The 57,671-nt window shown below is 62.5% G+C and carries 42 protein-coding genes (1 of these 42 only partly in view); 29 read left to right on the top strand and 13 right to left on the bottom strand.

Features of this window, described 5'->3' with window-relative positions:
* Positions 1 to 892 precede the first annotated feature (892 nt).
* Complete coding sequence (locus tag DV532_RS23530; protein ID WP_056794364.1) at positions 893 to 3,346, bottom strand: penicillin-binding protein 1A; 2,454 nt, start codon at positions 3,344 to 3,346, stop codon at positions 893 to 895.
* Between the two features lie 216 nt (positions 3,347 to 3,562).
* On the opposite strand from DV532_RS23530, the gene pilM reads away from it, so the two are divergent.
* The 25 genes from pilM to DV532_RS23405 all read left to right on the top strand — a co-directional run bounded on the left by pilM (position 3,563) and on the right by DV532_RS23405 (position 31,619).
* Positions 3,563 to 4,435, top strand: coding sequence for a type IV pilus biogenesis protein PilM (pilM, locus tag DV532_RS23525; RefSeq protein WP_056794367.1), 873 nt, complete (start codon positions 3,563 to 3,565; stop codon positions 4,433 to 4,435).
* Positions 4,432 to 4,968 carry a PilN domain-containing protein gene (locus DV532_RS23520; RefSeq protein WP_056794368.1) on the top strand — a complete coding sequence of 179 codons (537 nt, stop codon included), beginning with the start codon at positions 4,432 to 4,434 and terminating at the stop codon, positions 4,966 to 4,968. The genes pilM and DV532_RS23520 overlap by 4 nt, the downstream gene beginning before the upstream one ends.
* On the top strand, positions 4,965 to 5,981 hold the full coding sequence (locus tag DV532_RS23515; protein WP_056794370.1) for a pilus assembly protein PilP: 1,017 nt from the start codon (positions 4,965 to 4,967) through the stop codon (positions 5,979 to 5,981). The genes DV532_RS23520 and DV532_RS23515 overlap by 4 nt, the downstream gene beginning before the upstream one ends.
* The gene (locus tag DV532_RS23510) at positions 5,905 to 7,173 is read left to right on the top strand and encodes a type IV pilus secretin PilQ (RefSeq protein WP_082476757.1); all 1,269 of its coding nucleotides are present in this window, start codon (positions 5,905 to 5,907) and stop codon (positions 7,171 to 7,173) included. The genes DV532_RS23515 and DV532_RS23510 overlap by 77 nt, the downstream gene beginning before the upstream one ends.
* A 4-nt stretch (positions 7,174 to 7,177) precedes the next feature.
* Entirely contained in the window at positions 7,178 to 7,696 is a 519-nt protein-coding gene (aroK, locus tag DV532_RS23505) for a shikimate kinase AroK (protein ID WP_056794375.1), read from the top strand.
* A 97-nt stretch (positions 7,697 to 7,793) separates the two neighbouring features.
* Positions 7,794 to 8,891: a 3-dehydroquinate synthase gene (gene aroB, locus DV532_RS23500; protein WP_056794377.1), complete on the top strand. Its 1,098-nt coding sequence runs from the start codon at positions 7,794 to 7,796 to the stop codon at positions 8,889 to 8,891.
* 15 nt (positions 8,892 to 8,906) lie between these two features.
* Complete coding sequence (locus tag DV532_RS23495) at positions 8,907 to 10,529, top strand: SPOR domain-containing protein (RefSeq protein ID WP_056794378.1); 1,623 nt, start codon at positions 8,907 to 8,909, stop codon at positions 10,527 to 10,529.
* Positions 10,530 to 10,902: 373 nt separating this feature from the next.
* Entirely contained in the window at positions 10,903 to 15,348 is a 4,446-nt protein-coding gene (gltB, locus tag DV532_RS23490) for a glutamate synthase large subunit (protein WP_056794379.1), read from the top strand.
* 123 nt (positions 15,349 to 15,471) lie between these two features.
* Positions 15,472 to 16,890: an FAD-dependent oxidoreductase gene (locus tag DV532_RS23485; protein WP_056794381.1), complete on the top strand. Its 1,419-nt coding sequence runs from the start codon at positions 15,472 to 15,474 to the stop codon at positions 16,888 to 16,890.
* Positions 16,891 to 17,015: 125 nt separating this feature from the next.
* The gene (locus DV532_RS23480) at positions 17,016 to 18,539 is read left to right on the top strand and encodes an amidase family protein (protein WP_082476731.1); all 1,524 of its coding nucleotides are present in this window, start codon (positions 17,016 to 17,018) and stop codon (positions 18,537 to 18,539) included.
* Positions 18,540 to 18,676: 137 nt separating this feature from the next.
* A complete protein-coding gene (gene hemE / locus DV532_RS23475) occupies positions 18,677 to 19,741 on the top strand; it encodes a uroporphyrinogen decarboxylase (protein WP_056794383.1) in 1,065 nt (354 codons plus the stop codon).
* A gap of 116 nt (positions 19,742 to 19,857) precedes the next feature.
* Entirely contained in the window at positions 19,858 to 20,205 is a 348-nt protein-coding gene (locus DV532_RS23470; protein ID WP_056794384.1) for a YgiW/YdeI family stress tolerance OB fold protein, read from the top strand.
* A gap of 122 nt (positions 20,206 to 20,327) precedes the next feature.
* Positions 20,328 to 21,791, top strand: coding sequence for an N-acetylglucosamine-binding protein GbpA (gbpA, locus tag DV532_RS23465; protein WP_082476732.1), 1,464 nt, complete (start codon positions 20,328 to 20,330; stop codon positions 21,789 to 21,791).
* A gap of 55 nt (positions 21,792 to 21,846) precedes the next feature.
* The gene (locus tag DV532_RS23460; protein WP_056794386.1) at positions 21,847 to 22,359 is read left to right on the top strand and encodes a cytochrome b; all 513 of its coding nucleotides are present in this window, start codon (positions 21,847 to 21,849) and stop codon (positions 22,357 to 22,359) included.
* Between the two features lie 4 nt (positions 22,360 to 22,363).
* Positions 22,364 to 22,858, top strand: coding sequence for a hypothetical protein (locus tag DV532_RS23455; protein WP_177339516.1), 495 nt, complete (start codon positions 22,364 to 22,366; stop codon positions 22,856 to 22,858).
* On the top strand, positions 22,855 to 24,696 hold the full coding sequence (gene gspD, locus DV532_RS23450) for a type II secretion system secretin GspD (protein ID WP_056794387.1): 1,842 nt from the start codon (positions 22,855 to 22,857) through the stop codon (positions 24,694 to 24,696). Before DV532_RS23455 ends, gspD begins: the two co-directional genes overlap by 4 nt.
* Positions 24,693 to 26,156: a type II secretion system ATPase GspE gene (gspE, locus tag DV532_RS23445; protein ID WP_056794389.1), complete on the top strand. Its 1,464-nt coding sequence runs from the start codon at positions 24,693 to 24,695 to the stop codon at positions 26,154 to 26,156. The genes gspD and gspE overlap by 4 nt, the downstream gene beginning before the upstream one ends.
* A 2-nt stretch (positions 26,157 to 26,158) precedes the next feature.
* Positions 26,159 to 27,364, top strand: a complete 1,206-nt coding sequence (locus DV532_RS23440) for a type II secretion system F family protein (RefSeq protein WP_056794390.1) — start codon at positions 26,159 to 26,161, stop codon at positions 27,362 to 27,364.
* A gap of 1 nt (position 27,365) precedes the next feature.
* Entirely contained in the window at positions 27,366 to 27,812 is a 447-nt protein-coding gene (gene gspG, locus DV532_RS23435) for a type II secretion system major pseudopilin GspG (protein WP_056794392.1), read from the top strand.
* Positions 27,809 to 28,273 (top strand): type II secretion system minor pseudopilin GspH, encoded by a 465-nt coding sequence (gene gspH / locus DV532_RS23430; RefSeq protein ID WP_056794394.1) that lies wholly within the window; start codon positions 27,809 to 27,811, stop codon positions 28,271 to 28,273. The genes gspG and gspH overlap by 4 nt, the downstream gene beginning before the upstream one ends.
* Positions 28,251 to 28,634, top strand: coding sequence for a type II secretion system minor pseudopilin GspI (gene gspI / locus DV532_RS23425; protein WP_056794396.1), 384 nt, complete (start codon positions 28,251 to 28,253; stop codon positions 28,632 to 28,634). Before gspH ends, gspI begins: the two co-directional genes overlap by 23 nt.
* Complete coding sequence (gene gspJ, locus DV532_RS23420; RefSeq protein WP_056794398.1) at positions 28,621 to 29,199, top strand: type II secretion system minor pseudopilin GspJ; 579 nt, start codon at positions 28,621 to 28,623, stop codon at positions 29,197 to 29,199. The genes gspI and gspJ overlap by 14 nt, the downstream gene beginning before the upstream one ends.
* Positions 29,200 to 29,219: 20 nt before the next feature.
* Positions 29,220 to 30,053, top strand: coding sequence for a general secretion pathway protein GspK (locus DV532_RS23415; RefSeq protein ID WP_056794400.1), 834 nt, complete (start codon positions 29,220 to 29,222; stop codon positions 30,051 to 30,053).
* Entirely contained in the window at positions 30,046 to 31,161 is a 1,116-nt protein-coding gene (gspL, locus tag DV532_RS23410) for a type II secretion system protein GspL (protein WP_056794402.1), read from the top strand. The genes DV532_RS23415 and gspL overlap by 8 nt, the downstream gene beginning before the upstream one ends.
* Positions 31,158 to 31,619: a type II secretion system protein GspM gene (locus tag DV532_RS23405; protein WP_056794405.1), complete on the top strand. Its 462-nt coding sequence runs from the start codon at positions 31,158 to 31,160 to the stop codon at positions 31,617 to 31,619. Before gspL ends, DV532_RS23405 begins: the two co-directional genes overlap by 4 nt.
* 15 nt (positions 31,620 to 31,634) lie before the next feature.
* On the opposite strand, the gene DV532_RS23400 is transcribed toward DV532_RS23405, so the two are convergent.
* Positions 31,635 to 32,822 carry an MFS transporter gene (locus DV532_RS23400; RefSeq protein ID WP_236707474.1) on the bottom strand — a complete coding sequence of 396 codons (1,188 nt, stop codon included), beginning with the start codon at positions 32,820 to 32,822 and terminating at the stop codon, positions 31,635 to 31,637.
* 166 nt (positions 32,823 to 32,988) lie between these two features.
* Here DV532_RS23400 and DV532_RS23395 point away from each other — a divergent pair, with 166 nt between their 5' ends.
* A complete protein-coding gene (locus DV532_RS23395; RefSeq protein ID WP_056794409.1) occupies positions 32,989 to 33,888 on the top strand; it encodes a LysR family transcriptional regulator in 900 nt (299 codons plus the stop codon).
* A 76-nt stretch (positions 33,889 to 33,964) separates the two neighbouring features.
* The gene (locus tag DV532_RS23390) at positions 33,965 to 34,738 is read left to right on the top strand and encodes a ParA family protein (protein WP_056794410.1); all 774 of its coding nucleotides are present in this window, start codon (positions 33,965 to 33,967) and stop codon (positions 34,736 to 34,738) included.
* Here the strand turns inward: DV532_RS23390 and trxC are convergent.
* The 7 genes from trxC to betI form a co-directional block, all read right to left on the bottom strand.
* Positions 34,735 to 35,169, bottom strand: a complete 435-nt coding sequence (gene trxC / locus DV532_RS23385) for a thioredoxin TrxC (RefSeq protein ID WP_056794412.1) — start codon at positions 35,167 to 35,169, stop codon at positions 34,735 to 34,737. The genes DV532_RS23390 and trxC overlap by 4 nt on opposite strands.
* A gap of 43 nt (positions 35,170 to 35,212) precedes the next feature.
* Positions 35,213 to 36,673: a protein adenylyltransferase SelO gene (gene selO / locus DV532_RS23380; protein ID WP_056796631.1), complete on the bottom strand. Its 1,461-nt coding sequence runs from the start codon at positions 36,671 to 36,673 to the stop codon at positions 35,213 to 35,215.
* 117 nt (positions 36,674 to 36,790) lie between these two features.
* A complete protein-coding gene (gene mscK, locus DV532_RS23375; protein WP_056794414.1) occupies positions 36,791 to 40,099 on the bottom strand; it encodes a mechanosensitive channel MscK in 3,309 nt (1,102 codons plus the stop codon).
* Between the two features lie 35 nt (positions 40,100 to 40,134).
* Positions 40,135 to 41,877 (bottom strand): potassium/proton antiporter, encoded by a 1,743-nt coding sequence (locus DV532_RS23370; protein WP_056796633.1) that lies wholly within the window; start codon positions 41,875 to 41,877, stop codon positions 40,135 to 40,137.
* A 255-nt stretch (positions 41,878 to 42,132) separates the two neighbouring features.
* Entirely contained in the window at positions 42,133 to 43,830 is a 1,698-nt protein-coding gene (gene betA, locus DV532_RS23365; RefSeq protein WP_056794416.1) for a choline dehydrogenase, read from the bottom strand.
* A gap of 78 nt (positions 43,831 to 43,908) precedes the next feature.
* Positions 43,909 to 45,381, bottom strand: a complete 1,473-nt coding sequence (betB, locus tag DV532_RS23360) for a betaine-aldehyde dehydrogenase (protein ID WP_056794418.1) — start codon at positions 45,379 to 45,381, stop codon at positions 43,909 to 43,911.
* 38 nt (positions 45,382 to 45,419) lie between these two features.
* Positions 45,420 to 46,076, bottom strand: coding sequence for a transcriptional regulator BetI (gene betI, locus DV532_RS23355; protein WP_056794420.1), 657 nt, complete (start codon positions 46,074 to 46,076; stop codon positions 45,420 to 45,422).
* 533 nt (positions 46,077 to 46,609) lie between these two features.
* Here betI and DV532_RS23350 point away from each other — a divergent pair.
* The gene (locus DV532_RS23350) at positions 46,610 to 48,556 is read left to right on the top strand and encodes a BCCT family transporter (protein WP_236707475.1); all 1,947 of its coding nucleotides are present in this window, start codon (positions 46,610 to 46,612) and stop codon (positions 48,554 to 48,556) included.
* Positions 48,557 to 48,685: 129 nt separating this feature from the next.
* A complete protein-coding gene (locus DV532_RS23345) occupies positions 48,686 to 53,362 on the top strand; it encodes a DUF6543 domain-containing protein (RefSeq protein ID WP_056794424.1) in 4,677 nt (1,558 codons plus the stop codon).
* Here the strand turns inward: DV532_RS23345 and DV532_RS23340 are convergent.
* From DV532_RS23340 to gpmI, 4 genes are all read right to left on the bottom strand, one after another.
* The gene (locus tag DV532_RS23340; protein ID WP_056794425.1) at positions 53,346 to 54,134 is read right to left on the bottom strand and encodes a divergent polysaccharide deacetylase family protein; all 789 of its coding nucleotides are present in this window, start codon (positions 54,132 to 54,134) and stop codon (positions 53,346 to 53,348) included. The genes DV532_RS23345 and DV532_RS23340 overlap by 17 nt on opposite strands.
* An 8-nt stretch (positions 54,135 to 54,142) precedes the next feature.
* A complete protein-coding gene (locus DV532_RS23335) occupies positions 54,143 to 55,459 on the bottom strand; it encodes a S41 family peptidase (RefSeq protein WP_056794427.1) in 1,317 nt (438 codons plus the stop codon).
* A 78-nt stretch (positions 55,460 to 55,537) separates the two neighbouring features.
* Entirely contained in the window at positions 55,538 to 56,842 is a 1,305-nt protein-coding gene (locus tag DV532_RS23330; RefSeq protein WP_056794428.1) for a murein hydrolase activator EnvC, read from the bottom strand.
* A gap of 128 nt (positions 56,843 to 56,970) precedes the next feature.
* Positions 56,971 to 57,671, bottom strand: the end of a protein-coding gene (gene gpmI / locus DV532_RS23325) for a 2,3-bisphosphoglycerate-independent phosphoglycerate mutase (RefSeq protein ID WP_056794430.1). 835 nt of this gene lie beyond the right edge of the window; 701 of the gene's 1,536 nt are visible here — the last part of the coding sequence; its start codon lies beyond the right edge, outside the window — the gene reads right to left on this strand; the stop codon is at positions 56,971 to 56,973.

Raw genomic sequence — 57,671 nt, 5'->3', positions numbered from 1 at the left:
GCCCGCTCCCACATTTGTTGCAACGTGCCGAACCTGTGAGGCCATGGTTGCCTGCCTTGGTACAGGTCTTGAGGCAGGTGGGGCGGCAACAAATGCCCACCTCGAAATCCAGTCATGCCAACAAGGCTGACAACCATGCCCTCACAGGCATGGGCACGTTGCAACAAATGTGGGAGCGGGCTTGCCCCGCGAAGCGTGAGAGCCGGGGCTTTTTTGTGGGCGATGGGGATGTGTCAGGGCTGCCAGGTGCTTGTCACAATATTGTTGGCGCCTATGAGATCGAGCGCCGCCCGCGCGGCGCTTCGCGGGGCAAGCCCGCTCCCACATTTGTTGCAACGTGCCGAACCTGTGAGGCCATGGTTGCCTGCCTTGGTACAGGTCTTGAGGCAGGTGGGGCGGCAACAAATGCCCACCTCGAAATCCAGTCATGCCAACAAGGCTGACAACCATGCCCTCACAGGCATGGGCACGTTGCAACAAATGTGGGAGCGGGCTTGCCCCGCGAAGCGTGAGAGCCGGGGCTTTTTTGTGGGCGATGGGGATGTGTCAGGGCTGCCAGGTGCTTGTCACAATATTGTTGGCGCCTATGAGATCGAGCGCCGCCCGCGCGGCGCTTCGCGGGGCAAGCCCGCTCCCACATTTGTTGCAACGTGCCGAACCTGTGAGGCCATGGTTGCCTGCCTTGGTACAGGTCTTGAGGCAGGTGGGGCGGCATCAAATGCCCACCTCGAAATCCAGTCATGCCAACAAGGCTGACAACCATGCCCTCACAGGCATGGCCACGTTGCAACAAATGTGGGAGCGGGCTTGCCCCGCGAAGCGCCGCGCGGGCGGCGCTCGATTTACGCGCCCACGCAAAACCAGAGTCGGGCACCTAGCCAGGCACCCTGCCTCAGAACAGATCCATCGGCGCCGCTTCATCCGCCGGCAGCGGGCTGCCCGGTGCTGCGCCAGTGCCCAGTTCGTCCACCGACGGCGGCGAGTCTTCGGCCTTGAACAGCTCGAAGTAGGCATTCGGCGTGCCCGGCGAGGCGGCCCGGCCGCTGACCGGGTCGACGCGCAGGCTTAGGATGCCCTCAGGCTCAGCCGGTGCGTGGTTCGGCTTGTCCTTCAGGGCGGCACCCATGAAGCTCATCCAGATCGGCAGCGCCGCCGTGCCGCCGTACTCGCGCCGGCCCAGGGTTTCCGGCTGGTCGAAGCCGACCCACACGGTGGTCACGTAGTCGGCGTTGTAACCGGAGAACCAGGCGTCCTTGGACTCGTTGGTGGTACCGGTCTTGCCTGCCAGGTCGGTGCGGCCCAGGGCCAGCGCCCGGCGGCCGGTACCGCGTTTGATCACGTCCTGCAGCATGCTCGTGAGAATGTAGGTAGTACGCCCGTCGATGATCTGTTCAGCCATAGCCGGCGCCTGCGGTGCAGCGGCCATCTGGCTGAAGGCCGAAGGGGCCTCGCCTGGCATGGCTGCGGTGCTGATTGGCTGCTCAGGGGCGGCCAGGCCTGCCTGGTCTTGGGCACCTTGCGGTGTGCGGGCCGGGTTGGCGGTGAACAGCGTCTCGCCGCTACGGCTCTCGATACGCTCGATCAGGTACGGGGTGATCTTGTAGCCGCCGTTGGCAAAGGTGCTCCAGCCGGTGGCGATTTCCATTGGGGTCAGGGTGGCGGTGCCCAGTGCCAGCGACAGGTTGCGCGGCAGGTCCTGCTTGTTGAAGCCGAACTTGGCGATGTAGTCGATGGTGCGGTCCACACCCATGGCCTGCAGCAGGCGGATCGACACCAGGTTACGCGACTTGTACAGCGCCTCGCGCATGCGTATCGGGCCGAGGAAGGTGTTGGTGTCGTTCTTCGGCCGCCATACTTTGTCTACCGACTCGTCGACGAAGACTATCGGCGCATCGTTGACCAAGCTGGAGGCGGTATAGCCACTGTCCAGGGCGGCGCTGTAGATGAACGGTTTGAAGCTGGAGCCCGGCTGGCGCTTGGCCTGCATGGCGCGGTTGTAGTTGCTCTGCTCGAACGAGAAGCCGCCGACCAACGCGCGGATGGCACCGTTGTAAGGGTCGAGGGTGACCAGCGCACTTTGCGCGCCAGGCACCTGGCTGAACTTGAGCTTGCCATCGGCCAGGCGCTGCACGCGCACCAGGTCACCGACCTGGGCCACGTCGGCCGGTGACTGTGGCGCACGGCCTTGGGCATTGCTGTTGATGAATGGGCGCGCCCACTTCATGGTGTCCCAGGCGACTAGTTCTTCCTGTCCACTCCGGGTCAGCACCTTGAGGTCGGTCTTATCGACCTGGGTGACGATGGCGGGCTCCAGGCCACCCAGGGTGCGCTGCTTGCTCAGTTCCTGCAGCCAGGCTGCCTGGGTGCGGCCCGGGAAGCGTGCCTCTGGGCCGCGGTAGCCGTGGCGTTCGTCGTAGTCTGAGAGGCCATTGAGGATGGCCTTGTTGGCCATTTCCTGCATGTCGCTGGGCACCGTGGTAGTAACCCGGAAGCCTTCGGTGTAAGCGTCGCTGCCGTAGCGGCCGACCATTTCGGCGCGGGCCATCTCGGCGATGTAAGGGGCATTCACTTCAGGCGTGGGCACGTGGTAGCTGGCGTTGAGCGGCTCGGCCAGGGCTGCCTGGTAGCTGGCTTCGTCGATCTTGCCCAGCTTGTACATGCGGCCGAGGATCCAGTCGCGGCGCTCCTTGGCGCGCACCGGGTTGGCCAGCGGGTTAAAGCGCGAAGGTGCCTTTGGCAGGCCGGCGATCATCGCCATTTGTGCCAGGCTCACGTCGCGGATCGACTTGCCGTAATACACCTGCGCAGCGGCGTCGATGCCGTAGGCGCGGTTGCCCAGGTAGATCTTGTTCACGTACAGCTCGAGGATCTCGTCCTTGGTCAGCTCGCGCTCGATCTGCAGGGCCAGCAGAATTTCGTTGGTCTTGCGCGAAAAGCTGCGCTCGCTGGTGAGGAAGAAGTTTTTCGCCACCTGCATGGTGATGGTGCTGCCGCCGGTCTGGATATGCCCGGTTTTCACCAGCTGGGTCGCGGCGCGCATCAGGCTGCTGGGGTCGACACCGTAGTGGTTGAGGAAATTGTCGTCCTCTGCGGACAGAAGCGCCTGGATGAACTGTGGGGGAATTTCCGCGAAGCGGATCGGCGAGCGACGCATTTCGCCGAATTCGGCAATCAGCTTGCCGTCGCTGCTGTACACCCTGAGGGGGATCTGCAACTGGATGCTTCTGAGTGACTCGACCGAGGGCAGGCTAGGGCTAAGATACAGAAACGCACCGCTCACACCGAGTACGAGCGCGCAGATGACTGCGACGGAAGACCACCAGAAGAACTTCAGCAGACGTATCAAGGCTTTTCGGTGTCCAGGTTGGGAGTGGATTGCACGCAGGTCCGGCGGACCAAAAAACGCTGGGCATTATAAGCATTTTTTCGTCTCTCCGGGTTACCGGCCAGGCTGTCCGTCGCCTTGAACGGTCGGTGCGGCCTAGTGTTGGCGCGGGGTTGCGACAGGCGGCTACGACGGCCGCAACGATAACCCGCTGCGACAGGCAGCAAGGAAGCCGCGATGCTAGGACGCTTCGGCAAGGATGTCGGTTCACTGGTGGGGGTGGAGATTGCCCCCGACGCTGTACGTATTGTGCAACTGCAGCGGCGCAACCGGCGCTGCGGAGTGGTGGCCTGGGCGCAAGAGCGATTCGAATTGACGCCAGGCTGTGATTGGGCGGCAGAACCTGCCGTTGTGGCGGCTGCTTTGCAGCGTGTTTGCCATCGCAGTGGCCTCAGGCAGCGCCGTGTAGCGCTAGCGCTGCCGGCCGAGCAGGTCATCTGCAAGTTGTGCCACCTGCCGGTTGAGCACGGTGAGGCAGAAATGGAAGCACAACTGCTCGCCGACGCTGAACGGCTGTTTCCGTTTCCGCTGGAGGACCTGGCCCTGGACTTTCAGGTCATGGGACCCTCCCTTGTGCAACCAGGCTGTGCCGAGGTGATGGTGGCGGCATGCCGGCAAAGTGCGCTGGCGCCACTCGCAGCTGTCGTCGAGGATGCCGGCTTGCAACTGGAGGTTGTGGAGGTCGACAGCATTGCCCTACGCCGCCTGCTGCCCCAGGGTAGCCTCGAGGGGGCGGCACTGCTACGTGTCGAAGCGCACGGCGCGACCCTTTACGACTGGCCGCCGGGTCGGAGTTGCCAGCGCCGTGAGCTGCAAGCGGCGGGAGCGAAGACAATGGGGGGCTTGCCCGAGCGCTTGCACACGGTGCTTGGCGGCGAGCACCTGCCTGCGAGCATGTGGGTTGCTGGTAGTTCACCGATCGACACGGACGAGCTGCAGCGCTTGCTGAACGTGCCGTGCCGGCACTTGCCCGGCCTTACGGGTCCTGAGCCCGTCGATGGCACGATGATTCTGGCTTGCGCCTTGGCACTGGGAGGGTTGCAGCCATGATGCGACTGAACTTGTTGCCCTGGCGCGAACGGCAGCGCCAGGCCGCGCTCCGGCGCTTTCGCAGGCAACTGGTCATCAGCGCGGTGCTGGCCCTGGTGGCAGTGACACTGGTCGACCAGTTGGCCCGCCAGCGCGGGCAGCAACTGGCGCTGGCCAATAACCAGCGCCAGGTAGCCCTTGGCCTGCTGCGCGCGCAACTGCAGCCGCTGGCCGATCTACGTGCGCAGCACGAAACGCTCCTCGCCCGTGCCGCAGCGCTGGAGGGCTTGCGCAGCCATCAGGGAGTGTTGGTCGGGGTGTTCGCGGACCTTGAGGTTGCGTTGCCCGTGGGTGTTCAACTGCGCGAACTCAGCCTTGAAAACGGCCGCTTACAGGTGACTGGGCTGGCCGCGTCCGGTGCCGTAGTTGCGCAATTCATGCGCGACCTGGGCCGCTCGAGTGTGCTGCTGGATCTGGAGCTAAAGCACATCAAGAGCCTGCCGAGCGGCGATGAGTTTTTGCTCTCTGCGCGTGTCTCGGCGTTCTGGTCGTGAGTGCTGTATCGGCCTTCGCCTGGCTGGCGGCTGCCGAAGGCTCCAGCCGATTCAGGCGGGCAGCACCCGTGCTGGTGGCGGTGGCGTTGTTTGGCTTGGGCTGCGCGGTACGCCTGCCGGCAGTTTGGCAGGCGCAAGCGCACGAGGAGGCTCGGCATGACGATTTGCACGAACAGCAGGTAGCCAGCACCGCGCAGTTGGCCGAGCTGGCGCAGCTGCAGGCGGCTGAAGCCGTCGCCGGGCAACGGTTGCAGGAGGCGCGCTGGCACCTGGCCGCCGGGGAGAGCATGAGCGACCTGCTCGACCGCCTGACGGCCTTGGGGCATGCGCATGGTTTGCTCATTGAGCGGCTCGATGTGCATGAAGGCGAGTCACACGCCGGATTCAACAAAATACCGCTGGCGCTGCAGCTGGTGGGGCATTACACCGCGTTGCTGCAGTGGTTGGATGACTGGTTGGGCCAGGCCCGAGTGCTGCGCAGCGGTGATATGAACCTGGTGGCGGTCGAGGGCCGGCCTGGGTTGTTGCGCTTGCAGCTGCAGGTCGATACCTACCAGGCGTCTGCCCCTTTGCCTGCGCCCGCAGTGCTAGCACGGGTACCGGCCAGGGCTGCACTGCTTACGCCGACGCTCGACCCGTTTGCCCCGCGGGGGTTACGGCTGTCGGGCGCCGGGCTGGGCAGCGTGCCTTTGGCGCAGTTGGAAATGGTCGGCAGCCTGTCGCGCGGGGTAGTGCACGAAGCACTGCTGATGGCGGCTGGCAGGCTTTATCGCGTGCGCCCAGGTGACCGGGTGGGGCGTGATCAGGGCGTTATAACGCAAGTCGACCAACATCAGGTCGAGGTACGCGAGCGGTTGTTCATGGCGGGGGTATGGCACGAACGTACGGCGTTCATCACCCTCGCAAAGCGCCTGGGCAAGGAGGCCCCGGACCATGATGAAAACAGTGATGAAGTGGGGCCTGGCGCCCCTGCTGTCGATGCAATTGGCGTCGGCGGCGCCTTATCAGGGTGAGCCACTGTCGTTGAACTTTCAGGATGTGGAGGTGCGTTCGGTGTTGCAGGTGCTGGCCGACTATACCGGCGTCAATTTGGTTGCTAGCGACGCCGTGCAGGGCAATGTCACCTTGCGTTTGCAGGATGTGCCGTGGGACCAGGCCCTTGACCTGGTGTTGCGCAGCAAGGGCCTGGCCCAGCGTCAGGAAGGCAATGTGTTGCTGGTGGCGCCTGCGGCCGAGCTTGCCGCACAATCGTTCGATACCCGCGTAGGGCAGGTGCTGGATGCGCAGTTGCAACCGTTGCAACGGGAGCTGGTGGCCATCCACCACGCCAAGGCCGCCGAGTTGGCGGAGTTACTGATGGCAAGCCTGGCGGATGACGGCATTCTTACTGGGCGGGGTAGCCTGAGTGTCGATGAGCGCACCAATACCTTGGTGGTGTACCAGCCTGTCGAGCGCCTTGCCGAGCTGCGGCAATTGGTGGCGCAGCTTGATGTACCGGTACGCCAGGTGGCGATCGAGGCGCGCATCGTCGAAGCCAATGTCGATTACGAAAAGAGCCTGGGGGTACGCTGGGGTGGGCCTCTGTACGCTGAAAGCGCACAACTGGGCAAGGACGTGTTCGTCGACCTCGGGGTGGAGCGGGCTGGCAGCAGCATCGGCCTGGGCTTGCTGCGCGGCGGGGTGTTACTTGACCTTGAGCTCAGCGCCATGGAAAAGAGCGGCAACGGCGAGATCATCTCGCAACCCAAGGTGGTCACGGCTAACAAGGAAACGGCCAGGATACTCAAGGGCACCGAGGTGCCGTACCAGGAAACCAGCCAGAGTGGCGCTACCTCGGTGTCGTTCCGCGAGGCCTCGTTGTCGCTGGAGGTGACCCCGCAAATCACCCCGGACAACAAGGTGATCATGACCGTCAGGGTGACCAAGGACGAGCCGGACTACGTCAATGCCTTGAACAACGTACCGCCGATTCGCAAGAACGAGGTCAATGCCAAGGTTCGCGTGGCTGACGGCGAAACGATCGTTATCGGTGGCGTCTACTCGACTTCGCAAAACAATGTGGTCGACAAGGTGCCATTTTTCGGCGATCTGCCGTATGTTGGGCGGCTGTTTCGACGCGATGCATTACAAGAGAAAAAATCCGAGCTGCTGGTCTTCCTGACTCCGCGTATCATGAGTGACCAGGCGATTGCTGTGAGTCGTTGATTCTGTGCGAAATTTGATACTTGTGGGGCCCATGGGTGCTGGTAAAAGCACCATAGGACGCCTATTGGCCAAAGAGCTGCGCCTGCTGTTCAAAGATTCCGACAAGGAAATTGAACTGAGATGCGGCGCCAACATTCCGTGGATTTTCGACAAGGAAGGCGAGCCGGGTTTCCGTGACCGCGAGCAGGCGATGATCGCCGAGCTTTGCTCACTCGACGGCGTAGTCCTGGCGACCGGTGGTGGCGCGGTGATGCGCGAAGCCAACCGCCAGGCTCTGCACCAGGGCGGCCGGGTAATCTACCTGCATGCTTCGGTGGAGCAGCAGGTTGGCCGCACCGCGCGCGACCGCAATCGCCCCCTGCTGCGCACCGCCAACCCCGAGGCGACCTTGCGCGCGCTGCTGGAAACCCGCGACCCGCTCTACCGCGAGATCGCCGACCTGGTAGTGGAAACCGACGAGCGGCCGCCACGCATGGTGGTGATCGATATTCTCGAGCGTTTGCAGCAGTTGCCGCCCCGTTAACCCGGGTCTATTCTCGGCCCCCAGCGCCGAGGCGAGGTTCAACGTTACCGCGTGGGTCGCCTGAACGGCGCCGCGCCCAAGTACATTGTGGGGATACATGCAGACACTAAAGGTCGACCTGGGCGAGCGTAGCTACCCGATCTACATTGGCGAAGGGCTGCTGGACCAGCCTGAACTGCTGGCGCCGCATATCGCCGGGCGGCAGGTTGCCATCGTTTCCAACGAGACCGTCGCGCCGCTGTATCTTGAACGCCTGAGCAAGACCCTGGGTGCCTACTCGGTGCTGCCGGTGGTGTTGCCCGACGGCGAAGCCTACAAGAACTGGGAAACCCTGCAACTGATCTTCGATGGCCTGCTCAAGGCCCGGCATGACCGCCGTACTACCGTGGTCGCCCTGGGTGGCGGCGTAATCGGTGACATGGCCGGCTTTGCTGCCGCCTGCTACCAGCGTGGTGTCGACTTTATCCAGGTACCGACCACCCTGCTGTCTCAGGTCGACTCCTCGGTGGGCGGCAAGACCGGCATCAACCACCCGCTGGGCAAAAACATGGTCGGTGCCTTCTACCAGCCCAATGCGGTGCTGATCGATACCACCAGCCTCAAGACCCTGCCAGCGCGCGAGCTGTCTGCGGGCTTGGCCGAAGTGATCAAGTACGGCCTGATCTGCGACAAACCGTTCCTCGCCTGGCTCGAGGACAATATGCAGGCGCTGCGCACCCTCGACTCGGTAGCCCTGACCGAAGCTATCCGCCGCTCCTGTGCGGCGAAGGCTGCAGTGGTCGGCGCTGACGAGCGAGAGTCCGGTGTGCGGGCCACGCTGAACCTGGGGCATACCTTCGGCCATGCCATCGAAACCCATATGGGCTATGGCGTGTGGCTGCACGGCGAAGCCGTGGCGGCGGGCACGGTGATGGCCCTGGAGATGTCCATGCGCCTTGGCTGGATCGACCAGGCCGAGCGCGATCGCGGAATTCGCCTGTTGCAGGACGCAGGTTTGCCGGTGGTGCCACCACAGGAAATGACCCCGGCGCATTTCATGGAGCACATGGCGGTCGACAAGAAGGTGCTCGACGGCCGCCTGCGTCTGGTGCTGCTGCGCCAGATGGGCGAAGCCGTAGTGACCGACGACTATCCGAAAGAGATTTTACAGGCCACGCTGTCGGCGGATTACCGCGCGATCGTGGCCCAGCTTTGAGGTTGTGACAGCGCAATGACCAGTTTGCATGCCGATGAGGCCTTTCTCGACCATTACCAGTTGAGCCACGACCCGTTCGCCCCTCGCGTACCGGGCTTCAAGTTCTTCCCGGCCCAGCGCAAGCCTGTGCTTGGCCAGTTGCACCACCTGGCGCGCTACAGCCAGATGATGCTGGTTGTCAGCGGCCCGCTGGGCAGCGGTAAGACGCTGCTGCGACAGGCCCTGGTAGCCAGCACCAACAAGCAGGCGGTGCAGAGCGTTGTGGTATCTGCCCGCGGTGCCAGCGATGCGGCCAGTGTGCTCGGCCAGGTCGCCCAGACCCTGGATGTAGCACAGGCCGAAATGCAGGCGATCCTGTCCAAAGTGGTGCAACTGGCACTGACCGGCCAGGAAGTGTATTTGCTCGTGGACGATGCGGAACAACTCGACGAGTCGGCACTCCAAGCGTTGCTGGAGTTGGCGGCGGGGGTTCCCGAAGGGCGCCCGCATGTGTTCCTGTTCGGCGAACCGTCGCTGATTGCCGGGCTGGATGAGCTCAATGTCGAGGAAGAACGCTTCCACATCATCGAGCTTGCCCCCTACAGTGAGGAAGAGACCCGCGAGTACCTGGAACAGCGCCTGGAAGGTGCTGGCCGGGGCATCGAGGTGTTCAGCCGTGAACAGATCGTCGATATCCACGAAAACTCCGACGGTTGGCCTGGCAACATCAACCAGGTCGCCCGTGACACTTTGATCGAAGCCATGATCGCCAGCCGCTCGACGGCCAAACGACCATCCATGGGGTTCAAGATGCCTAAAAAACATGTGCTCGCGTTGTCCGCTGTCGTCGTGGTCGCTGTTGCTGCCGCGGTCCTCATGCCCAAGAAAGGCGACAAGGCACCGGCTGAAGCGCCGGCCCAAGCGCAACTGCCATTGGGTGAGGGCCAGTCTGGCGCTGCCATCGAGTTTTCCGGCTCGTCCCAACCTATGCCGCTGCCGCTGGTCGGTCAGTCGCAGCCGGTGATGCGTGAGCCGCTGGCACAAGCTGCGGGCATGGGCGAAGGTGAGGAGGGTAGCCCTGCTGGCAATACCGCCCTGCAGCCTGGCAACCCGCCGCCCACCGTGACCACCATCGCGCCGCCGCAAGGAGTGCCGGCCGGCCCGGCACCCGCGCCGGCTCAGCCTGTCGCCATTGGGTCGCCCCAGCCGGTACCGCCGCGCCCGGTTGCGCCTGCGCCAAAACCGGTCGCAACCCAGCCCGCCAAACCGGTTGCACCCGCCAAGCCTGCGCCCGCGCCAACTCAGGTCGCCATGGCCAAGCCGGCCACCAAGCCGGCCGACAAGCCAGCGGCTGCCGGCAACGGCAACGGCAACAGCGGCTGGTACAGCGGGCAAAAGCCGGGCAATTATGTGGTGCAGATACTGGGTACCAGCTCCGAGGCCTCGGCCCAGGCGTTCGTCAAGGCCCAGGGTGGCGACTATCGCTACTTCAAGAAAAACCTGCAGGGCAAGCCGCTGTACGTTGTCACTTACGGCAACTTCGCCAACCGCGACGCAGCGGTTGCAGCAATCAAGAACTTGCCAGCGCAGGTCCAGGCTGGTAAACCTTGGCCACGTACCGTCGGCAGCGTCCAACAAGAGCTGGCTACGGCCCGCTGATCCCTACCGGGCGGCACCACCCCGCCGCCCAGTTGCTGAGCGAATCCTGACTTTTCGTCTAGCCTGCTGCGTTTGAACGCGGCAGGCTTTTCTGTCCCAGACTGCCGGCCACAAGCCTCACTTGCAGTCATGGCTGAAACGCTTCAGACTCCAGCCACGCCGCTATCACGGCGCACGGCGCAAAAACATTCAAAATTGCGACATAAATTTTCAATGGTGAGACATGAAAATTTGTGAGCATCGCTGTCGCTGTGCAACAATGGTTCTCCATGGCCACCGCAAAAAAGCTGGCATTTGATCGGCGTGGATGGTAAGTGGTTGTTAAAAAAGAGATTTGCCTCCGTTGAGAGGTGAACCTGGTGAGAATGTGTCTATGAAAACAGGTCTGTACCATCCCGAAGAATTCAAGGACAACTGTGGTTTTGGCCTGATCGCCCATATGACGGGCGAACCGAGCCACCACCTTCTGCAAACCGCCATGCAGGCCTTGACCTGCATGACCCACCGCGGCGGCATCAACGCCGACGGCAAAACCGGTGACGGTTGCGGTCTGCTCATGCAGAAGCCTGATCAATTCCTGCGTGCCGTGGCCCAGGACCACTTCGCCGTCGAGCTGCCCAAGCAGTACGCCGTCGGCATGGTGTTCTTCAACCAGGACCCGATCAAAGCCGAAGCCGCCCGCGCCAACATGGACCGGGAAATCATCAACGCCGGCCTGAAGCTGGTCGGCTGGCGCAAGGTACCGATCGACACCAGCGTACTCGGCCGCCTGGCCTTGGAGCGCCTGCCGCAGATCGAACAGGTGTTCATCGGCGGTGAAGGCCTGAGCGACCAGGAATTCGCCATCAAGCTGTTCAGTGCCCGTCGCCGTTCGTCTGTGGCCAACGCCCATGACGCCGACCATTACATCTGCAGCTTCTCGCACAAGACCATCATCTACAAAGGCCTGATGATGCCGCGCGATCTGGCGGCGTTTTACCCAGACCTGGGTGACGAGCGCCTGCAAACCGCAATCTGCGTGTTCCACCAGCGCTTCTCCACCAACACCCTGCCAAAATGGCCGCTGGCGCAGCCGTTCCGCTTCCTCGCCCACAACGGCGAGATCAACACCATTACCGGCAACCGCAACTGGGCCATGGCCCGTCGCACCAAGTTCGCCAATGACCAGATCCCCGATCTCGAAGAGCTCGGCCCGCTGGTCAACCGCGTCGGTTCCGACTCCTCGAGCATGGACAACATGCTGGAGCTGATGGTCACTGGCGGCATCGACCTGTTCCGTGGCGTACGCATGCTGGTACCGCCAGCCTGGCAGAACGTCGAAACCATGGATGCCGACCTGCGCGCCTTCTACGAATACAACTCCATGCACATGGAGCCGTGGGATGGCCCGGCCGGTATCGTCATGACCGAAGGCCGCCATGCGGTCTGCCTGCTCGACCGTAACGGCCTGCGCCCAGCGCGTTGGGTAACTACCACCAATGGCTACATCACCATCGCTTCGGAAATCGGCGTATGGGGTTACCAGCCTGAGGAAGTGCTGGCCAAGGGCCGTGTCGGCCCGGGTCAGATCCTTGCCGTGGACACCGAGACCGGCCAGATTCTCGACACCGATGCCATCGACAACCGCCTGAAGTCGCGCCACCCATACAAGCGCTGGCTGCGTCAGCACGCCACCCGTATTCAGGCGACGCTGACCGATGACCAGGGCGTGGCCAGCTACGATGCTGACCAGCTCAAGCAATACATGAAGATGTTCCAGGTTACCTTCGAAGAGCGTGACCAGGTGCTGCGCCCGCTCGGTGAGCAGGGCCAGGAAGCGGTCGGCTCGATGGGCGACGACACGCCGATGGCCGTGCTGTCGCAGCGCGTGCGTTCGCCGTACGACTTCTTCCGCCAGCAGTTTGCACAGGTGACCAACCCGCCGATCGACCCGCTGCGCGAAGCGATCGTCATGTCTCTGGAAATCTGCCTGGGCGCTGAGCGCAACATCTTCCAGGAGTCCCCGGAGCATGCTTCGCGGGTGATCCTCAGCTCGCCGGTCATCTCACCCGCCAAGTGGCGCTCGCTGATGAACCTGGAGCGCGAAGGTTTCGAGCGCCAGCTGATTGACCTCAACTATGAAGAGAGCGTCGGCCTTGAAGCGGCCATCCGCAACATCGCCGACCAGGCTGAAGAAGCGGTGCGCGGCGGCAAGACCCAGCTGGTGCTGAGCGACCGCTACATTGCCCCAGGCAAGTTGCCGGTACACGCCTCGCTGGCCGTTGGCGCGGTGCACCACCGCCTGACCGAGCAGGGCCTGCGTTGCGACAGCAACATCCTGGTGGAAACCGCCACCGCCCGCGACCCGCACCACTTCGCCGTGCTGCTGGGCTTCGGTGCTTCGGCTGTTTACCCGTACCTGGCCTATGAAGTGCTGGCCGACCTGATTCGTACCGGCGAAGTGCTGGGCGACTTGGACGAAGTCTTCAAGTACTACCGCAAGGGCATCTCCAAGGGCCTGCTGAAGATCCTGTCGAAGATGGGTATCTCCACCATCGCCTCGTACCGTGGTGCGCAGTTGTTCGAAGCCATCGGCTTGGCCGAGGAAGTGGTTGGCCTGAGCTTCAAGGGCGTGTCCAGCCGCATCAAGGGTGCGCGCTTCGAAGACCTGGAAAGCGACCAGAAGCTGCTGGCTGCCGAAGCCTGGAGCGCGCGCAAGCCGATCCAGCAAGGTGGCCTGCTGAAGTTTGTCCACGGTGGCGAATACCACGCCTACAACCCGGACGTGGTCAACACCCTGCAAGCTGCCGTGCAGCAAGGCGACTACGCCAAGTTCAAGGAATACACCACGCTGGTCGACCAGCGCCCGGTTTCGATGATCCGCGACCTGCTGAAGGTGAAGGTGGCCGATCAGCCGCTGGCGCTGGAGCAGATCGAACCGCTGGAGGCCATCCTCAAGCGCTTCGACTCCGCCGGTATCTCGCTGGGTGCACTGTCGCCAGAAGCCCACGAAGCGCTGGCCGAGGCAATGAACCGCCTGGGCGCGCGCTCCAACTCCGGTGAAGGCGGTGAAGACCCGTCCCGCTACGGTACAATCCGCAGTTCGAAAATCAAGCAGGTGGCCACCGGCCGCTTTGGTGTGACCCCGGAATACCTGGTCAACGCCGAAGTGCTGCAGATCAAGGTTGCCCAAGGCGCCAAGCCCGGCGAGGGCGGCCAACTGCCGGGCGGCAAGGTCAACGGCCTGATCGCCAAGCTGCGTTACGCGGTACCGGGTGTGACCCTGATCTCGCCGCCGCCGCACCACGACATCTATTCGATCGAAGATCTGGCGCAGCTGATCTACGACCTCAAGCAGGTCAACCCGCAGGCGTTGGTATCGGTCAAGCTGGTGGCAGAAGCCGGTGTGGGCACCATCGCCGCTGGCGTGGCCAAGGCCTACGCCGACCTGATCACCATCTCTGGTTACGACGGTGGTACCGGCGCTTCGCCGCTGACCTCCATCAAGTACGCTGGCGCCCCGTGGGAACTGGGCCTGGCGGAAACCCACCAGACCCTACGTGGCAACGACCTGCGCGGCAAGGTGCGGGTACAGACCGACGGCGGCCTGAAGACCGGCCTGGACGTGATCAAGGCGGCCATCCTCGGCGCCGAAAGCTTCGGCTTCGGCACCGCGCCAATGATCGCCCTGGGTTGCAAGTACCTGCGTATCTGCCACCTGAACAACTGCGCCACCGGCGTGGCCACCCAGAATGACAAGCTGCGCAAGGACCACTACATCGGCACCGTCGACATGGTGATCAACTTCTTCACCTTCGTCGCCGAAGAAACCCGTGAGTGGCTGGCCAAGTTGGGCGTGCGCAGCCTCGGCGAGCTGATCGGCCGTACCGACCTGCTCGACGTGCTGCCAGGCGACACCGAGCGCCAGCAGTACTTGGACTTGACCCCGCTGCTGGGCAGCTCGCACATCCCGGCGGACAAGCCACAGTTCTGCGAAGTCGACAAGAACCCGCCATTCGACGAAGGCCAGCTGGCCGAGAAGATGGTAGACATGGCCATGCCGGCCATTCGTGACCAGGCCGGTGGCGAGTTCAGCCTCGATATCTGCAACTGCGACCGCTCCATCGGTGCGCGTGTATCGGGCGAAATCGCCCGCCTGCACGGCAACCAGGGCATGGCTGCGGCGCCGATCACCTTCCGCTTCAAAGGTACTGCGGGCCAGAGCTTTGGCGTGTGGAACGCCGGTGGCCTGAACCTGCACCTGGAAGGTGACGCCAACGACTATGTCGGCAAGGGCATGACCGGTGGCAAGGTCACCATCGTGCCGCCTGTTGGCAGCCCGTTCGAAACCCAGCACAGCGCCATCGTCGGCAACACCTGCCTGTACGGTGCCACCGGCGGCAAGCTGTTCGCCGCGGGCACCGCGGGCGAGCGCTTCGCTGTGCGTAACTCCGGCGCCCACGCTGTTGTCGAGGGCACTGGCGATCACTGCTGTGAATACATGACCGGTGGCTTTGTCTGCGTGCTGGGCAAGACCGGTTACAACTTCGGTTCTGGCATGACTGGCGGCTTCGCCTACGTGCTCGACATGGACAACTCCTTCGTCGATAAGCTCAACCACGAACTGGTGGAAATCCAGCGTATCAGTGGTGAAGCGATGGAGGCCTACCGCAGCCACCTGGCGCGGGTCCTTGCCGAGTACGTGGAAGAGACCGGTAGCGAGTGGGGGCGTGAGCTCTCGGAGAACCTGGACGACTATGTGCGGCGCTTCTGGCTGGTCAAGCCAAAGGCAGCCAACCTGAAGCAACTGCTGTCCAGCACGCGTGCCAACCCGCAGTAACAATAGCTGCAAGTGGCAAGCCTCAAGCTGCAAGTAACAGCAGTACGAGGTTTGCCCGGCTTAAGTGATCGTCTTGCGGCTTGCAGCTTGTAGCTTGCAGCTGCTGTAAAGAGGTTTTGAAAAATGGCTGAACGTCTGAACAACGACTTCCAGTTCATCGAAGTGGGCCGCAAGGACCCGAAGAAAAAGCTGCTGCGCCAGCGCAAGAAGGAGTTCGTGGAAATCTACGAGCCGTTCAAGCCGCAGCAGTCGGTGGAGCAGGCGCATCGCTGCCTGGGCTGCGGTAACCCGTATTGCGAGTGGAAGTGCCCGGTACACAACTTCATCCCCAACTGGTTGAAGCTGGTCGCCGAAGGCAACATCCTGGCCGCGGCGGAACTGTCGCACCAAACCAACACCCTGCCAGAAGTGTGTGGCCGCGTATGCCCGCAGGACCGCCTGTGCGAGGGTGCTTGCACCCTGAACGACGGCTTCGGCGCGGTGACCATCGGCTCGGTGGAGAAGTACATCACCGACACTGCCTTCGCCATGGGCTGGCGCCCGGACATGTCCAAGGTCAAGCCAACCGGCAAGCGCGTCGCGATCATCGGTGCCGGCCCGGCCGGCCTGGGCTGCGCGGATGTGCTGGTACGTGCCGGTGTAACCCCGGTGGTGTTCGACAAGAACCCTGAAATCGGCGGCCTGCTGACCTTCGGCATCCCCGAATTCAAGCTGGAAAAGACCGTGCTCAGCAACCGCCGCGAAGTCTTCACCGGCATGGGCATCGAGTTTCGCCTGAACACCGAGGTGGGCAAGGACGTCACCATGGAACAACTGCTCGCCGAGTACGACGCGGTGTTCATGGGCATGGGTACCTACACCTACATGAAGGGCGGCTTCCCGGGTGAGGACCTGCCGGGCGTGCATGACGCGCTGGACTTCCTGATCGCCAACGTCAACCGCAACCTGGGTTTCGAGAAGTCGCCGGAAGACTTCGTCGACATGCAGGGCAAGAAAGTGGTGGTGCTGGGCGGTGGCGACACTGCAATGGACTGCAACCGCACCTCGATCCGCCAGGGCGCCAAAGCGGTGACCTGTGCTTATCGTCGTGACGAAGCCAACATGCCGGGTTCGCGCAAAGAGGTGAAGAACGCCAAGGAAGAGGGCGTGAAGTTCCTTTACAACCGCCAGCCTATCGCCATTGTTGGCGAGGACAAGGTCGAAGGCGTGAAGGTGGTCGAGACCCGTCTCGGCGAGCCGGATGCCCGTGGCCGCCGCAGCCCCGAGCCGATCCCGGGTTCCGAAGAGATCCTGCCGGCCGATGCCGTGGTGATTGCCTTCGGTTTCCGCCCTAGCCCGGCGCCGTGGTTCGAGCAGCATGGCATTCAGCTGGACAGCCAGGGCCGTGTGGTGGCACCGGAGAAGGCCAAGTTCAAGCACCAGACCAGCAACCCGAAAGTGTTCGCCGGTGGCGACATGGTGCGTGGTTCGGACTTGGTGGTGACGGCTATCTTCGAAGGGCGTACCGCTGCCGAAGGCATCCTGGACTTCCTGCAGGTGTGATGTTCGACCGCGCACGTCGTGTGCGCGGGCCCCTCGCGGAAGGTTTACCGCCTGTTGCCACTATCGCTGAATTGCAAGGCTGAATGGCTCCATACGGAGCGAACGATTCAGTTGAGGGCAGCGATATGAACAAACTGGCAAGCTTGTTGATTTTCATGAGCTTGGGTATGGCAAGCGCCCAGAGCGCCACCGCAAAAACCGGTCCGTTTTTTGATGGGCCGGTTTTTTCGTCTTTGATTCCTCCCGATGAAAACGACTTCGCCAGCGCCCGTGAGTTGCAGCAGCGCATGGCCAATGGTGAGGTCACTTCAGTGCAGTTGGTAGAGCGGGCCCTGGCCCGTATTCGTGCGCTTGATCGTGAAGGGCCTAACCTTCATGCCGTGGTCGAGATCAATCCCGATGCCTTGACTATCGCCAATACCCTGGATCAAGAGCGGGCCGTGGGGCGGCTACGCGGTCCTCTGCATGGGTTACCAATCCTGCTCAAGGATAATATCGATACGGGGGACTCGATGCAGACCAGCAGCGGGTCCTTAGCCTTGATAGGCCAGCCCGCTCGTGAGGATGCGGCAGTCGTCAAACGGCTTCGTCAGGCGGGTGCCGTGGTACTGGGAAAAGCCAATGGTGGTGAGTTGGCTGGGTTCAGAGACTGGGGCATCCCGCTTGGTTGGAGTGGTCGAGGAGGGCAGGTGCGTAATCCCTGGGGGCTCAACCTGGCTGTTTGTGGCTCCAGTGCGGGCCCGGCCGTAGCAGTTGCGGCAGGGTTCGTATCACTGTCGGTGGGGACGGAGACCAACGGTTCGCTCATTTGCCCGGCCCACGCGAACCTTGTGGTGGGTTTGCGCCCGACCTTGGGCCTGGTGAGCCAGGCAGGCCTGGTTCCCTTGTCTAGCTGGCAAGATACGCCAGGTCCGATGGCGCGGACGGTCACCGATATCGCCTTGTTGCTAGGCACCATGCTGGAGATGGACGAAAACACTTCGCGAGCAGCCGGTGGGCGGCACATTGATGTGGACTATCTGGCCAAGCTGGATGCCAATGCGCTTTTGGGCAGGCGCTTGGGGTACCCGCGGTATCGTCCTGACGGATCCTTGACGATTGATCATCCGCACTTCAGCCGGCTGGCCAGTGTGCTCGAACAAGCAGGAGCAACGCTGGTGCCTGTTCATATGGTCATTCCGGATCTGTTCGAGGAGCAAATTGCAGTCATCAACCATGACCTCAAGCGTGAACTTGGCCGCTACCTGCAAGGCCGCGCAGGAATCGAGGCACAGAGTCTGATGGATATCATTGCCTTCAACCGCGAGCATCCGGGGCCGGAGGGTTACGGGCAAGGGCTGCTCGAAGGCGCTCAGGCACAAGACTTGGATGAGCCTGCCTATTGGCTCATGGCCCACAAACTGCGCAATGTGCCTCGGGAAATGTTCGATAGCGTTACGCGCCGGCATGTGTTGGATGCGCTGCTTGACCTGCCTGATGGCGACCTGCGCGGTGCAGGAGCGCAGGCAGGGTATCCTGGTTTGCATGTGCCTGCAGGGCTCGATGATTCTGGGCAACCGGTTGGGATGTATTTTTCGGGCCTGCCCTACACAGAAGTGTCGTTGTTGACCATGGGCTTCGCCTTTGAGCAAGCCTTGAAGGTGAAATGAACAGCCAAGCATTTGTGTTGGTTGTATACAAAAACTATTGATCTATAACAAACCTATAGAGAAAAGGCAGGGCGATCAGCCGTGCCTTTTCCCTGCGCGTCTGAGAAAATGCCCGCACTATTTTTCCGGATGCCGACATGACTGCCCTGAAGAACGACCGTTTCCTGCGTGCACTGCTCAAGCAACCCGTAGACGTCACCCCGGTGTGGATGATGCGCCAGGCCGGCCGCTATCTGCCGGAGTACCGCGCTAGCCGTGCCAAGGCCGGTGATTTCATGAGCCTGTGCATGAACCCGCAGTTCGCCTGCGAAGTTACCCTGCAGCCGCTGGACCGCTACCCGCTGGACGCGGCGATCCTGTTCTCGGACATCCTCACCATCCCTGACGCCATGGGCCTGGGCCTGTACTTTGAGACCGGTGAAGGCCCGCGTTTCAAGAAGGTCATCAGCACCCCGGCCGACATCGAAGCGCTGCCGATCCCCGACCCGCAGAAAGACCTTGGCTATGTGATGGACGCGGTCAGCACCATCCGCCGTGAGCTCAATGGCCGAGTACCGCTGATCGGTTTCTCCGGCAGCCCATGGACTCTGGCCACCTACATGGTCGAAGGCGGCTCGTCCAAGGACTTCCGCAAAACCAAGGCCATGGCCTACGACAACCCGCAAGCCTTGCACCTGCTGCTGGACAAGCTGGCTCAGTCGGTCACCAGCTACCTTAACGGCCAGATCCTCGCGGGCGCCCAAGCTGTGCAGATCTTCGACACCTGGGGCGGTAACCTGTCGGCGGCGGCCTACCAGGAGTTCTCCCTGGCCTACATGCGCAAGATCGTCAGCGGCCTGATCCGCGAGCACGAAGGGCGGAAGGTGCCGGTAATCATGTTCACCAAGAACGGCGGCCTGTGGCTGGAAAGCATTGCCGAAGCCGGCGCCGACGCATTGGGCCTGGACTGGACCTGTGAGATCGGCGACGCCCGCCGCCGCGTCGGTGACAAAGTGGCCCTGCAAGGCAACATGGACCCGACCGTGCTGTACGCCAAGCCCGAAGCGATCCGTCAGGAAGTGGCGCGCATCCTGGCCAGCTATGGCCATGGCACGGGTCATGTGTTCAACCTGGGCCACGGGATTACCCCGGAAGTCGACCCGGAGCATGCTGGCGTGTTCATCAACGCCGTGCACGAACTGTCGGCGCAGTACCATCAGTGAACTGATCACTGAAAAGCAAAGCCCGGCCATGTGCTGGGCTTTTTGTTGCATTAAGTTTTAATTCAGCGATCGTCGCTAATCTGGTCCAATCAAAACCGAACCAGGACCTGATTGCCATGAAAACCCGCTACCTCGCACTGATTCTCGCCCCACTGTTCAGCACGGCTGCCTTGGCTGCCGGCTACACCGGCCCCGGTGCCCAGTCGGCCAGCACCGTCGCAGCGGCCAATGATGCAGCGGATGACACCCCGGTGGTGCTGCAAGGCTTCGTGACCCAGAAGATCAACAACGACGACAAGTACGAGTTCAAGGACAGCACCGGTACCATCACCGTGGAAATCGATGATGAGGACCTGCCGCCGACGCCGTTCAACGACAAGACCAAAGTCAAGCTGACGGGGGAGGTGGAGAAGCACCTGATGAGCCGTGAAGTGGATGTGGACTTGGTTGAAATCCTCAATTGATGGCGAGAAAAGCCTGCATTTATGCAGGTTTTCTCTTACATATCGCAGCCTGAACTACTTCTAGAATCGCGCACTCCTGGTCGGGCCTCCCCGACGCAAGCTCAAGTAGTCCGGAGTGCGTCATGCGTACACGCAAAAAATATCGAAACATTGTTGCCAGCACTGCGTGGTTGGCAATCACAGGAGTAGGCATACACGCCCAGGTGGCCAATGCCCATGGTTATGCCAGTGAGCCGCCCTCTCGCGCTTATGCGTGCCGATTGGGTCTGAATACGGAGTGCGGCCAGCCGATGTATGAGCCGAATTCTGTAGGTGAAGCGCCTAAAGGCTTCCCCCTCCTCGGGCCTGAGGATGGCAAGATTGCCAGCGGCGGCGTGCGTCCCGATTTCGCACTGCTCGACGAGCAATCGGCCAATCGCTGGCACCTGACCCCGATACGTGACCGTGTCATCGATTTTGACTGGTTCTATACCACAGGCCACAAGACCACCAAGTGGGAGTACTTCGTTACCAAGTCTGGGTGGAATCCCAATGCGCCGTTGAGCCGCGATGCCTTCGAAGCGACCCCATTCTGCAGCGTGGACGGGCATGGCAAACCTGCAACTGGCGGTGAAGAGGCCGGCCAGGGCCCTGCGCCGGAAAAGCATCGTTGTACCTTACCCGCCGATCGCACCGGGCACCACGCCATTCTGGGGTTATGGACGGTCGCGGATACCGCTGCCGCATTCCACAACATCATTGATGTCGATATCCAGGCAGAAGGCGGTCCTGCACCAGAGTGGCCACCCGTAGGTTCAATCAATCCGCACAGGGACCTGGAGGTGGGGGACAAGGTCAAGGCCCGGGCGTTCGTCGGCGGTGTCGAGAGTGAGCAGTACAGCACGACCATTGTGATCGAACGTGCCGAGGAAGGCACCGCCGCCAACTGGGCCTACAAACTGGCCAGCCGTATCAACGAGAGCCAGGCCCTCATCAAAGCAGGCAAGTTCAACGATGACGGCGACATTGAGCCAGTGCAGGGCTCAAACACCCTCTACGCCAAGGCCGAGAGCGGGGTTACCCGTTTTGAGCTGGATATCGACGCGGCCGCCGGTGAGCCTGGCTACATGCATCTGCATGACCTGAAGCCTGAGTACATGCTCAAGGAAGGCAAGACCACTCTCGACTTCACCGTGATGAGCAATTTGGGCTTGCAGGTGAGTGCGCGGCTGTTCGATGCCGCCAACAAGCAAGTCGGGTTCGTTCGGCAGCAAGTGGAGGGAACGGGCAAGTTGGTGCTGGACGCCGCCAGCGTAGAGGGTGCGCATACGCTGAAAGTCGTTGGTGTGGACAAGCGCCAGCGCGTGTTGCTGCAAGAGCAACGCGAAGTAACCCTGAAAGCCGCTGGTGACGGGTACGACTTCGAATTCCCTCAATCGATTGCAAGCTACAAGGAAGGGACACGTGTCCTGCAACCGAAGACTGGCGAAGTCTTCGAGTGCAAGCCGTTCCCGTTCGAAGGCTGGTGCAAGAGCTATTCGGAAAATGCCAACCACTATGAGCCTGGTGTAGGCAGCAACTGGCAAGACGCCTGGATCAAGCACTGAAGGAGTGTGGCCTGGCAACTTGAGAAGGGTGCCAGGCCACACCACGGTATTTCCAATGGAACAACACACATATTGCTGGCAGCAGATCCTGTTGCACTGGGTCTCTGCCTGGGTGATCGGTTGGACGCTGGTCAGTGGTTTTTATGTCTCGGTGTTTGATGTCGAACCCTCCACAGCCCGGTTTGTCGGTTTCGTGAACGTCGGGCTGACGACGCTTTTCATTCCGGTCTTCCTGCTGCGCTGGCTGGTGCGGTTGCTCATGGCCAGGCCAGTTGCGGTGAATGACAACGCCCTAGCAAGGCGCGCCGCCCATATCGTCCACCAAGGCATGTACTGGGTGACGGCGCTGGTGCTGTTGTCCGGCGTGCTGATGATGGACCGTGAGATCGACGTGTTTGGCTGGTTTGCCATTGCACCTGTGCTCAGCGACCCATCCTGGCTCAGCGCCTGGCTAACGCTGCATGTGGCTGCGAATTTGGTTTTGGCCATAGCGGTAGTGATGCATGTTGGCGCGGTCGTTATGCATGAACTTGTGGGGCGGCGAGTGCTGCGACGGATGTTGCCCTGAGCCAATGAAGCGCCTTTCGATACTGCCCTGGGCGGCAGCTCCCTTGCTGGTGGCGGTGGTTCTGTTCGTTAGAGAAGCGACGCGCCCTGGCGTGGTCGAACCTGTTCAGCAGCACGCTGGCGTCCCTGCCTCACCCGTGCACAAGCCGTTGCCTGTGGCAGCTCTGGCACTGGCTTTTGGCTACAGCGAACCTGCGGGCGAGGCTGCAAGCCAGGCTGGGTTGGTGCTCAAGGCGTGTTTCGTCTCCAGCCGTGGCCAAGCCCGCGCTCTGATAGGCAGCCGTGAGGGTGAGCGCCTCTATCAGGTTGGCGATCGCCTGCCTGGCGGCAGCGTGTTGCGCGGTATCGACGTGCGCGCCATTACGCTTTGGGACGGCGGCAGCGAGCAAATCGTGGCGTTGTCGGGCAACCGCGCCAACGTCTTCGTTCAATCTGGCAGTACCGCCGAGCGTGGTCCTGCCCCTGCCGATTCACCCCGCCTATTGCGGGAGGTGCAATGACAATCCAACGCTACCTGTGGGCAGCCTCATTCGGGGCCTGCCTGACTTTGACTGGCCCGCTGGCCCAGGCTGATGCGCCAACCTGGCAACTGGCCATGAGCGATGCTGACGTGCGCGATGTGGTGCGCGAGGTCGGGGCCATTCTGGACCAGACGATCGTGCTCGACCCGCGGGTGCAAGGCCGCATTACGGTGTTGTCCAACGAAGCGCACGACCGCGAGGGCGTGCGCCGGTTATTTTATTCCGTCCTCAATGCGCAAGGGTTTGCCGCGGTAAACGATGGTGATCGGCTGCTGGTGTTGCCAGCGAGTGAAGCGAAAGCCTGGGCCAACCAGCAAGTCGATGCGATTCCTGCCGCATTTACCACGCGGGTGTTCAGCCTGGCCGGCAGCACTGCCGCTGACCTGGCCGGCTTGCTAAGGCCGCTGGTTTCCAGCAATGGGTACATTGGCCCGTCCAGTTCAGCCAATGCCTTGGTCGTCACTGACTCGGCTGCCAACCTTGAACGCTTGCAAGCGCTGGTGGCGCAACTGGACAGCGGTCAGCGGCACGATTATGAACTGGTGGTGCTCCGCTTCGCACAGGCGATGGATGTGTTGCCGGTTGTCGAGGCTTCAGCGGGTGGCCCGGACAGTGGGGTACGTGTGTTACCCGACCCACGCAGCAATCGCTTGCTGGTGCTCGGCCCGGAACAATCCCGACAACGCCTCGCACGGCTGGCCCGCGAGCTGGACGTACCTGCGCCTGCAAGCTCACAACACTGGCGAGTGGTGCGGCTTCAGCACGGTAATGCCGAGCAACTGGCCGAGGTGCTCAATGAAGTGGGCAAGCGGCTAGATGGCAAGGCTGGTACCGAAACGTTGGGCCAGCCGCTTGCGGCGGGGGCGATGGTCAAGGCTGACGTTAGCCAGAACGCGCTGGTGCTGTTGGGCGAACCCCAGACACTGGTGAATGTGGTGCAGATCATTGAGCAACTCGACCAGCCCCGCGCACAGGTGTTGATTCATGCAGCCATCGTCGAGGTCAGTGGCGATATCAACGAGGCCTTGGGGCTGCAATGGGGGGTAGACACCGGCAGCCTCAAGGGCGGGGTAACCTTCCCTGACAGCGGTGCTGCCTGGGCCGACCTGGTTGGCGCGGAAAAGACGCTGCCCAGCGGTGCAGCGTTGGCATTGGGGTCTGACCGCTTTGGGGTGTTGGTGTCCGCTTTGGCCAGTAACAGCCGTAGCAATCTGCTGTCCACCCCCAGCCTGCTCACCCTCGACAACCAGGAAGCGCAGATCCTGGTAGGGCAGAACGTGCCGTTCAAGACCGGCTCTTACACCACTTCAGGCAGTGGCGCGGATAACCCGTTCACCACCGTAGAACGCAAGGATATCGGTATCAGCCTAAAGGTTCGCCCGCACATCAACGCGGGCCGTAGCTTGCGCCTGGAGGTCGAGCAGGAAAGCTCCGAATTGGCGCCCAGCACGGTCGAGGGCGACCTGATTACCAGCTTGCGGACCCTCAAGAGCACCATCCTGGCAGCGGACGGCGAAATCATCGTGATTGGCGGCCTGATCAAGGACAGTGTGCGAACGGAGCAGCGCGGCGTGCCGTTGCTCAGCCGTATTCCGCTGATCGGTGGCCTGTTCCGCTGGACCAGGGACACCCAGGAAAAAACCAACCTGATGGTGTTCCTGCGGCCGACCATTTTGCGCTCTCAGGCAGAACTGATCGAGTCCGGGCGGCGTGCCTACGGTGACGTGCAGGCAGCCGACCCGGCGCGCATGCCTCAAGACCCCCGCAGCATGTTCGAAACGCGGCGGATGCCTGAGGGCGAGGACCCAGGCCAATGAACCCTTCGCTACCGTTCGGTTTTGCCCGGCGTTACGGCATTCTGCTCGACCAGCAGGCCACTGCACCTGTATTGCTGATGCGCGCCAACGCCTCTCTGGATTCACTCTCCGAGGCGCTACGTATCGTTGGGCATGGCTGGCCGCTGCGCCTGGTAGATAGCGAGCAGTTTGCCGAGCATCTTGCCGCTTGCTATGGCGGCGCCCAGGATGCAGCGCAGTCGGTTATTCAAGGGCTGGACGAGCACATCGAGCTGTCCCGCCTGGCCGAGGGGTTGCCGCAAACCAGTGACCTGCTCGAGCAACAGGATGATGCGCCGATCATCCGTTTGCTCAATGCCTTGCTCAGCGAGGCGGTGAGGTCGCGTGCTTCCGATATCCACCTGGAAACTTTCGAGCAACAGTTGCGTGTTCGCATGCGTATCGATGGGGTCATGCGTGAGGTGCTGACGCCGCCCAGAGCGCTCGCGGCGTTGCTAGTATCGCGAATAAAGGTCATGGCGCGCTTGGACATTGCCGAGAAACGTGTGCCGCAGGATGGCCGGATCAGCCTGCGGCTGGCCGGCCATGAGGTGGATGTGCGTGTTTCCACATTGCCTGCGGCGCACGGCGAGCGTGTGGTACTGCGCTTGCTGGACAAGCAGGCGGTACGCCTGGATGTGCAGCACATGCACATGCAGCCATCGGTGCAGCAGGCCTTTCTGGCCATGCTGGACAAACCCCATGGCATTTTCCTGGTGACCGGCCCGACCGGTTCAGGCAAGACCACGACCCTGTACACGGCCCTTTCGGTGCTAAACCGGGAGTCGCGCAACATCCTCACCGTTGAAGACCCGATCGAATACCACTTGCCCGGCATCGGCCAAACCCAAGTCAACACCAAGGTCGAGATGACCTTTGCTCGCGGGCTGCGGGCGATCCTGCGCCAGGACCCGGACGTGGTGATGGTGGGTGAGATCCGTGATCGAGAAACTGCTGAAATCGCCGTGCAGGCATCGCTGACCGGCCACTTGGTGCTATCCACCCTGCACACCAACAGTGCGCTAGGTGCCATCACCCGCTTGGCCGACATGGGGGTGGATACCTGCCTGCTGGCCTCGTCCCTGGCCGGCGTCATGGCCCAGCGGCTGGTGCGTGTGCTGTGCCCGCATTGCAAGGCCGCGTATGAGGTGGATGATGCCACGGCCAGTGCCCTGGGCAACCCTGGCGACCTGCCGGCGCAGTTATACAAGGCCGTTGGCTGCGAGCTGTGCCAGCTGGGCTACAGCGGGCGTATGGCCTTGCATGAAATGGTCGTGATCACCCCGCCGTTGGCGCAGGCCATCCATAGCCGCGCATCACAGGCGCAGATGCTTGAATTGGCGCGCCAGAGCGCGACAAACCTGTTTCAGCATGGCGTTCTGCGAGTTTGCCTTGGGCAGACCAGTGTCGAGGAACTGCTACGCGTGACGGGCCAGGGCTAATCATGGCGGTTTTCAGGTACCAGGCCCAACGCCTGGGCGGCCTTCGCCAGCGCGGCACACTGGAGGCGGCTAGTGCACGCCAGGCTCGGCAGCAACTGCGTGAGCAGGGTTTGGCGGTGCTGACCCTCGAGGTGGTAACGCCGTCACCCTTTGTCGCGTTGGCTGCACGCAATCGCCTGTCCTTGGTACGTCGCTGCCTGCTGACTCGGCAACTGGCAACGCTGTTGCAGGCTGGCATGCCATTGACCGAGGCGCTGCAGGCGGTGGCTGCGCAAAGTGACCAGCGACAGGCCCGGCAGGTAGTGCTGGGCGTGGCCGAGCGGGTCGCCGAAGGCAATAGCTTCGCCGATGCGCTGTCGCATTACGCGTTGGCATTCCCGGTGGTGTACCGCGCAACGGTCGAAGCGGCGGAGCGTTCGGGGCACCTGGCGGGAGTATTGGAGCGCCTGGCAACACATGGTGAGGAACAGCAGGCTTTGCGGCAGAAGGTGCAGCTGGCGATGCTCTACCCGTTGATCCTGATGTTTGTCTCGCTGCTGGTGGTGGGCTTTTTGCTCGGCTATGTGGTGCCAGATGTGGTGCAGGCATTTGCCCGCGACCAGGCCCGGTTGCCAATGGCGACACAGGTACTGATTGCACTCAGCGATGGCTTTGGCCGCTTCGGGCTTGCGGCCTTTGCGGTGATGCTCACGTGCGGCACAGCCGTGGCGTTCGCGCTGCGCCAGCCAGCCAGGCGCAGACAATGGCATGCCCTGGTCTTGCGGGTGCCGGGTTATGCCGGCTTTGTTCGCGCCAGTGAAGCCGCGCGCTTCGTCAGCACTCTGGCGATTCTTGGCCGCAGCGGTGTCGTGCTGGTCGATGCCATGAACATTGGCGCAGGCGTGGTAGGCAACCAGGTACTGCGCGAGCGCTTGCAAGCCGCTGCGCGTGAAGTGGCCGAAGGGGCAACGCTGGCCAACAGCCTGGCTCGCAGCGAGACCCTGTCCGCACTGATGTTGCACATGATTGCCAGCGGCGAGCGTGCTGGGGAGCTGGACAGCATGCTCGAGCGCGCCGCCGAGCTACAGGCCAAGCACTTGGCCGGTCGAATCTCCCTGCTGGTAAGCCTGTGCGAACCGCTGATGCTGTTGGTGATGGGCGGTATTGTGCTGTTCATCGTGCTGGCCATCTTGCTGCCCATTCTCAACCTCAACCAACTGGTCAACTGATATGTCCTCTGGCTTTGCACGCCGCGCGCAACGCGGCTTCACACTTATCGAGATCATGGTGGTGGTGGTCATCCTCGGGGTGCTAGGCGCGCTGGTGCTGCCGAATGTGATGAGCCGCCCGGACCACGCCAAGCTCACCGCAGCGCGTACCGATATTCAGTCCATTGCCACAGCGCTGGAAATCTACCGCCTGGACAATGGGCGCTATCCGACCACCAGCCAGGGCCTGGAAGCGCTGGTCAGGCGCCCAACCATTGCGCCGCTGCCTCGCCAGTGGAACGCGCAGGGCTACCTCAAGCGCCCGGCACTCGACCCGTGGGGGGCGCCTTATCAGTACGTCAGCCCCGGCCCGCGCTCCGGTCAGGGGTATGACCTGTTCTCGCTAGGGGCCGACGGCCAGCCAGCAGGTGAAGATGCCGATGCCGATATCGGCAACTGGGGCGAATGACGCTGCGCCGCTCACAAGGGTTCACCTTGCTTGAAATGCTGCTGGTGCTGGTACTGGCAGGCATTGTCATAGGCATGGCCGGATTACAACTGGGGCGTAACCCTCAACGCCTGGCTGACCAAGAGGCGGGCCTGTTTCTGCAATTGGTGCAGTACGCCAGGCAGCAAGCTGTGCTTGAGGGGCGGGAGTTGGGCGTCCGCATCGACGCCCGCGGTTATCAGCTGATGAAAGCCGGTGGGCGCACGTGGACGGCGGCCGGGCGGCACCGCGATACCGGTTTGGACCTGCGGCTTGAGATCGATGGGTTCCCTGTGCTGCTCACCAGGCCGCAAAGCGCTGCGCAGCTGGTGTTTTACCGTAACGACGAGTACATCCCGTTCTCGTTGTCATTCCAAGAGGCAGGCGTCGGCCTTGCCCAGGTATCGGGCGATGGCCTCAATGACCCCCAGCTCGAACGCTGAGCGTGGCTTCACGCTGCTGGAAGTGCTGGTGGCGCTGTCTGTTTTCGCCGTACTGGCCGCAGCCGTGAGCACTGCCAGCCAGCAGGTGTTGGCACAGTCGCAGGGCATGCGTGATCGACTGTTTGCCAGTTGGCTGGCCGACAACCACCTGAATGAGCTTCGCCTGCACGCCATCAGCGCTACGCAGCAGCGCGGCCTGGAAGTGCAATTCGATCAGCGTGCCTGGTTCATCATCGAGTCGCGGCGTCGCCAGGTTGAGCTTGGCCTTATGGAAGTAAGCGTGGATGTCGGCCTGGCGGCTGACCGGCAGCCGCTTCACCACGCGGTGGGCTGGCTGGAGGTTGCTGATGCCGCGCAGTGACTTCGCCCCAGCCCAGCGGGGTTTTACCCTGCTGGAGCTACTGCTGGCGATTGCCGTGTTTGCGCTGTTGGCAGCGGGTACCAGCCAATTGCTGGCTGCGCTGGTACGCACCGATGCCGCACGCCAGGCCCAGGCAGACGAACTGCGCGCCCTTGGGCGGGCAATGAGTGTGATGCAACGGGACGCGTTGCAAGGGTACTGGCCTGCAAGCGGAAAAAAGGGCGCGAACCATGGTGTGTTACTAACGCCCCAACGGGTGGGCTGGTTGCTTGGTGCTGAAGCCGATCGACAGTCATTGCCCCGCAGTGATCTGAGCATTGTCGAGTACTGGCTGGAGGACGGTGTGCTGTGGCGCCAGCGGCGCACGTTTGAACACGGCCAAGGGCGCCGTCAACGGCTGCTTGACGGCATTGTTGAGCTGCGTTGGCGCTTGTATGCCGTGGAGAGCGGATGGGTGACCAGCTGGGCGGCTGCACAGCCGCCGCAGGCGCTTGAAATCACGCTATCGACCAAGCGCTTTCAAGGCATACGCCGGGTATTGCCATTGGCCGGGGCGAGCTTGTGAAACGTACAGGACAACGGGGGGTGGCTCTGATCACCGTGCTGCTGGTGATGGCGCTGCTGACCCTATTGGTCGCCAGCATGTTGCGCAGCCACCACGGCATGCTGGGGGGCGTCCGCCAGCAGATCGAAGCTTCGCACCTGCTGCAGCTTGCCCATGCTGGCGAACGCCAAGCCTTGGCGCAGTTGAAACAGCAGGCTGCCGCCCTGCTGCAGGTGACCCACGGTGGCCAACCGTGGGCGCAAACCCGCTCGCTGGCGCTCGGGCAGGGGCAGGTGCGCGTGCGCCTGGAAGATCTCTCCGGCCGCTTCAACCTCGCTGCGCTGACTAAGCGAAAGGCACTCGACCCGGTGTTGCTGAAGCGTTGGCAGCGCTTGTGTCGCGCCCTGCAGATCGAAGCGCCGGTGCTGGAGCCCTTGGCAGGGCAGCCCATGCTCGATCCAAGCCAGTTGCGCACCCTGCCAGGAGTTGATGCCGAGGTAATGGCACGGTTACGGCCATGGGTCGTGGCGTTGCCGCCAGAGGCGGGGCTCAATATCAATACCGCCTCGGCACACGTGCTCGAAAGCCTTGAGGGCGTGGAGCGCGCTACTGCCCAGGCCCTGGCGGCCGAGCGAGGCGATGAAGGCCATACCAGCGTACAGCGGTTTCTGGCCCAGCCGCAGCTGATTGGCCTTGGCATCGACAGCCATGGGTTGGCGGTAACGAGCCGCTGGTTCCGCCTGCAGGTGCGCGCGGAGCAGGGAGGCAAGCGCATTTACCTGTACAGCGACCTGGAGATCGATCTGAACACGCATAAGGTCCGCGTGTTGCGTCGTGTTTATTCTGCACTGCCGGAGCAACTGCCAGATGAGTGATGTTTACCTGTTTCTACTGCCGCAGGGCATGGCCGAAACCGATGAGCAGTGGCCTGTGCTCGTTCGTACAACCCTGGGCGATGGATACCGGTCCCGGCTGGGTAACCTGCCGCCTGAGTTGGCCGTTGCGGCCGTGGTGCTGGTATTGCCCATGGAGATGGCTGGGCACTGCGTGATCGGCCCTGTACCCGGCAGGCGACCCAGCCGGGAAACGTTGGCCTATGCGGCGGAAGAGCAGTTGGCCGCACCGCTGGAAGCATTGCACTTGGCGTTTGGGCCAGCGGATGACAAGGGCCAGCGAAAGGTGTTGGCGGTAGAGCTGACCCGCTTGCACCGGGTCATGTCGAGCTTGTTGGCCCAAGGCATTGACCCCGTCGCCGTGCACATCGATGCTGACCTGCTGTGTGCCGGGCGGGCCTGTGCACTGTGGTTCGAGGGGCGGTGGTTGCTGGGAGGGACCGAGGGCGCGTGCTTGGCGATCAGCGACCAGGCCGCTCGAGTACTGAAGCCGCATTGTGCTTCGATGCCCTGGCTTGCCGAGCCGACAGCCATGCACGCGATCTGTAGCGACCAGGCAGTCGCCAGCGCTGTGGAAACCCTGGTGCAGGCCAATGTCGGCGCTGTCGACCTGCGCCAGGGTGCCCTGCGTCGGCGCCGCAAAGGCCCGGCATGGCAAGGGGTGGCCGGTGGTGTGGCGCTGGCATTGCTGATGGTATGCCTGGCCGATTACCTGCGGGCTGAATGGCTGATGCAACAGGCATCACGCCAGCATGCCGAGAATGTGCAGACAGTACAGCGCTGGGCGCCAGAGGTGCAGCCTTCCGGCGCAGACTTGGCGACGCAGATCAGGTTGCTCGAACGTGCCCCCAGGCCATCCACCGCTGTAGAGCAGCTGGCGCTGTTTGCCGAGCACCTGGTCGGCGTTGGCAACGTGACCATCGAGCGAGCCGAGTCGACGCCTGCGCAAGGCTGGCGCGTCGAGGTTGTCGCTCAGGGTTTTGACGACCTGGAGCGGTTGGGCGCACGTGTTCCCGGGGTGCGGATGGAACATGGCCGGCAGGCCGACCAAGGTGTACGGGCGACTCTTACCTGGCAGGAGGTTGAATGAACCGTTGGAGCAATCTGTGGCAATGGCAGCAGCTAACACCGGGCCGGCAGGCGTTGGTGAAAGTAGCGCTTTGGGGGGGGGCCGTGATGATGATCTGCCAGTTGTTCTGGCTGCCGGGGCAGGCTCGTATGCAGCAGGCCGAAGAACTGCTAACGCGTGAACGCGAACTAGGTGCCCAACTGCAGCGAATGGTGCAAGGGCCGCCCCGGTCGCAAAGCGCCACCGAGTTGTTGACGCCTGCCAGGTTGAACGAGCGCGCTCGGGCCGCCGGTATCCGCGTCGCCGGCCTGGAAGCCAAGGCCGGCCAGGTGGATGTTAGCCTGGAAGGCCCGGTGGCGGCCGTGCTGGCCTGGCTGCATGCGCTTGAGCAGGAAGGGGGCAAGATGCTCAGCATTCAGTTGCAGGTCGAGGGTGAGCTGCTTCAGGCACGCTTCGCCTTGGTGCTGGCCGAAACATAACCTAGAGGCGCAAGTTCAGGCAGTTTTCGGCGGCAATTTGCTCAGGTGCAACGCCACCAACAACGCCATCGCCAACAGGCTGCCAATGAACAGCCCAATGCCATTCCAGCCCCACTGGTGCCAGAACACCCCACCCGCTGTACCGGCCACGCTCGACCCGGCGTAGTAGCAAAATAGGTACAGCGACGACGCCTGGCCCTTGGCCTTCAATGCCCGGCGGCCGATCCAGCTGCTGGCCACCGAGTGCGCACCAAAGAAGCCAAAGGTGAACACCAGCATACCCACGATCACCATTGCCAGCGGGTTGGCCAGGGTCATCAACAAGCCGCCCGCCATCACCACGATACTGGCCCAGAACACCTTGCGCCGGCCCAGCTTGTCGGCCAGGGCCCCGACCTGCGCCGAGCTGTAGATGCCCGACAGGTACACCACCGACAGCAAGCCGACCAGTGCCTGGTTCATGTGGTAGGGCTCGGCTAGCAGGCGGTAACCGATGTAGTTGAACAGCGTGACGAACGCGCCCATCAGCAGGAAGGCCTCGAGGAACAGCCAGGGCAGCCCGGCATCCTTGAAATGCATGACAAAGCCGTCCAGCAGGCTGCGCGGGTTCATCGCCTGCGGGCGAAAATTGCGCGATTCGGGCAGCACCTTCCAGAACACCAGCGCAGCCACCAAGGCCAGGCCGCCGATGGCCAGCATCGCCGTGTGCCAGCTGACGAAGTCGATCAATACGCCGGCAATCAGGCGCCCGCTCATGCCGCCAATGGCATTGCCGCCGATGTACAGGCCCATAGCTAGGCCGATGTGCTGCGGGTGGATCTCTTCGCTCAGGTAGGTCATGGCTACCGCCGCCAAGCCACTTAGTGACAGGCCGACCAGAGCGCGGGTGGCCAGTACCAGCTCCCAACTCGGCATCACCGCGCTGGCCAAGGTGGAAAGCGCCGCACAGACCAGGGCAAACACCATCACCGGTTTGCGCCCGATGCGGTCAGAGATAGGGCCGGTTATCAGCAGGCCGACCGCCAACAGGGCTGTGGCCACCGACAGCACCAGGCTGCTCTGCGCCGCGTTGATGGCGAATTCCCGGGACAGCAGCGGCATCATCGGCTGCACGCAGTACAGCAAGGCGAAGGTGGCGAAACCGCCGCTGAACAGTGCCAGCACGGTCTTCATGAAGGCGGGGGTGCCTTTTTCAATCCACATATCGTTCAGGGGGGCAGGTTCTGGCTTGGCGAGAAGGGGGGCTACAGCAGTTTTCACGGGCGGGTACCTCTGGCGCAATGAAAAAAAGCATATAGCTGGCTAATGATTATATCCAATATATTGTTCGACCTATTTAAGACGTTTAACGACCTATTTGGAGCCGATCATGGAACTGCGCCATTTGCGTTATTTCATCGCCGTGGCCGAAGAACTGCACTTTGGCCGCGCTGCCCAGCAACTGGGTATATCGCAACCCCCCTTGAGCCAACAGATCCAGGCGCTTGAGCAAGAGCTGGGGGCTCGGCTGTTCGAGCGTACCAACCGGCGCGTCGAGCTGAGCGAAGCGGGGCGGCTGTTCCTTGAGGAAGCCCGCCAAGTGCTGGCGCAGGTTGAAAAGGCCGCCGACGTGGCCCGGCGTGCGCAGCTAGGCGAGTTGGGCGAAATGAAAATCGGCTTTACCTCCTCGGCACCGTTCACCTCGAAGATCCCCAAGGCCATCCATGCCTTCCGTCAGCGCTTTCCGGCAGTGCATCTGAACCTCAAGGAAATGAGTAGCCGCGATGTCGCCGAAGCGGTGTTCGACGAGTCCATTGAGGTAGGGCTGATGCGGCCGATGCCGCTGCCAGAGGGCTTGCTGGCCACCGAGCTGTTCAGTGAGCCGCTGGTGGCGGTGATCAACGCGTCGCATCCGCTGGCCCAAGGCACCGAACAGGGCGTGCGCATGGCGGCGCTGGCCCATGAGCCGTTCGTGTTCTTTCCACGCAGTTATGGCAGCGGCCTGCACGCCCAGTTGCTGAGCTTGGCGCGGCAGGCGGGCTTCAGCCCGCATTTCGCCCAGGAGGCGGGCGAGGCGATGACCATCATTGGCCTGGTGTCGGCGGGATTGGGGGTGTCAGTGCTACCCGCGTCGTTCCAGCGCATGCGCATCGAGGGGGTGGTGTACCGGACTTTACTGGATGACGGGGCGATGACGGCGGTGTGGCTGGTGCAGCGCGAGCGCGGCGGGTCGGCGATGGCCAGGGCGTTTGCGCAGCTGTTGACGGGGCAGGTGGTCGGGCAGCGGTAGGGCCGGGCAAATGGCGCTGGTCATTGCTGCGGTGGCGTCACATACTCGGGCATTCGTTGAAACACGGAGGTCAATCATGCGGCGCGTGGTGTTCAATCAGAAAGGTGGCGTGGGCAAGTCAAGCATCGCCTGCAACCTGGCGGCGGTCAGTGCCAATGAAGGCTACCGGACCCTGTTGATCGACCTGGATGCCCAGGCCAACTCGACCCAGTACCTCACCGGCCTCACCGGCGAGGACATCCCCATGGGCATTGCCGACTTCTTCAAGCAAAGCCTGTCCAGCGGGCCGTTCAGCAGGAAGAACAAGGTCGATATCTACGAAACGCCGTTCGACAACCTGCACGTGGTCACGGCCACTGCCGAGCTGGCCGACCTGCAGCCCAAGCTTGAGGCCAAGCACAAGATCAACAAGCTGCGTAAGTTGCTCGACGAACTGGACGAGGACTACGAGCGGATTTACATCGACACCCCGCCAGCGCTGAATTTCTATGCGGTGTCCGCGCTGATTGCCGCCGACCGCGTGCTGATTCCCTTCGACTGCGACAGCTTTTCGCGCCAGGCCTTGTATGGCCTGCTGGCCGAGATCGAAGACCTCAAGGAAGACCACAACGAAGACCTGATGGTCGAAGGCATCGTGGTTAACCAGTTCCAGTCGCGCGCCAGCCTGCCGCAGCAGATGCTCGACGAACTGCTGGCCGAAGGCCTTCCGGTGCTGCCGGTGTACTTGGGCAGTTCGGTGAAGATGCGTGAATCGCACCACGCCAGCCTGCCGCTGATTCACCTGGAGCCCAAGCACAAGCTGACCCAGCAGTTTGTCGAGTTGCATTCGCTGCTCGAAGAGAACGCTTAGACCCCTTGGCTGCGCAGCCACTCCAGCAACGACTGAAGTGGAAACGCCCCGGCCTGGCGGCTGACTTCGCGGCCGTTTTTGAACAGCAGCAGGCTGGGGATCGAGCGGATGCCGAGCTGCCCGGCCAAGTTGCGGTTGGCTTCACTGTCGAGCTTGGCTAGGCGGCAGCGGCCGGCCAGCTGGCGGGCGGCCTGTTCGAAGGTGGGGGCGAAGGACTTGCAGGGGCCGCACCAATCGGCCCAGATGTCCACCAGCAGCGGCAAGTCGCCTTTGATCTGGCTGGCGTAGCTGGCTTCGCTGAGCGCGAAGGGCTGGCTCAGCAGTACATCCTGTTTGCAGCGGCCGCATTTCGGCGCATCGCCCAGGCGCTCGGCGGGCAGGCGGTTGAGGCCGTTGCAGTGGGGGCAGGGGATTACCAGTGGGGCGGACATGTCGTTTCCTTGAGATTTTGCGGCCGCCAAGCGGCCCCAGGATTCATGATGAACAGCTGATTTCCAGGTGCTTGCCCCACTCCGGCGGCCGCTCGGCGTAGGCCTGCATTCCGGCTTGTTCTTCAAACGGCCGGCTCAGCACCTGATGCAGCCGCCGCACTTCACTGTAATCCCCCGCTTCAGCTGCTTCGATGGCTTTCTGCGCCAAGTAGTTACGCAACACGTACAGCGGGTTCACCGCATGCATGCGCTCACGCCGGCCGTTGGCATTACCCGCTTCACGCGCGCAGCGGGCCAGGTAGTCCGCGCCCCAGGCATCGAAACCGGCCAGGTCGATGAAATCATCGCGCACCACCTGCAGTGCTTCGGCTATGGGTTGATCACCCAATTTACGGAAGAACAGGTTGTAGTCGACCCCACCGCTCTGCATGCGCTGCAACAGGCGCTCGACCAGCGCCAGGTCATTGTCTTCGGCGGTAGTCAGGCCCAGGCGCCGGCGCATCAGGTCTAGGTAATGGGCCTGGTACAGCGGCAGGAACAGCCCCAGCGCTTCTTTCAGTGGCTCCACTTCGATCACCGTGGTCAGCGCCTGGGCCAGCGCACTGAGATTCCAGTGGGCGATGGGCACCTGGTTGGCATAGCTGTAGCGGCCACGGTCGTCGGAGTGGTTACAGATGAAGTTGGCGTCGAAGTCGTCGAGGAAGGCATAAGGGCCAAAGTCGAAGGTGATACCGAGGATCGACATGTTGTCGGTGTTCATCACCCCGTGGCAGAAGCCATACGCTTGCCAGCGCGCGATCAATTCGGCGTTGCGCTCGACGACAGTGCGGAACATGGCCAGGTACGGCTGCTCGGCGTCACGGCATTCGGGGTAGTGGTGGTCCAGCACATGGTCGATCAGCACGCGTTGCTGCTCGGGTTGTTGGGTGTAGTAGAAGTACTCGAAATGGCCGAAGCGCACATGGCTCTGCGCCAGGCGTGTGAGCATGGCAGCGCTTTCGCGGGTTTCGCGCCACACCGGGGTGCTGGAACCGATAACGCACAGTGCCCGGCTGGTGGCGATGCCGAGGGCGTGCAGGGCTTCGGAGGCGAGGAATTCGCGGATCGACGAGCGCAGCACGGCGCGGCCGTCCCCCATGCGTGAGTAAGGGGTTTGGCCGGCGCCCTTGAGGTGCAGGTCCCAGTGCTCGCCTGCGTCGTTGAGCACTTCGGCCAGCAGCAGGCCGCGGCCATCACCTAGCCGCGGATTGTAGGAGCCGAACTGGTGGCCGGAATAGACCATCGCCCGTGGGTCGGCCTCCTGCCACAGCTTATGGCCGCTGAACAGCTCGGCGAACACCGGCAGGTCGGCTTGGGCCGGGTCGAGGTCGAGCAGGGCCATGGCCGACTCGCTTGCTACCACCAGGCGTGGCTCGGCGATAGGCTCGGGCAGGACCTGGGTGGAAAACGCATCGCCCAAGCGGGCGAAACGGTTGTCGAAGGTGAGTTGGTCAAGGGCTTTCACGGGCTGCTCCTGGAAGTCGATGCCATTGGGGCCGCCTTGCGGCCCTTCGCGGGCAAGCCCGCGAACGAGGGCTAAGCCCTCGCCAGCATTCTGGCGGTCATGCCAGTTGGAGTCCACTCAGCTTGCCGCAGTGCCATCCAGTTTCGGCTGTTCCAGCGGGATCAGCTGCTGCTTGCCGCCTTTCGGGTCCATCAGAAACACCTCCACCTGGCGCACCGAAATCTTGATGTCATGCGCCTTGAACTCCCGGCTGATGTAGCGGTTGAGCTCATCCAACGTCGGGTTGCGGTCGCCCAGGTCACGCACATGCATGCGCAACTCATGGTCCAGCGAGCTCTCGCCGAAATTGAGGAAGTACACGATCGGCTCCGGGTCCTTGAGCACCCGTGGGTTCTCATGCGCACCCTTGAGCAGTAGGTCGCGTACCAGGTCCAGGTCGGAGCCATAGTCGATGCCCAGCTTCAGCGTCACCCGGGTAACCGTGTCGGTCAGCGACCAGTTGATCAACTGGCCAGTGATGAAGGTCTTGTTGGGGACGATGATGTCCTTGCGGTCGAAGTCGGTGATGGTCGTGGCGCGGATGCGGATTTTGCTCACCGTGCCGGAAAGGTTGCCGATGGTGATGGTGTCGCCGATGCGCACCGGGCGCTCGAACAGGATCATGATGCCGGAGATGAAGTTGGCGAAAATCTCCTGCATGCCGAAGCCCAGGCCTACCGACAACGCGGCCACCAGCCACTGCAGCTTGTCCCAGCTGACCCCCAGGGTCGACAGGGTGCTGACGATGCCGACGCCGACGATGATGTACGACAACAGCGTGGTGGTGGCGTAGGCGCTGCCTTGGGCCAGGTTCAGGCGTGACAGCACCAGTACTTCCAGCAGGCCCGGCAAGTTGCCGGCCAGGGCGAAGGTGATGCCGACGATTACCAGCGCCCCCAGCAGGTCGCCGAGGCTGATCGGCACCATGCTGGCGGCAGCGCCGGCGCCGCTGGCGTACTCGTACAGGACGAAATTGTTCAGGTAGGCGAACACCGAGATCAGGTCCGACCACACCCAGTACAGGCCGGCGATGAAGCCGCCGAGCAGGGCCAGGCGAATCAGGCGCAGCGACTGCTGGTTGACCTGCTCGATGTCCAGCGTTGGCTCTTCGGTGATGACTTCGCCATCCAACCCTTCTTTGGCCGCCGCCCGCTTGCTCAGCGCGCGCTGGTAGGCCAGGCGGCGTGCCGCCACCGACAGGCCGCGCACGAAGGCGGCCTCGATCACCAGCCAGAACAGCAGCAGGTAGAGGGTGTAGATCAGCCGGTCGGTGAGCTTCAGCGCGGTGTAGTAGTAGCCGAAGCAAACAGCCACGAACAGGGCGATGGGCAGGGCGGTGAAGGCTACGCCCACGGCCTTGCGGAACAGCGAGGTGTCGCGGTGCGCTGGGCTGCTGAGCAGCAGGCGGCTGAGCAGCCAGGCCATCAGCGCGTAACAGGTCAGCACCACGCCGATGCCCAGCACGTCGTCGGCCAGCGCCGAGGGCTGGTGCTCCGCGACAGCGACCACGCCGACCAGCGCCAGTACCACGGTGCCCAGGCGACGTACCCAGCCGCGCAGGAACTCGACCTGCGGCTTGTGCCAGCGGAAGTGGATTTCCGCCACGCCACCGGGGGCCAGGATGCGGTAAGCGGTGTAGAACACCAGCCAAGCCTGGGCCAGTTGCCAAAGTGCCGCGCCCAGGTTGGCGTTTTGCCCGCGGGCATCGATTTGCAAGGCATAGCTGCATAGGGCCAGGCCGAGGCTGACCGGCATAGCCAGTAGGATGTTGATAAAGATCGCCTGGGGCGTGTGCCACTGGCTGTCACGGCGGAAGTGGCCGATGTCCTGGTGTACCTTGCCCAACCGTTGGTACAGGTACTTGCGCCGCCACAGCAGGGCGCCGATCGCCAGCAGCAGCGGCAGGAACAGCAGCGGGCGTTGGCTGAGGCCGTCAGCCAGTTCCTTGATACCCGAACCCCACGGCAGGCTGGCCACTTGGTCTGGCAGGCGCTCGGGTACATAACGCAGCCAGTCCCAATCCAGCGGCTTGTTGCTGGGGATCCAGAACATCTGTTCGTCGAGGGTGTTGCGCAGCCCCAACGCAGTACCCTGCAGCTGTTTCTGGTTGAGCTGCAAGGTGATCGATTCGTTCAGCAGTGCCGACAGCTCGCGGTTCAGGCGCTCCAGCAGGTCGCTGCGGGTGATCGCCACTTCCAGCAGGGCCTTGCGCAGTTGGGGGGTAACGTCCTCCTGCGGTTGGTTGACCAGCAGCCTGTCGACGTAGGTCACCGGGCTGCTCATCTGCTCGCGCTGCTGATTGATTTCGAACTGATACAGGCGAATATCGGCGATCTGGTCGGCCAGGTCGCGGTCGAGCTTCAGGTGCGGTAGCGCCTGCTTTTGCTTGTACAGGATCTTCGACAGCAAAAGGCTGCCCTTGAGCACGTTGATCTGCTCGTCCAGCGCCTGGTCGGCCTGGGTCAGGCTGTCGAGTTGCTGCTTGGTGCGCAAGTTCTGCTGAGTCAGCTCGTTGAGGCGGTCGGTGCTTTTCAGCAGGTAGTCGGACAGCTTGAGGTTGGCCGCGCTCTCGGTGGCCAGCAGGCTGCTGCCGCCTGCTTTTTGCGCTTCGATCGACTGCTGGGTGACGGTTTGCTGGGACTGGGCCAGGCGCTTTTCGTTGATCAGCGTCTGCAGGTCTTGGATTTCCTGCTCCATGCGTGCGGCGCGCTCGATCAGCAGGTCATGGCGGGCATTGCCCAGATCCTGCAGCAGGCCATTGCCGGCCAGCTCCTGACGGCGCAGCAAGGTCAGCGCATTGAGCGAGGCTAGCTCGGCATTAAGCTGATTGCGCTGGTCGGCGTTGACCGGTTTACCGGCGTCTTTGCCGGTCTTGAGGATATTGTTGATCTGCTGGGTACGCGCTTGGCTGCTACTGATTTCGGCCTGGGCGCGTTCGGGGCGGGTTTGTGAATTGATGATCAGGCTGTTGGCTTCGGACAGTGCCTTCTGCAGCTCGCCCTGCTGGGTGCTGCGTTCGCTGAGCATCTGCTCCAGCTGTGGCACGCTGAGGCTGGCGTAGCGCTGGGCCACCGGTGGCTGCTTGCTTTCGTTGAGCTTGGCCAGTTCGCGTTGGCTATCGCTGGTTTCTTTCGGTGCACCGGCCAGCTGCTGCTTGAGCGCGACCAGTTTCTTCTCGTTGTCTTCCTTGCTGGCGAGCAGGCTGAGGGTTTGCTCCAGCACTTGCTGCAGGGCTTTTTGTTCGGCCTCGGGCAGCTTGCGCTCGGCGATCTTGTCGAGGCTGTTCTGGATGCTGGCGGTGGTCGGGGCTTCTGCTGCGGTAGCGGCAAAAGAGAGAGACAGGCACAGCCCGAGCAGGGCTGTGCGAAGGTACACGCGCAGAGACATAGGCAGACTACTTGTGGATCCGGCAGAAACGAAGTTTAGAGGAACAATCCTGGTCCGGGTCGCGTTCCTTCGGGGAATCTGACGCCTACTTTCTGGATCTTGTTCCCGTCCATGGTCGCCACGGTCCAGATCGTGCCATGCCATTCGACCTGGTCACCCACTACTGGAGCGCCTCCGACCTTCTGTCGGATGAACTGGGCCAACGGCATTTTCGCGTCCAGGCCGTCGAGTTTCAGGCCGTACAGCGCGGCCACCGCGCCCAGTTCGGCATCGCCTTCGAGCACGAAGTCGCCGAAAAAGCGCAGGTCCAGGCCACGTTGTGGTGCCTGGCTGAACAGTTTGCCCAAGGCCGGCAGGTTGTGCTCATGGCCGATCACGCAGAGCATGTCGTCCACTTCCAGCACGGTACTGCCCGAAGGGTGCAGCAGCTGCTCGCCGCGGAACAGCGCGGCAATCCGCGTACCTTCGGGCATTTTCAGCTCGCGCAGGGCGGCGCCGATGCACCATTTTTCGGCGCCCAGGCGGTAGACGAACATTTCCCACTCGCTGGTGATGTGCACTTCCAGCGCGGAGCGCGAGATGGGCGCTGGGTCTGGTGGTACCGTCACTTTCAGCAACTTGGCCATCCACGGCAGGCTGGTGCCTTGTACCAGCAGCGACACCAGCACGATGAAGAAGGCCAGGTTGAAGAACAGCTGGGCGTCCGGCAAGCCGGCCATCAGCGGGAATACCGCCAGGATGATCGGTACCGCGCCGCGTAGGCCGACCCAGGAAATGAAACCCTTCTCGCGGCCATGGAAGGCCTTGAACGGCAGCAGTGCAGCGACCACCGACAGCGGGCGTGCCACCAGGATCATCCACAGAGCCAGGCCTAGCGCAGGCAGGGCGATGGGCAGCAGGTCGTGCGGCGTGACCAGCAAGCCCAGTACCAGGAACATGCCGATCTGGGCCAGCCAAGCCATGCCATCGAGCATGTGCAGGATGCCGTGGCGGCTGCGGATCGGTTTGTTGCCCAGCACCAGGCCGCACAGGTACACGGCAAGGAAGCCACTGCCGTGCAGGGCGTTGGTCAGCGAAAACACCGCCAGGCCGCCGGCGATCACCAGAATAGGGTAAAGCCCGCCGGCCAGGTTGATGCGGTTGACCAGTTGCAGCATCACCCAGCCACCGCCCAGGCCCAGCAGCCCGCCGATACCGAATTCGCGCAGCAAGTGGGTGAGCAGGCTCCAGTGCAGGCCGGTTTGGCCGCTGGCGATCATGTCGATGAGGGTGACGGTGAGGAACACAGCCATCGGGTCGTTGCTGCCCGACTCGATCTCGAGGGTGGCGGTGACCCGCTCGTTCAGGCCTTTGCCGCCCAGCAGTGAGAACACTGCCGCGGCGTCGGTGGAGCCAACGATGGCGCCGATCAACAGGCCCTGGATCAGGCTCAGGTTGAACAGCCAGGCGGCAACCAAACCGGTAAGGGCAGTAGTGATCATGACCCCTACGGTGGCCAGCGACAGCGCCGGCCACAGCGCCACGCGGAAACTCGCCACCCGCGTGCGCAGGCCGCCGTCCAGCAGGATTACGGCCAGTGCCAGGTTGCCGACCAGGTAGGCGGTTGGGTAGTTGTTGAAGATGATGCCGCCACCGTCGACACCGGCGACCATGCCGACGGCGAGGATGATGACCAGAATAGGGATGCCCAGGCGCGACGACAGCGAACTGACCAGGATACTTGCGCCCACCAGCAATGCGCCGATCAAGAACAGGCTGTTGATGGTGCTTGCATCCAAAGGCAGGTACTCCGGGATATCGCGGGAAAGGGGCTTGACTGGCAAGTCGCGTGCCAAATGATTCTAACCTGATGAATTGGCAGCATGTAAAGCGTTTCTGCAGATGTGCGAAAGGCACCGCGATGGGTGCCTTTGGGTGGGTTGCCTGGGCGGGCCCTTTTGCGGCTAAAGCCGCCCCCACAAGTACTCCACAGCCCTAGAAGGCGGTGGTATCCCTGTGGGAGCGGCTTTAGCCGCGAAGAGGCCGGTGCAGGTTTATGCCTGCTTCACCTCGCGCATAGGCTTGCCCTTCACCGGTGCACCGTTGGCCACGTAGTACTTGGCGGTGCTGCGCGGCAGCGGCTTGCGCTTGCGGATCTTGTCCGAAATTTTCTCGGCAATCATGATCGTGGTGGCGTTGAGGTTGCCGGTGATGATGATCGGCATGATCGACGCGTCGACCACACGCAGGCCCTGCATGCCGTGTACACGGCCTTCGCCGTCGACCACTGCCATGTCGTCGGTGCCCATTTTGCACGAGCAGGACGGGTGGAAGGCGGTTTCGGCGTGCTCACGGATGAACTTGTCCAGCTCTTCGTCGGTTTGCACGTGCGCGCCCGGGCTGATCTCGCGACCGCGATATGGGTCCAGCGCCGGCTGGGCCATGATTTCGCGGGTCAGGCGGATGCCGTCACGGAACTCCTGCCAGTCCTGCTCGGTGGCCATGTAGTTGAACAGGATGCTCGGGTGCTGGCGCGGGTCCTTCGACTTAGCCTGGATACGGCCACGGCTTGGCGAACGCATCGAGCCCATGTGCGCCTGGAAACCGTGTTCCTTCACGCCGTTGGAGCCGTTGTAGTTAATGGCAACCGGCAGGAAGTGGTACTGAATGTTCGGCCACTTGAACTCAGGGCGGGTGCGGATGAAACCACCGGCCTCGAACTGGTTGCTGGCGCCGATGCCGGTGCCGTTGAACAGCCACTCGGCACCGATGGCCGGCTGGTTCCACCACAGCAACGATGGGTACAGCGACACCGGCTGGGTGCAGGCGTACTGCAGGTACAGTTCCAGGTGGTCCTGCAGGTTTTCGCCAACACCTGGCAGGTCGTGCACTACCGGGATGTCGAGGCTTTCCAGCAAGGCGCGCGGGCCGACGCCGGAGCGCTGCAGCAGTTGCGGTGAGGCGATGGCGCCGGAGCTGACGATTACTTCCTTGCGGGCGCGAGCTTCTACACGCTCTTCGCTATCGCCGACCAGGTAGGTCACGCCAATCGCACGCTTGCCGTCGAACAGCACACGGTCGCTGAGCGCGTGGGTGACGATGGTCAGGTTCGGGCGCTTCTTGGCCTGGTCCAGGTAGCCGCGGGCGGTGCTGGAACGGCGGCCGTTCTTGGTTACCGAACGGTCCATCGGGCCAAAGCCTTCCTGCTGATAGCCATTCAGGTCTTCGGTGCGCGGGTAGCCAGCCTGCACGCCGGCCTCGACCATGGCGTGGAACAGCGGGTTGTTGCCGGCTTTAGGCGTTGCAACACTGACCGGACCATCGCCGCCGTGGTAGTCGTTCGGGCCGATGTCGCGGGTTTCGGCTTTGCGGAAGTACGGCAGGCAGTCCAGGTAGGTCCAGTCTTCCAGGCCTGGCAGTTCTGCCCAGCCGTCGAAGTCCATGGCGTTGCCGCGGATGTAGCACATGCCGTTGATCAGCGACGAGCCCCCCAGGCCCTTGCCGCGGCCACATTCCATGCGGCGGCCGTCCATGTGCGGCTCTGGGTCGGTCTCGTAAGCCCAGTTGTAGCGGCGGCCCTGCAGCGGGAAGGCCAGGGCGGCTGGCATCTGGGTGCGGAAGTCGAAGCGGTAGTCGGGGCCACCGGCTTCCAGCAACAGTACGGTGACGCCGGCGTCTTCGGTCAGGCGGGTAGCCAGGGTGTTACCGGCCGAACCGGCACCGACGATGATGTAATCGAATTCTTGGGACATGAAAGTACCCTCGTGTTGGCGGTGATCAGGGAGCGGAAACGCCCGTGCACGGCGGCACGGGCGTGGCTGTACAAGGCCTTAGAAGACCGAGTTGTAGCCGCCCAGCTCGACCTGGACCGACTTGATGCGAGTGTATTGAGCCAGCGAGCTGACGCCGTTCTCACGGCCGACGCCCGACTGCTTGTAGCCACCCACCGGCATTTCGGCAGGCGATTCACCCCAGGCGTTGATCCAGCAGATACCGGCTTCAAGCTTGTGGATGATGCGGTGGGCGCGGGTAATGTCGTTGGTGCACACACCGGCGGCCAGGCCGTACTCGGTGTCGTTGGCGCGACGGATCACTTCTTCTTCGGTTTCGTAGGTGAGGATGCTCATCACCGGGCCAAAGATCTCTTCCTTGACGATGGTCATGTCATCGGTGCAGTCGGTGAACACGGTCGGGGCGACGAAGGCGCCCTTGGCGAAATCACCGGCAGTCAGACGCTCGCCGCCGCACAGCACGCGGGCACCTTCTTCTTTACCCTTGGCGATGTAGCCAAGCACGCTTTCCATGTGCTGGAAGCTGACCAGCGGGCCGAAGTTGGTGTTTTCGTCTTCTGGGTTGCCAACACGGATACGGGCAACGCGTTCGGCGATCTTGGCTTCGAAAGCAGCTTTCATCTCGGTTGGGATGAAGACGCGGGTGCCGTTGGTGCACACCTGGCCCGAGCTGTAGAAGTTGGCCATCATGGCGATGTCGGCGGCCTTGTCCAGGTCGGCGTCGGCGCAGATGATCAATGGCGACTTGCCGCCCAGTTCCATGGTGACTTCCTTGAGCGACGAGCTCGAGGCGCTGGCCATGACCTTCTTGCCAGTGGTGGTGCCGCCGGTGAAGGAGACTTTTTCGATGCGCGGGTGCTCGGTCAGCCAGGTGCCGACTTCGCGGCCGCTGCCGGTCAGCACGTTGAACACGCCGTTCGGCAGGCCGGCTTCGGTGTAGATTTCGGCCAGTTTCAGGGTGGTCAGCGAGGTGACTTCGGACGGCTTGAAGATCATCGCATTGCCGGCGGCCAGGGCCGGGGCGGATTTCCACAGGGCGATCTGGATCGGGTAGTTCCAGGCGCCGATACCGGCGGTAACGCCCAGCGGCTCGCGGCGGGTGTAGACGAAGGACGACTCACGCAGCGGGATTTGCTCGCCTTCGATAGCCGGCACCAGGCCTGCGTAGTATTCCAGCACGTCGGCGCCGGTGACGATGTCGACGTAGCGGGTTTCGGAATACGACTTGCCGGTGTCCAGGGTTTCCAGCATAGCCAGCTCGTCGTTGCGCTCGCGCAGGATGTCGACGGCGCGGCGCAGGATGCGTGAACGCTGCATGGCGGTCATCGCGGCCCAGACTTTCTGGCCACGCTCGGCGCTTTCCACGGCTTTCTCGACGTCAGCCTCAGTGGCACGTTGCACGTGGGCGAGGACTTCGCCAGTAGCCGGGTTGATGGCTTCGAAGGTGGCATCGCTGCCAGCGTCGACGTAAGCGCCATCAATGTAGAGTTTTTGCGTTCCGAAACGGGCCATAGTGTCCTCGCAAGTGCAGTGTGTGGTTGGCTAGCGCGTCACGCTCCTGCCGTGTTGGCAAGGGCCGTGCGCGGCTGTTCAGCGGCCTGGTCGTTTGTACCCAGGGTGTGCTGTTTAGCCAGTTGTAGATCCATGTATTCGTAAGCAATCCGTATTGCCTGGTCGGTGTCGAATGCATCACCCGACAGGGCGCCACGCAGCCACAAGCCGTCGATCAAAGCCGCCAGGCCGCGGGCTGCCTTGCGCGCATGGTAGAGCGGCAGGGCGCGGCGGAACTGGCAGCACAGGTTGGAATACAAGCGGTGGTCGTTGATCCGCTGCAACCTGTGCAAGTCGGGCTGGTGCATGCTGGAAGCCCAGAAGGCCAACCAGGTTTTCATCGCCGGGCCGTTCACCTGGCTGGCATCGAAGTTGCCCTCGATGATCACTTTCAGGTGGGCGCGCGGGCTGGCGTCCGTCAGGGCCAGGCGACGCGCTCTAACGCCTTCGTTAAGCATGTTCATGATGTAACCCATCGTCGCTGCGATCAGGCCGTTCTTGTCCCGAAAGTAGTGACTGATGATGCCGTTCGACACACCGGCCAAACGGGCAATCAGCGCAATGCTGGCGTCCCCCAGACCGACCTGATCGACCGCCTGCAGCGTGGCTTCGATCAACTGCTGGCGGCGGATGGGTTGCATACCGACCTTGGGCATCTCGCTATCTCCTCAGGCCTGCGAGCAGACGACAAGCGGCTGACTCGGCGAAGGCCAGTCTATTTTGTTTTGATTGAACGTTCAATCAATAAAGAATAAGCTCTGCGACAATTTGTGCCATTGACAGTTATTCAGGCCGTCGAAAAGGCATGGATTGACACCCCAGGAAATCGCGTAACCCCCGGAATACAAGGCGTTGACGGGCATGAGCGATGCGAAATGCAGATTCTGCCGTGCGGTCATGGACCCTGCGGCGGGCCCTTGGAGCGGGCGGGGTGATCTGTGACCAATGCGCGCACCTCCGCGGAGGGCGTGGCATTTTCAGCAGACCACCTGACTGTTTTTTGCAACGTATCGATTCGGGATCACGGTTTCCAGGGTGCTTTTATAACACCTGATGCAGTGGGGATATTCCACCAATTGCTCGGGAAAGATTGATTAGCCTCCACAGCCGTACTGCCCGGAGCATTCGTGCAATGAGTTCTGCCTCACTTACCAAGCCCCCCGCCGAGAGGGTACGGGTCAACCGCGTGGTGTTCTTCACCTCCGCGCTGATGATCCTCGTTCTGACTGCCTTGCTGATCGCTGTACCCGAAACCGCCGGCCAGGTGCTGGGCGTGGCCCAGAAGTGGCTCACGCGCACCTTTGGCTGGTACTACATGCTGGTCATCTGCGGCTACCTGGTGTTTGTCGTCTACCTGGCGTTTTCCGACTATGGCAGCCTCAAGCTTGGCGGCAAGGACGACCAGCCCGACTTCAGCTACGGCGCCTGGGCCGGCATGCTGTTTTCTTCCGGAATTGGCATTTCGTTGTTGTACTTCGGTGCCTCCGAGCCACTGGACCACTACTTCAACCCACCGGAAGGCACCCCCGCCAGCCTCGAGGCCGCACGCCAAGGCCTGCAGCTGACTTTCCTGCACTGGGGCCTGCATGGCTGGGCGATCTACGCCCTGGTCGGCCTGGCCGTGGGTTACTTCGCCTACCGCCACAACCAGCCACTGGCACTGCGCTCGGCGCTGTACCCGCTGGTGGGTGAGCGCTGGGTCAAGGGCGCGGCCGGCAATGCCGTGGATATCTTCGGCATGTTCGTCACCCTGCTGGGCCTGGTGACCAACCTGGGTATCGGTTCGATGCAGGTGTCGTCTGGCCTTGAGTACTTGTTCGGCATGGACCACAGCAAGACCAACCTGCTGGTGGTCATTCTGGTCATGGCGGGTGTGGCTACGGTGGCGGCAGTATCGGGTGTGGAAAATGGCATTCGCCGCCTGTCCAACCTGAACATCGCGCTGTTCAGTGGTTTGTTGATTTTCGTGCTGCTGGGCGGCGAAACCTTGTATCTGCTCAATGGCTTTGTGCAGAACATGGGCGACTACCTCAACGGTATCGTGCTGAAAACCTTCGACCTCTATGTGTATGAAGGCGAGGCCGGCAAGTCTGAGCGCTGGTTGGGCCTGTGGACCGTGTTCTACTGGGCTTGGTGGATTTCCTGGGGCCCGTTCGTCGGCATGTTCATCGCCCGAATCTCCAAGGGCCGCACCGTTCGCCAGCTGGTCATGGGGGTATTGCTGATCCCGCTGGGCTTCACCCTGGCCTGGCTGTCGATCTTCGGCAACACCGCGCTGGACTTGGTGATCAACCAGGGCGCCGTGGAGCTGGGCAAGACGGCGCTGGAACAGCCATCGATGTCGATCTACCAGCTGCTGGAGTACTTCCCGGCGGCCAAGATCGTGATTGGTGTGGCGGTGTTCGTCGGCTTCGTGCTGTTCCTCACCCCGGCCGACTCCGGCGCGGTAATGATGGCCAACCTGTCGTGCAAAGGCGGCAAGGTCGACGAAGACGCGCCGCACTGGATGGTGGTGTTCTGGTCGGTGGTCATCACCCTGGTCACCATCGGCCTGCTGTTCGCCGGTAACTTCGAAGCCATGCAGACCATGGTGGTGTTGGCGGGCCTGCCGTTCTCGGTGGTGCTGGTGCTGTTCATGTTCGGCCTGTACAAGGCCATGAAGCAGGACGTGGCGGTCGAGCAGGAGCGTGCCGAGCTGGCCGCCCGTGGCCGTCGCGGTTTCAGCGAGCGCCTGACCCAGCTGGAGCTGCAGCCGACCCAGGCCGTGGTCCAGCGGTTCATGGACAAGCAGGTCAGCCCGGCGCTGAAAGAAGCTGCCGCGCAGTTGCAGACCCTGGGCTTTGACGTAGAAACCCGAGTAGGTCAGTCGCGCAGCACGATGGGCCTGCGGGTGATGATGGAAGAGGGCAACCCGTTCGTCTATGAAGTGAGCCTGGACGGCTACATGGCCGCGCCGAGCGAAGCACCGGTGGAAGGCGAGCCGGAAGTGCGCCAGCGCTTCTACCGTGCCGAGGTCTACCTGCACGATGGCAGCCAGGAGTACGACCTGATGGGCTTTGCGCCAGAGCAGATCGTGCGTGACGTGCTGGACCAGTTCGAAAGCCACCGCCAGTTGCTGGGGCGTGTGTACAGCTGATGGCTTTGTGCTAAAGCAAAGGCCTTGCATCGACGATGCAAGGCCTTTTTTTTTGGCTCAAGCACTATGTAGCGCAAGCCTGTTCCGCCTTCGCATCAGCCTACCGGGCTTTCACCTGGAGGCATGCCGATGTCCACTCCCGATATCCCAACGTTCGATTTCCAGCACATTGTCGCTCAGCAGTTCGGTGACCGTCCGACCCTGCGGCAGGTTGCCAGCCAACAACTGCTCAAGGTGCTGCTGGCAAAACTGCCGTGGCTGGCCTCGGTGCAACCAGCGCTGGAGGATGCCGACCCGCTGATGCTCGACAGCCCGGACCCTGCCACGGCGTACTGGACTACGCAGCCTTTCGTCGATCGTGTGCTGCAAGCGCTGCTCGACGCGGAGCCGTTGGATCTGGAGCCGGTGGATGGGCGTTATCACAACCTTGGGCTGACGGCAGCCTACCGATTCGCCGGCTCAAGCAGTGAATTCGATACGCGGCAGCTCAGTGACTTGTCGGCGTCGCTACAGGCGTTGGTGGAATGTTTGCCGCAATATTTCTGCGATGCCCAGCTTGAATACTGGAACGCCCAAGGCAGCGCCGGCGTCAGTCGGGATCGCTGGCTGCAATTGCTGCTGCAAACCGCATTGTTGCGCGGTCTGCCTCTCCAGGGGTTGGATACCAAGGAGCAGGCGTGCTTGCGTGGCCTGATCCGAGGCGGCCCGGACCAACCGCAGGTGTTTTTCGTCCAGGTGAGTTTGACCGCCGCGTCCCTGCAGTTCGATGAATTGCAGTGCCATATGCTGGTACTTGGCGAGTGGGATGAGCGCCAGGTCGTGCTGTGGTGTGCGCCATCGGGCGCTGTGCGCAGTTATCCTTCACTAACGGCATTTGGCCAGGCGCTGCGTAACGACCTGGCGCAGCGCTACCAATTCGAGCAGATGTCCTGGCACCGATACAGCGTCGAGGGCAATGTCTTTGCCCAGCAGGTTAGCCTGATGCTGGAAAGCCTGTTCAGTCGGGTCGACCGCCTGCGGTATCTGCAGGTGGTGGGCACTGCGCAGCTCGAGCAGCGTTTCGCTCAAACCAGCGACCCTGCACGCTGGTTCGCCAGCTACGTCAATGAAACCCCTGCATTGAAAGCGCCTCCTGGTCTGCTGAGCGCTTCTGCGCAGGACAGCTTCGCCTATTGCAGCGCAATGTTGCAGCTAGCACTGGACCAACTCGACGGCGAGGGGCGAGCTGCTTTGGATGGCATTCAGTGCTTGAATGAATACACCCGCCAGCAACTCAGCAAGCAGATGAGCAAGGATCATCAAGACCACACATCGCCAGATGACTTGGTTTTGCAACTGAGCCTGGCGCGAGGTGTACCGGGGGGCTCGGCAACGGGGGCCGGCGGGGGAGAGGCGCTAGTCTACGCCGGCGAGAAAACCCTCACCGAATTCGCCATTGGCAACCTTTCATCACTCAAAGGTGCCGCCATCACCCAAATTCTGCGTTCCGATGGCAACGCAGCGCCCGACTGGCTTGATGCCGAAGCCGCCAGGCAATTGGTGGCGCAGGTCGATATCGGAGGGCGGTACCCGGCCTACGTGGCGGCAGAACTGGATGATACAAACCAGCGCCCGGAGCGGGTCGCCCGCTTTGCAAGAGAGTGGCGCAGTGCGCTGACACTCAGTGCCATGGCTGCCAAGCTGGAGGGCAAGGTCTCGGAGGCTGGGTTGCAATGCGTCGTCGACTTCTGTGCCGGATGGTTGCACCCAGTCGCACCGCGTATCTCATTCTTTCCCCTGGCCTTTAGGCGCAGCCAGACGTCGCGAAAAAAGGACCGAGTGCGGGGCATGTATGTCCTGTTTTGCGCCGAACCCGCGGTAGTACTGTTGTATCGCCCGCTGTACACGCAAGACACAGTCCGCGAGTACGCCAGCCTCGAGGCGTTGCTGGAAAGCGTTCGTGAGTCTGAAATCTTGCAGGGCAGCCTGCTTGACTGGATGGCCCAGGACGTCCGGCACATTTATGAAAATGGCGGCTTTGCCGAGCCGCACATTACCCATATCGGGCTCGACCCTTACGAACTGCCAGAACGTCCCAAGCCGGCGGTTCTCGATATCGCCTTGTGGCGAAGCGATTTGGATGAAAAGCTTTACTCGGCCAACCGCGATCTGCTGGTCGAGTTAGCGGACATGCAGTCGGTCTCCAATGTTGAAAGCCGCTGGGAAGTCCTCAGCCAAGGGGCGTGGTTGCTGTTCGATGTCGCCACATTGCTGGTGCGAGGCCCGGTCGCCACGGTGGCCTGGTTAGTGCAACTACTCGGATCGTTGCAAAACGACCTGACATCGCTCGAACAGGGTGGTGAGTTCGACCGCTCTGCTGCTGTCGCCGACCTGTTGCTGAATATCGGCATGGCACTGTTGCATGTTCGCCAACCCGCATTGGCCGTTGTGCCCAAGGGCGAGGCGCTTGACGCATCGGCATACGAAGGGCCGGCTTTGCAACGCGGTGCATTTTCCGAAGTGGGCGTGTCGCCCACTGAAACCCCATCGAAGGCGCTGGGCGACTTGGCAGCAATAGCGGGCCAGCAGCTGGACTTTTCTTGGCGGGGCAATAACGGTTTCAACTGGCTGCCTGCGTTTGCCAGGAAGAAACTGGAGGCCATGCGATCGAGTGTGGCGCTGAATGGCCTGGTACCGATGGCAGTGGGAGAGGGCGCGGGGCTATATCAGGTTGACGGTAACCATTACGCCGTCCTGGCCAGCGATGTATACCGTGTTGAACTAAAGGACGGCAACGTTCGGGTGGTCGGGAAGGACGGTAGTCCAGGCCCATGGCTGGCTCGTGTCGACGGTGCCTGGAGGGTGGACAACGACCTGCGTTACCTTGGTGGCATGCCACCCAAGGCCATTCAAGAGAAGCTCGCCAAGCGCTTTCGCGAAGCGCATGAAGCAGTTAACCAGTTTGATTTGCGGGCCAACGCCGCCATGGCCGAGTGCGAACGGCTAAGCAAAAGCGTGCTTGACCTGCAAGGCCGCATCAACAAGCTCACGAGCTTGAAGGCCATTGAGCAGGCCAAGCTGGGCGCGCTGCCTGAAGGCGCTGATACCACCGCCTCGGTGAGGATCATCGCCCAGTACGATAGCCGAATCGCGCAATGGACGGTGGATATCGCCAACCTGCGAGAGGAAACTGTTCAGTCTGTGGAGAAGGCCGTTGAAGCGGAAGCTGCGATGCTGCCGCTGCTAACTACCCTGCAAGAGCCTAAGTTCGCCAACGAGCGCAAGAAAGGGGGGTGGGAGGGCACTCTTCCTTTACGCGAAGCGCAAATTCAGGTCAGCCTTATTCGCAAGAACGACTTTATTTTTAATGAGTTGTGGGGACTTGCGAAGTATTCCGAGCTTGGGGCGTTGCAGCAAGCGCTTCATGGGCGGCCGCTTGCAGACGTCGGCGAGCTGTACGTGAAGCTTCGCCGTAAACTCGAACAGGTTGCCCGCATTCAAGACCGCATGCTGGTCGCTCACGAACACCTCGATGCTTTGTTAGTCGATGCAGCTGACCAATTGGAGATAACCGGTGCGCTTCCCGAGTACACCCAAACGGTGGCCCAGCTTATCGCTCAGCGCAGCTTCACAACCGTCCAGCTGCGCTTCAATCAGGTGCTCAACCTGGCGGACCTGGCGTTGCATCTGGATGCGCCTGAGGCCCAGTCTACGCTTGCTGGCTATAGGGATGAGATTGCCGGTAACGTCATGCGCAACGCGGCAGAGGCGCATGGCGAACTGGACCTGGTCACGGTGTCGATAGACGACAAGGTGGTGATCTTGCAGGAGGCTTGGGATGAATACACCACCGCCCTGCTCGACAGCGAACGCATCTTGAAGGAAGGTGGCGCATTGATAGAGCCCGCCATGCTTGAGCGGTATCGCGAGCATGTCAGAAAACTCAAGCTGGATGCGGGTCGGCGTCTGGTCGAGGCCATCCGCGAGCAGGACGGCCACCCCCAACTCCGCCAGCGTGTGCCCTACGTCGTTTCGGGTGATGTGCGGCGAGTGGTGCGCAACACAGAGGGGCAGCTCCTCATCGGTACCGAAACGACTGTCGATGGGCAGCGTGTGGTAGAGGTGCGCGAATTGTTCACCGGTGCGGTGATGAGCCGCTTCGACTGGGTCGATGACACCTGGCGGGAGCGTGAGGACGAGGCGCCGGAGCAAGCCGATCCGAGCTATTCCGGGGACATGGCCATGCAGGTGCAGGCCTTGCAGGACGAGAGCGAAGGCGTGATCGACAAGGCTAAGAGCTATGTCGCCAATGACATCAAAGGTGCCTCATTGGCCAGGTTGTTCGATCGCCAGCTCGCCAGGGTCGATCAGCTGGCCACAACCTTGAGTGACCGAGGTGGCAGCGACATGCTCGTCAAGGCGCTGGAGCACACTGGCGACCAGCTGCGCGCGGCCAAGAATCTGCAACTTACCTTGCTGTACACCGACACTCGCTACCCTTCTGCGGCGGCGTTGCAGTTCTTGCACACGCAAGGGTTGATCAAGGTGGAGTACACCGAAAGAAGGACCATGCTCAACGGCAGCGCATTCGACGAGTACAAGATCATGCGCCTGACAGCGCCCGGGGCCTCGCAAGGGCGAAACCTATGGGTAGCGCATTTTCACCTGCCAAGCGCGGACGCGTTTGCCGAACAATTTACCGAAGGCCACCTGAAAACCTGGAGCCAGCGCCGCATGAGTGGCCGTGAGGAGATTGGTTCGGGGCAACGGGTGCACCGTGGCAAGCTGACACTTGAGCAGGCGCGAGGCATCATTCCTTTCCACTGACCGGCGCAATGGCGGGGGCCGGGCGATGCGTGCGGTGTGCAGGCATCGTCTGGTTGCCCCGTTCGGCAATCATTTGCTCCAGCATGATCAGTTCGACGCCTTGTTGCTTGAGGCGCGGGATTTCCCGCGCCAGTACGGCCAGGGTCGCCGGGTAGGGGTGGCCGATCAGCACCGCTGAACCCTGCCGGCGGGCCAGCGCGACCCCTTGCTGTAACTGCGCGGTGATGGCCTCAGGGGTGCTCACGTTGTCCAGGAACACATCCCGCGATACCTGGGCCAGGCCAATGGCCTGCGCCTGGCTCGCTGCCACCGTGGCCGCACTGGTGCGGCTGTCGACGAAAAACAGGTGGCGTTGCTGCAACTCGCCCATCAACCAGGCCATGGCTTCGCGCTGGGCGGTCATGCGGCTGCCCATGTGGTTGTTGATGCCGCTGGCATACGGGACCTTGGCCAGGGCCGCATCCAGGCGTTTGGCCAGCTCTTCGATCGGCGTGCCAGGGTGCCAGGCATAGGGCCCGTTGGCCGGGTCCATAGGCATGTGCAGAATCACCGTCTTGCCGGCCTTGTGGGCCTGGCGGGCGAAGTCGCTCGCGTGCGGGGTGTCGGGCATGATCGCCATGGTCACCGGGCCGGGCAGGGCAAGGGTGCGGCTGTCGCGCTCGCTGTTCTGGCCCAGATCGTCGATGATGATGCTCATGTAGGCCTTGCCGGCCGCTGCCGCTTGCGCGACGCCGGCCAACAGGCAGAACAACAAACACAGCAGATAACGCATGGGGTGGATCAGTCGCCCTTGGTAATGTTCAGGCCTTTGAGCAGGCTCAGGGCCTGGCTTAGCTGGAAGTCGTCATCCTGCGGGCGCTCCTTGCGTTTGCTGCTGCCGGTCGGGCGCTCGGCGCCGCCGTTGCCGTTGCCCAGGTGGCCCTGCAGGTCGGCTTCCTTGAAGTTGTCGGTGTCGGCTTCGGCGGTGAGCTTGGCCGGGCGCACCTCGATGTCGGGGACGATGCCCTGGGCCTGGATCGAGCGGCCATTGGGGGTGAAGTACAGCGCGGTGGTCAGCTTCAGCGCACGGTCGTTGGCCAGTGGCAGCACGGTCTGCACCGAGCCTTTGCCGAAGCTGTCGGTACCCATCAGCACGGCGCGTTTCTGGTCCTGCAAGGCACCGGCGACAATTTCCGAGGCCGAGGCGCTGCCGCCGTTGATCAGTACTACCAGTGGCACACCTTCGCTGGCGTCGGCCGGGTCGGCCGAGAAGCGCAGCTCGGAGTTGGCGATGCGGCCCTTGGTGTAGACGATCAGGCCTTTGGTCAGGAAGTGGTCGGCCACTTCCACCGCCGATTGCAGTACGCCACCGGGGTTGTTGCGCAAGTCCAGTACCACGCCGCGCAGCTTCTTGCCGTTGTCCTTGCGCAGCTTGGCCAGGGCCTTGCCCACTTCGTCGCCGGTCTTGACCTGGAACTGGGTGATACGGATGTAGCCGTAGTCGTTCTCCAGCAGCTGGCTCTTCACGCTCTTGACCTGGATGACTGCGCGGGCCAGGGTCACGTCGAAGGGGGTGCCGCCGTCGCGCACCAGGGTCAGAGTAATTTTTTCGCCGACTTTGCCGCGCATCTTGTCGACCGCTTCGGTCATGGTCTGGCCACGGGTGGGGGCGCCGTTGATCTTGACGATCAGGTCGCCCGCCTGCACGCCGGCTCGCGAGGCCGGGGTGTCATCGATTGGCGATACCACCTTGATGAAGCCGTCTTCCTGGCCCACTTCGATACCCAGCCCGCCGAACTCGCCGCTGGTGCTTTCTTGCAGCTCCTGGAAGTCCTCGGGGCCGAGGTAGGCCGAATGCGGGTCGAGGTTGCTGAGCATGCCCTTGATGGCGTTTTCCAGCAGGGTCTTGTCGTCCACTGGCTCGACATAGGCGGCCTTGATGCGGTCCATGACCTCGGCGAAGGTACGCAGCTCTTCAAGCGGCAGTGGCGCCTTGGCAGTCACCTCGGTGGCTGGCACTGCGGTGGCCTTGGCCGGCTCTGCGGCAGTGGCCAGGGGCGCGCCGACCGCCAGGGCGATGGACAGGGCCAGCTGGGTGAGACGAGGCGAGTGCAGCATGTCGAACGAACTCCTGATCCTGTAAGCGCTCCCTAGGGAGCATCGGCGCAGCCCGCAGGCTACGCCGTATAAAGTTGACTAGCCCCGGCACCACTGCGAAGGGTCGGTAGGCCGGCCCTGCTGGCGGATGGCGAAGTACAAGCCGGCAGCTTCCTGGCCGCCGCTGTCGCCAACGGTGGAAATGGCTTCACCCGCCTTGACGATATCACCTGCGCTCTTGAGCAGGCTCTGGTTGTGGCCGTACAGGCTCAGGTAACCGTTGCCATGGTCGAGAATGACCAGAAGCCCGGCGCCGCGCAACCAGTCGGCGAATACCACCCGCCCGCCGTGCACGGCGCGTACCTGGGTGCCAGGGTTGGCGCTGATCATTACCCCGTCCCACTTGGCACGGGCATCGCTGCCGCGGGCATCGCCGAAGCGTGCCAGCAATCGACCATTGACCGGCCAGGGAAGTTTTCCCCGTGCGGCGGAAAATGCGCCGCCGTAGTTCGCGCCGTCGCTGGAAACGATCGGGCCCAGGGTGGTGCGGGCCTTTTTCGGTGGCTCCACGGGTTCGCGGGCCTGTTCGCGCGCGGCGGCGGCGGCCAGGGCTTCCTGCTGGCGGCGTTTTTCCGCTTCCTGCTGAGCCAGCAAGGCCTTCTTGCGGGCTTCCTCGGCCTCGCGAGCCTGGCGAGCCAGGGTTTCTTCGATGGTCTTGAGGACTTTGGACAGATCGGCCTGGTCCTGCTCGCGGGCTTGCAGCTTTTGGTCGCGGTCTTTCATGTCGCTGTTGAGCTTGGCCAGTACCTGTTGGCGCTTGGCGCGCTCGGTATCCAGGGCCTGGCGACGGCTGTCGAGGTCGCCACGCTGGGCCAGCAGTTGTTGCTGCTGGGTGGAGATGTCCTGCTCGACATTGGCCAACTGGCGCAGGGTCTCGTTGAAGGTGCGCAGTTGCTCCAGGCGCGCCTTGCTCACGTAGTCGTAGTAGGTGAGGGTGCGGGCGAACTTCTCGGGGTTCTGCTGGTTGAGCAGCAGCTTGAGGTATTCCTCGCGGCCGTTCTGGTAGGCCGAACGGGCCTGGATAGCAATCAGTCGCTGTTGTTCAACGCGGGCGCTCTGGAGTTTTTTTTTCTCGGTTTCAAGGCGCTCCAGGTCGCCCTCGGTCTTTTTTAGTTCTTGTTGCAGTGCCTCCACCTGTTTTTCGAGGTTGCCGATATCGGTCTCGGTGGCTTTGAGGTCCTTTTGCACACCGGCTTTTTCTTCCTGGAGCTTGCCCAGCGTTTTCTTGAGCTCGGCAATGTCCTGGCGGGTGGCGTCCAGTTGCTGCTGGGTCTGTGCACGCTCATCGGCAAAGGCCGGGCTGAGCAGGCAAGACAGGGCGAGGAGGATCAGGGCGCGAAGCATGGGGTTTGGCGTACCAAGGGTGGAGACTGGCCTAGTATGGAGTAGCTGCAAGCGCCAAGCTACAAGCTGCAAGAAAAAGCGAGCAATGGCAGGCTTCTTCTTGCAGCTTGCAGCTTGCAGCTTGCAGCTTAAGCGTCGACCAGGATCGAAGTGCCGGTCATTTCCACCGGCTTCTCCAGCCCCAACAGCTTCAGCATGGTCGGCGCCACGTCGGCCAGCACGCCGCCGTCGCGCACTTTGACGTTGCGCTTGCCCACATAGATGAACGGCACCGGTTCGGTGGTGTGCGCGGTGTGCGCCTGGCCGGTGCACGCGTCTTCCATTTGCTCGACGTTGCCGTGGTCGGCGGTGATCAGCGCTTCGCCGCCGACCTTGTCCAGCGCCTCGACAATACGCCCGACGCAGGTATCCAGTGCTTCGACTGCCTTGACCGCCGCCTCGAACACGCCGGTGTGGCCGACCATGTCGCCGTTGGCGTAGTTGACCACGATCACGTCGAAACGCTGCTGCTCGATGGCTTCGACGATGCGATCGGTCACCTCCGGCGCGTTCATCTCGGGCTGCAGGTCATAGGTGGCGACCTTTGGCGATGGGATGAGGATACGCTCTTCGCCTTCGAACGGCTCTTCGCGGCCCCCCGAGAAGAAGAAGGTGACGTGGGCGTACTTTTCGGTCTCGGCGATACGCAGCTGGGTCTTGCCGTTTTTAGCCAGGTATTCGCCCAATACGTTGTTCAGGCTGGACGGCGCAAAGGCTGCCGGTGCCGGGATCTTCGCCGAATACTGGGTCAGGCCGATGTAGGCCGCCATTTTTGGCAGGCGGGCCCGGG

This window comes from Pseudomonas sp. Leaf58, assembly GCF_003627215.1.
Taxonomy (GTDB): domain Bacteria; phylum Pseudomonadota; class Gammaproteobacteria; order Pseudomonadales; family Pseudomonadaceae; genus Aquipseudomonas.
Note: the sequence above shows the minus strand (reverse complement) of the source record. Positions and strands in the feature narration are given on the sequence as shown.

Coding starts and splice junctions, on each gene's coding strand:
- pilM (WP_056794367.1), top strand. CDS start 3,563: ATGCTAGGACGCTTCGGCAAGGATGTCGGTTCACTGGTGGGGGTGGAG.
- DV532_RS23520 (WP_056794368.1), top strand. CDS start 4,432: ATGATGCGACTGAACTTGTTGCCCTGGCGCGAACGGCAGCGCCAGGCC.
- DV532_RS23510 (WP_082476757.1), top strand. CDS start 5,905: ATGAAAACAGTGATGAAGTGGGGCCTGGCGCCCCTGCTGTCGATGCAA.
- aroB (WP_056794377.1), top strand. CDS start 7,794: ATGCAGACACTAAAGGTCGACCTGGGCGAGCGTAGCTACCCGATCTAC.
- DV532_RS23495 (WP_056794378.1), top strand. CDS start 8,907: ATGACCAGTTTGCATGCCGATGAGGCCTTTCTCGACCATTACCAGTTG.
- gltB (WP_056794379.1), top strand. CDS start 10,903: ATGAAAACAGGTCTGTACCATCCCGAAGAATTCAAGGACAACTGTGGT.
- DV532_RS23485 (WP_056794381.1), top strand. CDS start 15,472: ATGGCTGAACGTCTGAACAACGACTTCCAGTTCATCGAAGTGGGCCGC.
- DV532_RS23480 (WP_082476731.1), top strand. CDS start 17,016: ATGAACAAACTGGCAAGCTTGTTGATTTTCATGAGCTTGGGTATGGCA.
- hemE (WP_056794383.1), top strand. CDS start 18,677: ATGACTGCCCTGAAGAACGACCGTTTCCTGCGTGCACTGCTCAAGCAA.
- DV532_RS23470 (WP_056794384.1), top strand. CDS start 19,858: ATGAAAACCCGCTACCTCGCACTGATTCTCGCCCCACTGTTCAGCACG.
- gbpA (WP_082476732.1), top strand. CDS start 20,328: ATGCGTACACGCAAAAAATATCGAAACATTGTTGCCAGCACTGCGTGG.
- DV532_RS23460 (WP_056794386.1), top strand. CDS start 21,847: ATGGAACAACACACATATTGCTGGCAGCAGATCCTGTTGCACTGGGTC.
- DV532_RS23455 (WP_177339516.1), top strand. CDS start 22,364: ATGAAGCGCCTTTCGATACTGCCCTGGGCGGCAGCTCCCTTGCTGGTG.
- gspD (WP_056794387.1), top strand. CDS start 22,855: ATGACAATCCAACGCTACCTGTGGGCAGCCTCATTCGGGGCCTGCCTG.
- gspE (WP_056794389.1), top strand. CDS start 24,693: ATGAACCCTTCGCTACCGTTCGGTTTTGCCCGGCGTTACGGCATTCTG.
- DV532_RS23440 (WP_056794390.1), top strand. CDS start 26,159: ATGGCGGTTTTCAGGTACCAGGCCCAACGCCTGGGCGGCCTTCGCCAG.
- gspG (WP_056794392.1), top strand. CDS start 27,366: ATGTCCTCTGGCTTTGCACGCCGCGCGCAACGCGGCTTCACACTTATC.
- gspH (WP_056794394.1), top strand. CDS start 27,809: ATGACGCTGCGCCGCTCACAAGGGTTCACCTTGCTTGAAATGCTGCTG.
- gspI (WP_056794396.1), top strand. CDS start 28,251: ATGACCCCCAGCTCGAACGCTGAGCGTGGCTTCACGCTGCTGGAAGTG.
- gspJ (WP_056794398.1), top strand. CDS start 28,621: ATGCCGCGCAGTGACTTCGCCCCAGCCCAGCGGGGTTTTACCCTGCTG.
- gspL (WP_056794402.1), top strand. CDS start 30,046: ATGAGTGATGTTTACCTGTTTCTACTGCCGCAGGGCATGGCCGAAACC.
- DV532_RS23405 (WP_056794405.1), top strand. CDS start 31,158: ATGAACCGTTGGAGCAATCTGTGGCAATGGCAGCAGCTAACACCGGGC.
- DV532_RS23400 (WP_236707474.1), bottom strand. CDS start 32,822: ATGTGGATTGAAAAAGGCACCCCCGCCTTCATGAAGACCGTGCTGGCA.
- DV532_RS23395 (WP_056794409.1), top strand. CDS start 32,989: ATGGAACTGCGCCATTTGCGTTATTTCATCGCCGTGGCCGAAGAACTG.
- DV532_RS23390 (WP_056794410.1), top strand. CDS start 33,965: ATGCGGCGCGTGGTGTTCAATCAGAAAGGTGGCGTGGGCAAGTCAAGC.
- trxC (WP_056794412.1), bottom strand. CDS start 35,169: ATGTCCGCCCCACTGGTAATCCCCTGCCCCCACTGCAACGGCCTCAAC.
- mscK (WP_056794414.1), bottom strand. CDS start 40,099: ATGTCTCTGCGCGTGTACCTTCGCACAGCCCTGCTCGGGCTGTGCCTG.
- betA (WP_056794416.1), bottom strand. CDS start 43,830: ATGTCCCAAGAATTCGATTACATCATCGTCGGTGCCGGTTCGGCCGGT.
- betB (WP_056794418.1), bottom strand. CDS start 45,381: ATGGCCCGTTTCGGAACGCAAAAACTCTACATTGATGGCGCTTACGTC.
- betI (WP_056794420.1), bottom strand. CDS start 46,076: ATGCCCAAGGTCGGTATGCAACCCATCCGCCGCCAGCAGTTGATCGAA.
- DV532_RS23345 (WP_056794424.1), top strand. CDS start 48,686: ATGTCCACTCCCGATATCCCAACGTTCGATTTCCAGCACATTGTCGCT.
- DV532_RS23340 (WP_056794425.1), bottom strand. CDS start 54,134: ATGCGTTATCTGCTGTGTTTGTTGTTCTGCCTGTTGGCCGGCGTCGCG.
- DV532_RS23335 (WP_056794427.1), bottom strand. CDS start 55,459: ATGCTGCACTCGCCTCGTCTCACCCAGCTGGCCCTGTCCATCGCCCTG.
- DV532_RS23330 (WP_056794428.1), bottom strand. CDS start 56,842: ATGCTTCGCGCCCTGATCCTCCTCGCCCTGTCTTGCCTGCTCAGCCCG.